This is a genomic window from Anaerofustis sp. (genome assembly GCF_019420015.1).
Taxonomy (GTDB): Bacteria; Bacillota; Clostridia; order Eubacteriales; family Anaerofustaceae; genus Anaerofustis.
The window spans coordinates 1-57671 of the sequence record NZ_JAHZIA010000017.1; the positions used below are offsets into that span (position 1 = coordinate 1).

Annotated in this window: 63 protein-coding genes and 1 riboswitch (1 of these 64 running past the window's edge); of the genes, 50 read left to right on the forward strand and 13 right to left on the reverse strand. The window is 32.9% G+C overall.

Going from position 1 to position 57671, the window contains the following annotated elements:
- Positions 1-270: 270 nt before the first annotated feature.
- Positions 271-645 (reverse strand): TIGR04086 family membrane protein, encoded by a 375-nt coding sequence (locus QZ357_RS04150; protein WP_290772170.1) that lies wholly within the window; start codon positions 643-645, stop codon positions 271-273.
- A 121-nt stretch (positions 646-766) separates the two neighbouring features.
- Here QZ357_RS04150 and recJ point away from each other — a divergent pair, with 121 nt between their 5' ends.
- From recJ to QZ357_RS04165, 3 genes are read left to right on the forward strand one after another with little or no spacing between them, the layout of a single operon-like run.
- On the forward strand, positions 767-3148 hold the full coding sequence (gene recJ / locus QZ357_RS04155) for a single-stranded-DNA-specific exonuclease RecJ (RefSeq protein ID WP_290772171.1): 2382 nt from the start codon (positions 767-769) through the stop codon (positions 3146-3148).
- A gap of 11 nt (positions 3149-3159) precedes the next feature.
- Positions 3160-3675 carry an adenine phosphoribosyltransferase gene (locus QZ357_RS04160; protein ID WP_290772172.1) on the forward strand — a complete coding sequence of 172 codons (516 nt, stop codon included), beginning with the start codon at positions 3160-3162 and terminating at the stop codon, positions 3673-3675.
- A 17-nt stretch (positions 3676-3692) separates the two neighbouring features.
- Positions 3693-4289, forward strand: coding sequence for a hypothetical protein (locus QZ357_RS04165; RefSeq protein WP_290772173.1), 597 nt, complete (start codon positions 3693-3695; stop codon positions 4287-4289).
- 72 nt (positions 4290-4361) lie between these two features.
- Here QZ357_RS04165 and ileS read toward each other — a convergent pair whose 3' ends face one another.
- Together ileS and QZ357_RS04175 are read right to left on the reverse strand one after the other, a co-directional pair.
- Positions 4362-7460 carry an isoleucine--tRNA ligase gene (gene ileS / locus QZ357_RS04170; protein ID WP_290772175.1) on the reverse strand — a complete coding sequence of 1033 codons (3099 nt, stop codon included), beginning with the start codon at positions 7458-7460 and terminating at the stop codon, positions 4362-4364.
- Positions 7461-7558: 98 nt separating this feature from the next.
- Positions 7559-8203, reverse strand: coding sequence for an HAD hydrolase-like protein (locus tag QZ357_RS04175; RefSeq protein WP_290772178.1), 645 nt, complete (start codon positions 8201-8203; stop codon positions 7559-7561).
- Between the two features lie 210 nt (positions 8204-8413).
- Here QZ357_RS04175 and sigK point away from each other — a divergent pair, with 210 nt between their 5' ends.
- The 13 genes from sigK (at position 8414) to QZ357_RS04240 (ending at position 23329) form a co-directional block, all read left to right on the forward strand.
- Positions 8414-9115 carry an RNA polymerase sporulation sigma factor SigK gene (sigK, locus tag QZ357_RS04180; RefSeq protein ID WP_290772180.1) on the forward strand — a complete coding sequence of 234 codons (702 nt, stop codon included), beginning with the start codon at positions 8414-8416 and terminating at the stop codon, positions 9113-9115.
- A gap of 235 nt (positions 9116-9350) precedes the next feature.
- On the forward strand, positions 9351-10370 hold the full coding sequence (locus QZ357_RS04185) for an ATP-binding cassette domain-containing protein (protein WP_290772181.1): 1020 nt from the start codon (positions 9351-9353) through the stop codon (positions 10368-10370).
- A gap of 1 nt (position 10371) precedes the next feature.
- Positions 10372-11031: a methionine ABC transporter permease gene (locus QZ357_RS04190; protein ID WP_290772183.1), complete on the forward strand. Its 660-nt coding sequence runs from the start codon at positions 10372-10374 to the stop codon at positions 11029-11031.
- A 21-nt stretch (positions 11032-11052) separates the two neighbouring features.
- Positions 11053-11871 carry a MetQ/NlpA family ABC transporter substrate-binding protein gene (locus QZ357_RS04195; RefSeq protein ID WP_290772185.1) on the forward strand — a complete coding sequence of 273 codons (819 nt, stop codon included), beginning with the start codon at positions 11053-11055 and terminating at the stop codon, positions 11869-11871.
- 141 nt (positions 11872-12012) lie between these two features.
- A riboswitch (cobalamin riboswitch) is annotated at positions 12013-12204 on the forward strand.
- Positions 12205-12370: 166 nt separating this feature from the next.
- Positions 12371-16141 (forward strand): PQQ-binding-like beta-propeller repeat protein, encoded by a 3771-nt coding sequence (locus QZ357_RS04200; RefSeq protein WP_290772188.1) that lies wholly within the window; start codon positions 12371-12373, stop codon positions 16139-16141.
- The gene (locus QZ357_RS04205) at positions 16129-16788 is read left to right on the forward strand and encodes a DUF4430 domain-containing protein (RefSeq protein WP_290772191.1); all 660 of its coding nucleotides are present in this window, start codon (positions 16129-16131) and stop codon (positions 16786-16788) included. Before QZ357_RS04200 ends, QZ357_RS04205 begins: the two co-directional genes overlap by 13 nt.
- Positions 16764-17393 (forward strand): ECF transporter S component, encoded by a 630-nt coding sequence (locus QZ357_RS04210; RefSeq protein WP_290772195.1) that lies wholly within the window; start codon positions 16764-16766, stop codon positions 17391-17393. The genes QZ357_RS04205 and QZ357_RS04210 overlap by 25 nt, the downstream gene beginning before the upstream one ends.
- Before the next feature lie 2 nt (positions 17394-17395).
- Complete coding sequence (locus QZ357_RS04215) at positions 17396-18286, forward strand: energy-coupling factor transporter transmembrane component T (protein ID WP_290772198.1); 891 nt, start codon at positions 17396-17398, stop codon at positions 18284-18286.
- Positions 18277-19176: an ABC transporter ATP-binding protein gene (locus QZ357_RS04220; protein WP_290772201.1), complete on the forward strand. Its 900-nt coding sequence runs from the start codon at positions 18277-18279 to the stop codon at positions 19174-19176. The genes QZ357_RS04215 and QZ357_RS04220 overlap by 10 nt, the downstream gene beginning before the upstream one ends.
- 53 nt (positions 19177-19229) lie before the next feature.
- Complete coding sequence (locus QZ357_RS04225; RefSeq protein WP_290772202.1) at positions 19230-19826, forward strand: ABC transporter ATP-binding protein; 597 nt, start codon at positions 19230-19232, stop codon at positions 19824-19826.
- 94 nt (positions 19827-19920) lie between these two features.
- Positions 19921-21357 carry a proline--tRNA ligase gene (gene proS, locus QZ357_RS04230; protein ID WP_290772203.1) on the forward strand — a complete coding sequence of 479 codons (1437 nt, stop codon included), beginning with the start codon at positions 19921-19923 and terminating at the stop codon, positions 21355-21357.
- 15 nt (positions 21358-21372) lie between these two features.
- Positions 21373-22596: a tyrosine--tRNA ligase gene (gene tyrS / locus QZ357_RS04235; RefSeq protein WP_290772204.1), complete on the forward strand. Its 1224-nt coding sequence runs from the start codon at positions 21373-21375 to the stop codon at positions 22594-22596.
- A gap of 358 nt (positions 22597-22954) precedes the next feature.
- Positions 22955-23329 (forward strand): hypothetical protein, encoded by a 375-nt coding sequence (locus tag QZ357_RS04240; RefSeq protein ID WP_290772205.1) that lies wholly within the window; start codon positions 22955-22957, stop codon positions 23327-23329.
- 35 nt (positions 23330-23364) lie between these two features.
- Here QZ357_RS04240 and QZ357_RS04245 read toward each other — a convergent pair whose 3' ends face one another.
- Both QZ357_RS04245 and QZ357_RS04250 read right to left on the reverse strand, forming a co-directional pair.
- Complete coding sequence (locus tag QZ357_RS04245) at positions 23365-23655, reverse strand: hypothetical protein (protein ID WP_290772206.1); 291 nt, start codon at positions 23653-23655, stop codon at positions 23365-23367.
- Positions 23656-23665: 10 nt separating this feature from the next.
- Entirely contained in the window at positions 23666-23974 is a 309-nt protein-coding gene (locus tag QZ357_RS04250) for a hypothetical protein (protein ID WP_290772207.1), read from the reverse strand.
- A 145-nt stretch (positions 23975-24119) separates the two neighbouring features.
- On the opposite strand from QZ357_RS04250, the gene QZ357_RS04255 reads away from it, so the two are divergent.
- The 3 genes from QZ357_RS04255 to QZ357_RS04265 all read left to right on the forward strand — a co-directional run bounded on the left by QZ357_RS04255 (position 24120) and on the right by QZ357_RS04265 (position 25153).
- Positions 24120-24272, forward strand: coding sequence for a hypothetical protein (locus QZ357_RS04255; RefSeq protein ID WP_290772208.1), 153 nt, complete (start codon positions 24120-24122; stop codon positions 24270-24272).
- Between the two features lie 80 nt (positions 24273-24352).
- Positions 24353-24526: a hypothetical protein gene (locus QZ357_RS04260; RefSeq protein WP_290772210.1), complete on the forward strand. Its 174-nt coding sequence runs from the start codon at positions 24353-24355 to the stop codon at positions 24524-24526.
- Between the two features lie 42 nt (positions 24527-24568).
- On the forward strand, positions 24569-25153 hold the full coding sequence (locus tag QZ357_RS04265; protein WP_290772212.1) for a hypothetical protein: 585 nt from the start codon (positions 24569-24571) through the stop codon (positions 25151-25153).
- Positions 25154-25180: 27 nt separating this feature from the next.
- Here QZ357_RS04265 and larC read toward each other — a convergent pair whose 3' ends face one another.
- From larC to QZ357_RS04280, 3 genes are all read right to left on the reverse strand, one after another.
- On the reverse strand, positions 25181-26200 hold the full coding sequence (larC, locus tag QZ357_RS04270) for a nickel insertion protein (RefSeq protein WP_290772214.1): 1020 nt from the start codon (positions 26198-26200) through the stop codon (positions 25181-25183).
- Between the two features lie 379 nt (positions 26201-26579).
- The gene (locus QZ357_RS04275; protein ID WP_290772216.1) at positions 26580-26954 is read right to left on the reverse strand and encodes a hypothetical protein; all 375 of its coding nucleotides are present in this window, start codon (positions 26952-26954) and stop codon (positions 26580-26582) included.
- A gap of 19 nt (positions 26955-26973) precedes the next feature.
- Positions 26974-28644, reverse strand: a complete 1671-nt coding sequence (locus QZ357_RS04280; RefSeq protein ID WP_290772218.1) for a peptidoglycan DD-metalloendopeptidase family protein — start codon at positions 28642-28644, stop codon at positions 26974-26976.
- 192 nt (positions 28645-28836) lie between these two features.
- Between QZ357_RS04280 and QZ357_RS04285 the strand changes: the two genes are divergently transcribed.
- From QZ357_RS04285 to QZ357_RS04295, 3 genes are all read left to right on the forward strand, one after another.
- Positions 28837-29076: a Veg family protein gene (locus tag QZ357_RS04285; RefSeq protein ID WP_290772221.1), complete on the forward strand. Its 240-nt coding sequence runs from the start codon at positions 28837-28839 to the stop codon at positions 29074-29076.
- 86 nt (positions 29077-29162) lie between these two features.
- The gene (locus QZ357_RS04290) at positions 29163-29789 is read left to right on the forward strand and encodes an HAD-IA family hydrolase (RefSeq protein WP_290772223.1); all 627 of its coding nucleotides are present in this window, start codon (positions 29163-29165) and stop codon (positions 29787-29789) included.
- Between the two features lie 125 nt (positions 29790-29914).
- Positions 29915-30568: a trimeric intracellular cation channel family protein gene (locus QZ357_RS04295; protein ID WP_290772225.1), complete on the forward strand. Its 654-nt coding sequence runs from the start codon at positions 29915-29917 to the stop codon at positions 30566-30568.
- 25 nt (positions 30569-30593) lie between these two features.
- Here QZ357_RS04295 and QZ357_RS04300 read toward each other — a convergent pair whose 3' ends face one another.
- Positions 30594-31049 (reverse strand): DUF1307 domain-containing protein, encoded by a 456-nt coding sequence (locus QZ357_RS04300; protein WP_290772227.1) that lies wholly within the window; start codon positions 31047-31049, stop codon positions 30594-30596.
- A gap of 175 nt (positions 31050-31224) precedes the next feature.
- Between QZ357_RS04300 and QZ357_RS04305 the strand changes: the two genes are divergently transcribed.
- From QZ357_RS04305 to QZ357_RS04320, 4 genes are all read left to right on the forward strand, one after another.
- Positions 31225-31602: a GntR family transcriptional regulator gene (locus QZ357_RS04305; protein ID WP_290772230.1), complete on the forward strand. Its 378-nt coding sequence runs from the start codon at positions 31225-31227 to the stop codon at positions 31600-31602.
- Positions 31599-32441: an ABC transporter ATP-binding protein gene (locus tag QZ357_RS04310; RefSeq protein ID WP_290772233.1), complete on the forward strand. Its 843-nt coding sequence runs from the start codon at positions 31599-31601 to the stop codon at positions 32439-32441. The genes QZ357_RS04305 and QZ357_RS04310 overlap by 4 nt, the downstream gene beginning before the upstream one ends.
- Complete coding sequence (locus tag QZ357_RS04315) at positions 32441-33073, forward strand: ABC-2 transporter permease (RefSeq protein ID WP_290772236.1); 633 nt, start codon at positions 32441-32443, stop codon at positions 33071-33073. Before QZ357_RS04310 ends, QZ357_RS04315 begins: the two co-directional genes overlap by 1 nt.
- Positions 33074-33363: 290 nt before the next feature.
- On the forward strand, positions 33364-33732 hold the full coding sequence (locus QZ357_RS04320; RefSeq protein WP_290772238.1) for a DUF4180 domain-containing protein: 369 nt from the start codon (positions 33364-33366) through the stop codon (positions 33730-33732).
- A gap of 30 nt (positions 33733-33762) precedes the next feature.
- Here the strand turns inward: QZ357_RS04320 and QZ357_RS04325 are convergent, their stop codons facing one another.
- Entirely contained in the window at positions 33763-35055 is a 1293-nt protein-coding gene (locus tag QZ357_RS04325; RefSeq protein ID WP_290772241.1) for an SAF domain-containing protein, read from the reverse strand.
- A gap of 254 nt (positions 35056-35309) precedes the next feature.
- Here QZ357_RS04325 and QZ357_RS04330 point away from each other — a divergent pair, with 254 nt between their 5' ends.
- The 9 genes from QZ357_RS04330 (at position 35310) to QZ357_RS04370 (ending at position 43450) form a co-directional block, all read left to right on the forward strand.
- The gene (locus QZ357_RS04330) at positions 35310-36308 is read left to right on the forward strand and encodes a stage II sporulation protein P (protein WP_290772244.1); all 999 of its coding nucleotides are present in this window, start codon (positions 35310-35312) and stop codon (positions 36306-36308) included.
- Positions 36308-36466: a hypothetical protein gene (locus QZ357_RS04335; protein ID WP_290772247.1), complete on the forward strand. Its 159-nt coding sequence runs from the start codon at positions 36308-36310 to the stop codon at positions 36464-36466. Before QZ357_RS04330 ends, QZ357_RS04335 begins: the two co-directional genes overlap by 1 nt.
- Positions 36467-36697: 231 nt before the next feature.
- Entirely contained in the window at positions 36698-37342 is a 645-nt protein-coding gene (locus QZ357_RS04340) for a redox-sensing transcriptional repressor Rex (RefSeq protein ID WP_290772250.1), read from the forward strand.
- Positions 37343-37531: 189 nt separating this feature from the next.
- Positions 37532-38713: an acetyl-CoA C-acetyltransferase gene (locus QZ357_RS04345; protein ID WP_290772253.1), complete on the forward strand. Its 1182-nt coding sequence runs from the start codon at positions 37532-37534 to the stop codon at positions 38711-38713.
- Positions 38714-38749: 36 nt separating this feature from the next.
- The gene (locus QZ357_RS04350; protein ID WP_290772256.1) at positions 38750-39520 is read left to right on the forward strand and encodes an enoyl-CoA hydratase-related protein; all 771 of its coding nucleotides are present in this window, start codon (positions 38750-38752) and stop codon (positions 39518-39520) included.
- Between the two features lie 70 nt (positions 39521-39590).
- Positions 39591-40427 (forward strand): 3-hydroxyacyl-CoA dehydrogenase NAD-binding domain-containing protein, encoded by an 837-nt coding sequence (locus QZ357_RS04355; RefSeq protein ID WP_290772259.1) that lies wholly within the window; start codon positions 39591-39593, stop codon positions 40425-40427.
- A gap of 15 nt (positions 40428-40442) precedes the next feature.
- Positions 40443-41579: an acyl-CoA dehydrogenase gene (locus QZ357_RS04360; protein ID WP_290772262.1), complete on the forward strand. Its 1137-nt coding sequence runs from the start codon at positions 40443-40445 to the stop codon at positions 41577-41579.
- Between the two features lie 25 nt (positions 41580-41604).
- Complete coding sequence (locus QZ357_RS04365) at positions 41605-42387, forward strand: electron transfer flavoprotein subunit beta/FixA family protein (protein WP_290772265.1); 783 nt, start codon at positions 41605-41607, stop codon at positions 42385-42387.
- 25 nt (positions 42388-42412) lie between these two features.
- Positions 42413-43450 (forward strand): electron transfer flavoprotein subunit alpha/FixB family protein, encoded by a 1038-nt coding sequence (locus QZ357_RS04370; RefSeq protein ID WP_290772268.1) that lies wholly within the window; start codon positions 42413-42415, stop codon positions 43448-43450.
- Between the two features lie 360 nt (positions 43451-43810).
- Here QZ357_RS04370 and QZ357_RS04375 read toward each other — a convergent pair whose 3' ends face one another.
- The 3 genes from QZ357_RS04375 to QZ357_RS04385 form a co-directional block, all read right to left on the reverse strand.
- On the reverse strand, positions 43811-44164 hold the full coding sequence (locus QZ357_RS04375) for a heavy metal-associated domain-containing protein (RefSeq protein ID WP_290772271.1): 354 nt from the start codon (positions 44162-44164) through the stop codon (positions 43811-43813).
- A gap of 251 nt (positions 44165-44415) precedes the next feature.
- Positions 44416-45714: an acetyl-CoA hydrolase/transferase C-terminal domain-containing protein gene (locus tag QZ357_RS04380; RefSeq protein WP_290772274.1), complete on the reverse strand. Its 1299-nt coding sequence runs from the start codon at positions 45712-45714 to the stop codon at positions 44416-44418.
- Between the two features lie 80 nt (positions 45715-45794).
- Positions 45795-47243, reverse strand: a complete 1449-nt coding sequence (locus tag QZ357_RS04385; protein ID WP_290772277.1) for a 4-hydroxyphenylacetate 3-hydroxylase family protein — start codon at positions 47241-47243, stop codon at positions 45795-45797.
- A 403-nt stretch (positions 47244-47646) separates the two neighbouring features.
- On the opposite strand from QZ357_RS04385, the gene QZ357_RS04390 reads away from it, so the two are divergent.
- From QZ357_RS04390 to atpD, 15 genes are all read left to right on the forward strand, one after another.
- Positions 47647-48318 carry an HAD family hydrolase gene (locus QZ357_RS04390; protein ID WP_290772280.1) on the forward strand — a complete coding sequence of 224 codons (672 nt, stop codon included), beginning with the start codon at positions 47647-47649 and terminating at the stop codon, positions 48316-48318.
- Positions 48319-48328: 10 nt separating this feature from the next.
- Positions 48329-49045, forward strand: a complete 717-nt coding sequence (locus QZ357_RS04395; RefSeq protein WP_290772283.1) for an HAD family hydrolase — start codon at positions 48329-48331, stop codon at positions 49043-49045.
- A 272-nt stretch (positions 49046-49317) separates the two neighbouring features.
- Positions 49318-50340 carry an L-threonylcarbamoyladenylate synthase gene (locus QZ357_RS04400; RefSeq protein ID WP_290772286.1) on the forward strand — a complete coding sequence of 341 codons (1023 nt, stop codon included), beginning with the start codon at positions 49318-49320 and terminating at the stop codon, positions 50338-50340.
- A gap of 62 nt (positions 50341-50402) precedes the next feature.
- The gene (rpiB, locus tag QZ357_RS04405; RefSeq protein WP_290772289.1) at positions 50403-50855 is read left to right on the forward strand and encodes a ribose 5-phosphate isomerase B; all 453 of its coding nucleotides are present in this window, start codon (positions 50403-50405) and stop codon (positions 50853-50855) included.
- Positions 50856-50870: 15 nt separating this feature from the next.
- Positions 50871-51332, forward strand: coding sequence for a cytidine/deoxycytidylate deaminase family protein (locus QZ357_RS04410; RefSeq protein ID WP_290772292.1), 462 nt, complete (start codon positions 50871-50873; stop codon positions 51330-51332).
- Complete coding sequence (locus QZ357_RS04415; RefSeq protein ID WP_290772348.1) at positions 51319-51552, forward strand: AtpZ/AtpI family protein; 234 nt, start codon at positions 51319-51321, stop codon at positions 51550-51552. Before QZ357_RS04410 ends, QZ357_RS04415 begins: the two co-directional genes overlap by 14 nt.
- Before the next feature lie 62 nt (positions 51553-51614).
- A complete protein-coding gene (locus QZ357_RS04420; protein ID WP_290772294.1) occupies positions 51615-52022 on the forward strand; it encodes an ATP synthase subunit I in 408 nt (135 codons plus the stop codon).
- Positions 52023-52042: 20 nt separating this feature from the next.
- Positions 52043-52849 carry a FoF1 ATP synthase subunit a gene (locus tag QZ357_RS04425; protein WP_290772296.1) on the forward strand — a complete coding sequence of 269 codons (807 nt, stop codon included), beginning with the start codon at positions 52043-52045 and terminating at the stop codon, positions 52847-52849.
- Positions 52850-52925: 76 nt separating this feature from the next.
- A complete protein-coding gene (gene atpE / locus QZ357_RS04430) occupies positions 52926-53180 on the forward strand; it encodes an ATP synthase F0 subunit C (RefSeq protein ID WP_290772299.1) in 255 nt (84 codons plus the stop codon).
- A gap of 36 nt (positions 53181-53216) precedes the next feature.
- Positions 53217-53735: a F0F1 ATP synthase subunit B gene (gene atpF, locus QZ357_RS04435; RefSeq protein WP_290772302.1), complete on the forward strand. Its 519-nt coding sequence runs from the start codon at positions 53217-53219 to the stop codon at positions 53733-53735.
- A complete protein-coding gene (gene atpH / locus QZ357_RS04440) occupies positions 53728-54270 on the forward strand; it encodes an ATP synthase F1 subunit delta (protein WP_290772305.1) in 543 nt (180 codons plus the stop codon). Before atpF ends, atpH begins: the two co-directional genes overlap by 8 nt.
- Before the next feature lie 14 nt (positions 54271-54284).
- A complete protein-coding gene (atpA, locus tag QZ357_RS04445; protein ID WP_290772308.1) occupies positions 54285-55793 on the forward strand; it encodes a F0F1 ATP synthase subunit alpha in 1509 nt (502 codons plus the stop codon).
- Positions 55794-55806: 13 nt separating this feature from the next.
- Positions 55807-56676, forward strand: a complete 870-nt coding sequence (gene atpG / locus QZ357_RS04450; RefSeq protein WP_290772311.1) for an ATP synthase F1 subunit gamma — start codon at positions 55807-55809, stop codon at positions 56674-56676.
- 12 nt (positions 56677-56688) lie between these two features.
- Positions 56689-57129, forward strand: coding sequence for an ATP synthase F1 subunit epsilon (atpC, locus tag QZ357_RS04455; RefSeq protein ID WP_290772331.1), 441 nt, complete (start codon positions 56689-56691; stop codon positions 57127-57129).
- A 31-nt stretch (positions 57130-57160) separates the two neighbouring features.
- Positions 57161-57671, forward strand: the 5' portion of a protein-coding gene (gene atpD / locus QZ357_RS04460) for a F0F1 ATP synthase subunit beta (protein ID WP_290772334.1). The gene runs 896 nt beyond the window's last position; only the first 511 of its 1407 coding nucleotides appear in the window; its start codon is at positions 57161-57163; the stop codon falls past the right edge of the window.

The following is a 57671-nucleotide window of genomic DNA, read 5'->3' on the forward strand; positions in this document are numbered from 1 at the left end:
TTCAAAATATTTTATGTCTCTTAGTCCTGTTATTGCGCATTTAGTCATTATATGCTTCTCCTTTTTATATTGAAATTTAAAAAGCATTTATTGTGATCTTCGAAGTGGTAATTATGTGTAAAGCTTTCTTGTAAAATTTCAAAAATTTGAATAACATTCTCTTTAAAAAGATAACTTTATGTCGATACGAAATTTGTAAAATTATGTATAAAAAAACAAATTAATAAAATTTTTATATCAAAATAAAAAAAACCGGTTGTTAACCGGTTTTTATTTTTTTAAGTTCGCTCCGAAGATTCCCCCTATGACAGATATTAAAAGAAGCAAAGGAATACGTATGAGAAATTTGGAAATTATAAAGTTTTGAGAATTTATGAGTATGTTTATCAGAAGCAGTATTCCTATAAAGATGAGCCCGCTGAAAACTCCGTAAAGATATCCTTTTCCTGAAACCTTTTTCCCTGCATGCACACTTGAAATGAACAGACTCAAATTCAGAAGTATGTATAACCCTCCGGATTGTACATTAATCGGGAAATCAAAGAAATACATAAAAAGAGAAAATACAAACACACTGATAATCGCGAAAATACTTCCGATAATAACGGCGTGAGTTAAACTTGTGATATTGTTATTTTTTGCCATTGTAAAATAAAATCCTTTCATCAGTTTTATATTAAATATTTATTACTTTCTTTGTTAATTCATTACAATTTTTAAAATTATGTGTTAAAATCAATAATATTATTTTTTTAGGAATATGTATATGGAATATAAAATTTTTAAACAAAAAAGCTCGGAAAGTATAAATTATGATTTTATAAACAATTTAACAGAACAATTCGACATATCTTATTTAAGTGCTTTATTGCTTAATATTAAAGGGTTTACTACTCTTGGGGAAGTGGAAAAATATTTGTATCCAAAGTTGGATGATTTATATGATCCTTTCTTATTTAAAGATATGAAAAGGCTTATTGATAGACTAAAGAAAGTAATTTGCAATAGAGAAAAGGTCGTGATATTTTCTGATTATGACTGTGACGGAGTTACATCCGGTGTTATTTTATATAAAGTTTTAAATTTTATGAACATCGATGTCTCAATAGTGATTCCAAACCGATTTACAAACGGGTATGGCTTAAATGATGAGAGTATAGATATAATTATCGAAAAGAATCCTTCTTTGGTTATAACGACGGATAACGGCATTACTTCGGTGGAAGAGGTTGAAAAATTAAAGGAAAAGGGTATTGATGTTATTATAACGGATCATCATACACCTCCCGCTAAGCTCCCGGATGCATATTGTATAATAAATCCAAAAGCGGAAAAAGGAGGGTATCCCTTTACTGAACTTTGCGGTGCCGGGGTTGCTTTTAAAATAGCATACGGAATCATAAAATATTTTGAGTTGGATTTTAATATTAATGAAATTCTCATTTTTGCCATGATAGGTACCATTGTAGACATTGTGCCGTTAAAAAGTGAAAACAGAATAATCGCAGCCTTAGGTTTAGAGCTGTTAAAATATACTGATAATAAAGGCTTGTTATCCTTGATAAAAAAATCTGAGCTTGATATAAATAATATAAACTGCGGTAATATTGCTTTTCAGATAGGTCCCAGAATAAATGCAGCGGGGAGACTGGATGATGCAATGAAAGCTGTAAGATTGTTTTTAAGCGATAATGATGTTGAAATTGAAGAATTATCTTCATTGCTTTGTGCTTTTAATGACGAAAGAAAAGATATAGAAGAAAGCATATTCAACGAAAGTGAGCGGTTAATCGAAGAAAATGCGTTATTAGAAAACTCTTCTATTTTGTATATTTTAGGAGAGGATTTTAATGAAGGTGTAATGGGGGTTGCCGCGAGTAAAATATCAGAAAAATACAACAGACCGGTCGTAATCATGGCTAAGGGAGAAAATAATATTATAAAAGCTTCATGCAGAAGTATAGTAGGGTTTGACATTTTCGAATGTCTTAATGACAGTAAAGATTTGTTTGAAAAATTTGGAGGACACAGTGCTGCGGCAGGTTTCAGTATAAAGATAGATAATCTGCAAAAGCTTATCAGTAAAACAAACGAGTATGCACGTAGCAGGAAAATCGAAAATTTATTTTATAAGCGTGTATATTATGATACTGTTGCAATACCGTCTAATTTAAATATAAAAACTGCTTTGGAGCTTGAAAAATTTGCTCCTTTCGGAGTCGGTAATTCAAGAAGTGTACTTATATTAAAAAATGTTAAAATTAACAATGCGAGAGCAATAGGTAAAAATAATGCACATCTTAAAATGAGTGTTCTGTATAATGGCAATTATTATGATGCAATAGGTTTTTCTCTCGGACATTATATTGAAACATATGATTTTTCGAAGACATTTGATATTGTTTTTAATATGTCAATAAATTCGTATAAAGGGATGGAAAAGCTTCAGCTTGAAATAAAGGATATAGATTATCATAATTTGAATTTAAAAGAATTTGACAAGGCATACTATAATTATTTTATTGAAAATTTAAATTCTAAAGAATATTTTTATCCTGATGGGGAGTCTTTAAAATATTCATTTGAAACCATAATAGACGAATATAAAGATAATGTTTTAGTAGTATATAATAAAGATACTTTTTTAAGGGCAATAAAGTTTTTAAGATATAAAAACTGTGATTATAGTATTTCCTATAATATACTAAGAAAAGAAAAAGGAAAAGTTAATTTGTTGGTTTTGCCAAATGAAAAAATATCGGAAGATGAAGTAATAATACTTGATAGACCTGAGTTTAACGATTTTGAAAGAGATGTGTATGACAATGTAAAAATTAAGTATATGAAAACTTCGAGGATAGTAAGCAATGTTAAGATAACAAGAAAGTTTTTTTTGTATCTTTATAAGAAATTTAAATTGTTGCTGGTAACTGACAATGATATATATTCTTTTATAGAAAACATAAAAAACGAAAGCGACATAGAGCTTAATTATTTTACGGTTAGGTTAGCTCTTGACATAATGAAAGAGATGAATATATTGAATTATTCTTTAGAAAATGATAAACTTAGTTTGTCGTTTAAAAAAATAAATTCAAAAAGCGATATAGAGAAAACAAAAATTATGAAAAAATTAAATTTAAGATAGGGGATATAACATTGGATTTAAAAAGTAAAATTAGAGTTATAGAAGATTTTCCGAAAAAGGGTATAAGTTTTAAAGATATTACCACTCTTATTAAGGATAAGGATGCGTTAAAAGAAGCTATAGACAGATTATGTGATTTTATAGATGATGATATTGATATAATCGTAGGACCGGAATCAAGAGGATTTATCTTTGGTACAGCAGTTGCGTATAAACTCGGAGCGGGTTTTGTTCCTGTTAGAAAACCCGGAAAATTGCCGGGAGAGACAGTGAGCTATACTTATGATTTGGAATATGGAACGGACACTATAGAGATACATAAGGATGCCATCAAAAAGGGTGATAAAGTTGTTATTGTTGACGATCTTATTGCTACGGGAGGAACATTGGAAGCAAGTGCAAAAGCAATAGAAATGCTCGGAGGAGAAATTGTTTCAATAATTGCTTTGATGGAGCTTACCGGTCTTAAAGGCAGAGAGAGACTGTATAATTATGACGTACATACATTAATAGAATATGAATTTTAATATAGGAAGTGAGAGTTATGATGACACCTAAATTATTGCATACTATATATACTGTATGTGTATATATTGCTCTTTTCGGGATTGCAATATTTGCAATTTTAAAAATAACAAGAATCAGGAGTAATAAAGGTAAACCGAATTTGGATGAAAACATAGTTCAAAACAACAATCCCAAGATACTTACATTGAGTCAAAACCAGCTTAGTAAATCGTTAACGGTAAGATATTTTTCTATTTTTACAATTTCCGGATTTCTGTTGGTATTTGGATTTATGGGTATACAAACACTGGCGAATCATATAACAATGCGTCCAAGTATTGTTATAAGCGTATTACTGGGGCTTACAGGGCTCGTTATTTTTGCTCTTGTGGAATATGCAATTGATTTGATGGTAAAGCATGATGCAATATTTTCTGCGAATACAGTCGGTTTGGAGGCTTTGGTCTCAAAAGATATTAAAGCAAAAAGAGGCGGAAGCGGTAAAGTAAGATTATCGATTAATGATAAAGTCGTTGAATTTGATGCGACGACAAATGCAGAAGTTACCTTAAGAAAAGGATCTAAAGTTACTATAACAAACTCGATAAGCGATACGAGTGTTGTAGTTGAATAATTTTATTTTATTTCTGATATAACATTTTTACATTGTTTATAAAAAAATAGACTCTTTAAAGAGTCTATTTTTTTAGTTACGTTTTAATGTAATAACGGCTTCTTGGTCATTTAATTTAACTTTGTTTCCGTCATTTTGTGAATAAAGTATGTTGTCGCATAAAGTTTCCTTTTTCAAGTATTCTTCAAACTTCTCTATTGAACTTTTAATCGTATCACTACAATCTATGGTTATATCAATCCTGTCCGTAACTTCATAATCATTATTTTTTCTCATCTGTTGTACTTTTGAAATTACTTCTCTCACATAACCTTCCTTGATTAAATCTTCATCAAGGTTTGTATCCAAGATTACGAATAAGTTGTCTTGTTTTTGAACATTGAAACCTTCTTTCGCTTCTGTTCTTATTTCAACCCATTCTTTCTTAATCATTAATGGACCTTCAGGTGTATCAAGTGTTACCTCATCGTTTTTATCAAGTTCATCAATTACCGCTTTTGCATCACAGCTATTTAATGCTGCAACGGCTCTTTTAACGTCTTTGCCTAAAATTTTACCTGCAACCTTAAAGTCTAATTTTAGAATAAAGTTCATGTATTCCTCAAGGTTTTCAGGGAATGTAACTTCTTTTACGTTAAGTTCTTCTTTGATTAAATCCGTTAAATCTCCGATAACTTCTTTATCAGCTCCGTAAACCAAGATATCTCTTACTGGCTGTCTTACTTTTATGTTTGCTTCTTCTCTGGCACTTCGTCCGAGAGATACAAGCGTTCTTACCAAATCCATTTTAAATTCTGTTTTTTCATCAATCAATGATTCGTTGGCAATAGGATATCTTTCGATATGAACCGATTCTTTTTCTGTAAGTTTTCTGTATATTTCTTCTGAAATAAACGGAGCAAAAGGTGCGATTAATTTGCATAATCCAACCAAAACTTCATAGGTAGTGTTGTATACGGCTTTTTTGTCGTTGTCTAGTTCGCTTGCCCAAAATCTTCTTCTGCACCTTCTTATATACCAGTTTGATAGATCTTCATTGACAAAATCCTGTATTCTTTTAACTGCTTTTGTATGTTCATTAATTTCCATATCATCAGTTACTGCTTTAACAAGGTTATTGTATTTTGATAAAATCCATAAATCTATTTCATCTCTGTCTTTATATTCAACAAAGAATTCTCTTGGGTCTACATTGTCTGTATTTGCATACATAACAAAGAATGTATAAACGTTCTTTAAGGTATTGAAGAATTTAGAAATAACTTCCTTTAATCCTTCTTCGTCAAATTTAGTTGGAGTCCATGCAGGAGATACATATAATAAATACCATCTAAGTGCATCGGCACCGTATCTGTCAAACAAATCAAATGGGTCAACTGTGTTTCCTTTTGATTTGCTCATCTTTTGTCCGTTTGCATCAAGGATTAAGTCATTTACAAGAACGCTTTTATAAGGAGCTTTTTTCATTATAAATGTTGATATTGCAAGAAGAGAATAGAACCATCCTCTTGTTTGGTCGATTCCTTCGCAAATAAAGTTTGCAGGGAATTGTTCTTCAAATTCCTCTTTGTTTTCAAAAGGATAGTGCTGTTGTGCAAAAGGCATTGAGCCTGAGTCAAACCAACAGTCTATGACATCTTTTACTCTGGTCATGGTTTTTCCGCACTTATCGCATTTTATATGAATGTCATCAACATAAGGTCTGTGAAGTTCTATTGTTTCGTCTATATTTTCTATAGCATCTTCGACAAGTTGTTTTCTTGAGCCTACGCTGTGTAGATTTCCGCATTCGCATCTCCAAATGTTAAGAGGTGTACCCCAGTATCTGCTTCTTGATATCGCCCAGTCTTTTACATTTTCAATCCAGTTACCGAATCTTTTTTCTCCTACGAAATCAGGATACCATTTTACCGTATTGTTTGCGGCAACGAGGTCATCTCTTAGTTTAGTCATTTCGATATACCAGCTTGGCTTGCCGTAATAAAGAAGTGGTGTTTTACATCTCCAACAATGTGGATAATTATGTTCTATTTTTTGTTTTTTAAATAATAAATCATGTTCTTTAAGATATTTGATTATATCTAAGTCAGCATCTATTACGAATGTACCTTTCCATGGTGTTTCTAAAAATTTGCCGTCTTCTCCGACAGGATTTAAAACAGGAAGGTTATACTTTCTCGATACATTGTAGTCATCTTCACCGAATGCAGGCGCTATATGAACAATACCTGTACCGTCTTCGGTAGAAACAAAATCTCCAAGAATAACATAATGAGCTTTTTTGCCGTTTGGTACTTTTACGAAGTCCAATAGCTGTTCATATTCTGTATATTCAAGGTCTTTACCTTTCATTTCTTCTATTAGCTCATAATCTTCGCCTATAACTGTATTTAGCAGTGATTTTGCAAGTATAAAGGTTTCACCTTTTGCTTTTACTTTTACATAATCTATATCTGCTCCCACACAAAGAGCAACATTTGAAGGTAAAGTCCAAGGTGTTGTTGTCCATACTAAAAAGTATTCGTCTTTATCCTTTATTTTGAATGCCACGTATACAGAGTTGGATTTTATATTTTGATATCCCTGTGCAACTTCGTGAGATGCAAGTCCCGTTCCGCATCTAGGGCAGTAAGGTAAAATTTTATGGCCTTCGTAAATTAAACCTGCGTCAAAAAATTCTTTTAAAATCCACCACACTGATTCTATATAATTATTATCAAGAGTAATGTAAGGATTATCCAAATCTACGAAATAACCCATTCTTTTTGTCATTTCTCTCCAAAGGGCTTCATAAGTAAATACACTTTCTTTACATTTTTTGTTAAATTCGGCAATACCGTATTTTTCTATGTCGCCCTTACCGTTCATATTCAGTGTTTTTTCAACTTCTATTTCAACAGGAAGCCCGTGTGTGTCCCAGCCAGCTTTTCTTTTTACTCTATATCCTTGCATGTTTTTAAATTTGCATACACTGTCTTTCAATGTTCTTGCTATTACATGATGGATTCCCGGTTTCCCGTTTGCTGTAGGCGGTCCTTCGTAAAATACAAAGTTTTCACATCCTTCTCTTGTTTCAAGGGATCTTTTTAGTATATCGATATCTTCCCAATGATTCGATATTTCTTTTTCCATATCTTTGACGCTATTTTTATTTAAATCTTCAAAAACCATATTGTACTCCATTTCTTTATTAATGCTGTTTTTCGCTTTTCCTTAAATTATAATTTTATATATTTACATAACCAGTGTCAAGGAAAAAACATTAAAAACTAACCTAAAATTATATTTGCGATTTCATCCGGAGAGCTTGCAATATAAGTAGGTTTGCTTTCTTTGATTTCTTCCAGATCACCGTATCCGTAAAGTACACCTATTGTATCTAAGTTGTTCTCTTTTCCTCCCATAATGTCTGGATGTTTATCGCCTATCATGATACATTCTGATTTGTTATCTATATTCATTTCGTTTAGGCATATTTTTATAAAGTCACTTTTAGTTCCTCTTGTTTGATACAAATCGTTTGCTTGTATCGTTTCAAAATAATTAAGTATGCCTACGTGTTCCATTTCAATCAAAGCGGATTTTTCGGGTTGGCTGGTTGCCACTGACATTTTAATGCCTTTATCTTTTAGTAATTCCAGTGTGCTTATCATATTATCAAATACACGGCATTCATAAACTCCTTTTTCAAAGAAGTATTTGTTGCCTATATCCACTGCATCTCTTGCTTGTGTTTCGCTTAATCCGTAGTCGTTTACCAATCTTCTTGTTAGTGGTGGACCTATTAGTGCTTTTATATTTTCGTCACTTTCAAATATTCCTGCATGATTTAAAGAGGCTTTGAACATTTTTACTGTACCTTCTGATGTGTCTATCAATGTTCCGTCCAAATCAAAAATAACATATTTGTACATATTGCTTCTCCTAAAAATAATTACTGTTAAATTATATAATAAAAAGTTCTAAAAATAAAGTTTTATCACTGCTAAGCAATGTGTTTTGAGAAGATTATATGGGTTTTAACAAAAGCAAATTCAAAATTTTATTTTATGTGTAGGATTTGATATGGGTACAAGCAAGATTTATATTTTTTCTTCATATAGTTAGTTTATGGGGGTGATTTTATGTTAGGTTTTTTAGGGATTTTGGATTTGCTTCAACAAGTGCTTATATTTTTAGGGTATTTTTCATCCAGTGAATCTTTCCCCAAACCACTAAAAAAAGAGGAAGAGATTAAATATTTTAAGTTGTTTAAAGAAGATAATGATAATGCTGCGAAAGAAAAGCTTATTAATCATAATTTAAGGCTTGTTGCCCATGTGAGTAAAAAGTATTCATCTTCAAATATTTCCAAAGACGATCTTATTTCTATCGGAATTATAGGGCTGATTAAGGGAATTAATTCATTTGATTACAATAAAGGAACCAAATTTGCCACGTATGCTGCCAGATGTATTGATAATGAAATACTTATGGCACTAAGAAGCGAAACCAAAACGGCATCGAATGTATTTTTGGAAGATTATATAAGTTTTGATGAAGAGGGGAATAATATATCTTTGCTTGATATTCTTGCCACCGATGAAGATGATGTTAACAGTAAAGTCAATCTAAAAGTCGAAAGTGAGTTTTTATACAAAATAATGGAAGAAGTCCTTACTGACAGGGAGAAAGAAATTATATATTTAAGATACGGACTTAAGGGCAAAAAGAGTTATACTCAAAGAGAAGTAGCCGAGATATATGGTATATCCAGGTCATATGTTTCCAGAATAGAAAAAAAAGCGGTCGAGAAAATTGCTTTTGCATTTAAAAAAAAATATTAAAACGCTTTAGGGCGTTTTTTTATTTTATTTTGATATAGCTTATTTCTATATCAAGATATAAAAAAATAGAATTAACATATAATGGGGATATGTGCTATACTATAAAAAATCATCTTTGAATATTATTATAGTTAAAATTAAAATATTGTTATTCAGATTAAAATATATATAAAGTTATGTTATAATCAAATTTAAATGTTTATAAAAAAATCAAAGAATAAGGAATGAAGAAATAATGGATTTGAGAAGTGAAGAATATCCGATTATAAAAATTGAAAATTTGTATAAAACCTTTTATTCCAAAGACGGGGAAGTTAATGCATTAAAAGATATAAATTTGGAAATAAACAAAGGTGAGATTTACGGAATTATAGGTATGAGTGGGGCAGGGAAAAGTACCCTTGTAAGGTGTATAAATTACCTTGAGAAGCCGACAAAAGGAAGAGTTTTGATAAGTGGTAAAGATTTATCGGTGCTTAGTGACAAAGAGCTTAGAGAAGTAAGACATTCGATCGGTATGATTTTCCAGCAGTTTAATCTTCTTATGCAGGATACGGTAATTAAAAACGTGATGTTTCCTTTGGAAATAACAGGAATGAAAAAAGAAGATGCACAAAGAAGGGCTTTGGAATTGCTTGATATGGTGGGACTTAGCGAAAAAGCAAATGCTTATCCTGCAAAGTTAAGCGGAGGACAAAAGCAGAGAGTTGCTATAGCTCGTGCCCTTGCTTCAAATCCGAGCGTACTGCTCTGTGATGAAGCAACATCTGCACTTGACCCTAACACCACATCTTCAATACTGGAACTTTTAAAAGGTATTAACCAAAAATTAGGTATAACAATAGTAATTATCACTCATGAAATGAGTGTTGTTGAAGAAATATGTACTCATGTGGCTGTTATTGAGAATTCGATGATTACGGAAACAGTCAGTGTTGAAGAAATATTTACTCATCCTAAGAGTAACTGGGCAAGAAATACTATAAATCCCGACAGTAATAAAATGAGTAATGATTTGAAAAGCAATTCACTCAGAATTGTTTTTGACGGAAGCACTACTCACGAACCTGTTATATCTGATATGATTTTGGAACTCGGCATAAAAGTTTCTATCCTTTATGCAAATGTTAAAGATATAGAAGGAAAAGCTTTGGGGCAGATAGTCATAGAAATTCCAAAAGACGAAGAAGAAAAAAGAAAAGTTATGGAATATTTAAACAGAAAAAATTTGGTTGTAGAAAGGATGGATAAATAGTATGTTAGGCAGTGCTGAATGGCAGATGATAGGAATGGGAGTGCTTCAAACATTGTATATGACCATAGTTTCTACGGTTATAGCATATATTATAGGGCTTCCCATGGGAGTTTTGCTGGTCACATCGGCAAAAGGCGGAATAAAAGAAAACAGATTTATATATAAATTCCTGGATATTCTTACGAATATCTTGAGAAGTATTCCTTTTTTGATATTGCTTGTTTTGTTGATTCCCGTAACGAGACTGATTGTCGGCACAACTATAGGTTCTACGGCAACTATCGTACCTCTTGTTATAGGAGCCGCGCCTTTTATTGCAAGGATGGTTGAATCTTCTCTTAAAGAGGTTGACAGAGGAGTTATAGAAGCCTCTCTTTCTATGGGAGCTTCTCCTTTTCAAATTGTAAAGAAAGTTTTGATAAAGGAATCAATGCCGTCTTTGTTGGTGGGGTTTGCAATATCAATAACGACAATACTTGGATACTCCGCTCTTGCCGGATTTGTAGGCGGTGGCGGGCTCGGTGATATAGCCATACGTTACGGTTATTACAGATACGAATCGAGTATTATGATTATAACGGTTATATTGCTGGTTTTAATAGTTCAAATTCTTCAGGCAATGGGTACAAAGTTTGCGGTGAAGATTGATAAAAGAATATAAGATATATAAAGGAGAAAAAACATGAAAAAATTACTTGCTGTTTTATTAACCGGTGTTTTGGCTTTCGGATTTTTGACAGGATGCGGAAGCAAAGGCGGGTCTGATGACAAAGTTATAAAGGTGGGAGCAACAGCTGTTCCTCATGCTGAAATTTTAAATGCAATTAAAGACGATTTGCAAAAAGAAGGATATACGTTGGAAGTTACTGAGTTTACTGACTATGTTCAACCAAATAAAGTCGTTGACGACGGAACTTTGGATGCAAACTTTTTCCAACACAAGCCTTATATGGATTCATTTAATGAAGAACAAGGTACAAAGCTTGTTTCAGTAGGTACAGTTCATTATGAACCTCTTGGTATTTATGCCGGCAAATCTAAAGATTTGAAAAATATACCGGAAGGGGCAACAATTGCGGTTCCAAATGATACAACAAATGAAGCCAGAGCTTTACTTCTTCTTGAAAAAAACGGAGTTATAACTCTTAAAAAAGATGCGGGACTGAATGCGACTGCAAAAGATATTGAGCAAAATCCTAAAAATGTAAAAATTCAAGAATTGGAAGCCGCTCAAATCCCTAAGAGTTTACAAGATGTTGATTTTGCTGTAATTAACGGTAATTATGCTATGGAAGCTGGATTAAGCGTTAAGAAAGATGCTCTTGCTATTGAAACTGCAGACAGTGAAGCCGCAAAGACATATGCAAATATTCTTTGTGTAAAAGAAGGAAATGAAAATACCGATAAAACAAAAGCTTTGTTAAAGGCACTTCAATCTGAAACCGTTAAGAACTTTATTGATGAAAAATATGACGGAAGTGTTGTAGCTATTTTTGAATAGTATATGAAAATAAAAAGACAGCGATGTGCTGTCTTTTATTTTTTATGAATTTAATATATTTTTTCTTGAATTTTGAATAGAAATATATAATGATAATATATCTGCATATTTTATCATTATTTGACATTGTAAAAGATAGATGTTATTATGAATCATATTAGTTTTGGCATTTGCCAAATTAAAAGGGAATGCAGTGCAAATCTGCAGCAGCTCACTCTACTGTAATGAAGGGCGAAAACCAAGAGCCACTGCCGAAGATATAACTTTGGTGGGAAGGCGGTGAGTAGATATGCTTTCTAAGCCAGGAGACCTGCTAATTAATATATTGTAGAATCTTTCGGTGAGGGAAAAGTATACAAAAATAAATGATTCAACTTAAGTATGAAAATTGATTTTATGTATGTAAAAGGATAGCCGAATGGTTATCCTTTTTTTCGGCGATAAGCAGTTAAATACGATAGATTCTGTTTTTTATTCAAAGATAAAAGGAGATAGGCAGATGAGGAGAGAGAATTTTAAAATACGTTTATTAAGTCTGATTTTGGTTTTTGTGTTTCTTGTAGGAAATATATTCGGCGTTTTTAATCAGAATATATCGATTGTAAGAGCACAAACGGATAATCAGGCTGCAGCAACAGACAACATAGATGAAGATGTGACAGGGAGTAAGGGGGATACAAAAGAGGAGGAATCTTCAACTGAAGAAACGAAGCCCGATGAATCCCTTACAGAAGACGAAAAAACAGATCAAACGGATGTTAAAAATGATGAAGTAGAAAAAAAGGAAGCTGATAAATCGAAAGATTCAGTTTCTTCCGGTTCTGAAGTTAAGGGGAAAAATACTGATAAAAAGAACTTTTTAGAAAACAAAAAAACAAAAGAGAAAAAGACTACTGAGAAAAAAGATGCAAAATCTGGTATGGAGCTTACTGCGGTTTTGCGTGTTGACGGTTACGGAAAGAGGGGAACCTATCCTGTCAGTGTTACTCTTCCGGATAAATATAAATCATTAAAAGAATACGGTTTGGATGGGGAAAAAGATCCTGGATATTATACGCCTCTTCATTTAATGGCACAGTATTGTATAGACCATGGAATTGACCCTGCGGACAGTGTAAACGGGATTAATATAAACGCCGGGTATCTTCAAAATTTTCTGGGAATAAAATCAAATAAAAATACCTTTTTTATGTTTGAAATAAATAATATGTACCCGTCAAATAATTCCGGCACTGGATATACTTTAGGTGATTATCCTTTGAAAAATGGAGACTTAGTTGTTTTGTACGATTGGTTTTGGTCTGATACTTCCGCATATGCTTATTTTACGGAAGAGAATATGACGGCTACGAAAGGCGAGCCTTTTACCGTTACTCTTAAACAAAATGACGGTATGAGTACACAAGTAGCTGGATGTGAAGGTACTGATATTATAATTGAGGATGTAAACGGCAATGAACTACAGAAAGGTACTGATTATACTCTCAGCGGAAAAACAGATTCTGACGGTAATGTGTCGGTTACGATTGCCAAAGAGGGAACTTATATATTAACCGGAGAAAGAAAGAATGGGCAGGGAAATCATGAATTAAATCGTCCTTATGCAAAAGTAATCGTAGGAAAATCTTCAATCATATCCGATGAAGAGGCAGTCAGAAAAGCCAAAGAAGAATTGTCGGTAAAAGGTGCGGATGCAGTAGGGGACAGTATTATTCTTCCGGATGTCGGCAATTATGCGACAAGTCTTAAGTGGGAATTAAAATCTCCTGATAAAGACGGGAAATATGTAGCTGTTTCTTCCGGTACAAAATGGCAATTTTACCGTCCTGTAAAAGATGATGTTAAGATTACTTTAACTGCAACGATTCAAAAGGGTTCAGCCTTTGATACAAAGGATATCGTCCTTACATTGAAAGGGAAAATACCAAGGTTAGCAAATATACAGGTAAATCACGGAACGTTAGAGTTTGATTCCAATAAACGGGATTATGAAATTTATGTTCCTAAAAAAGACGATCAAGGTAACGATATAAAAGAACTTGAGATTACTGTTGATTCCGGAGAATGTTCTCTTGTTTGGATTAATTCCTCAATGGTCTTCGGATCGAAGAAGATATCGTTGAATGATGATAAACCTACAGTGATTACCATAGAAGGACAGGTCAACAGTACAGTCGACGGAGGTCAGTCTTATAAAGATACAGCGGCGATAATTACCGTAAAAAGAGGAAATCCGGGTAAGCCTCTTCCTGAGCTTCCGAATATTTCGTGGGGGCAACATCTGGGTAATAAAGATAACAATGCCCTGGTGGATTATAAAACTCCGACAGGAAAAGGAGAGCTTTTGTGGGAGAGTTTTTCAAATGCTCCTGACAGCTGGGGTAGTGTTTATGCGGGGACCCCTATTTTGATAAACGGTAATATATATGCAGTACGTAACAACAAAATTGAAATGTTGGATTCAAAGACCGGTAAGGTAAACGGATCTGCGGATTTGTATTCTCAAATTGGTTATTACAGTAATATCATTTATGGGGGAGGTATGATTTTTGTTCCCCTTGGAAATGGGATGATACAGTGTTTTAATGCCTCAACTCTTCAGTCTCTCTATTTATTGAACAGTCCTGCGAATACAGGAGCAACTTATAATGTATACGGGGCGATGCATTACGAAAACGGCAGGTTGTATGTAGGGTATTCTGACGGTGCATGGTCGAACCCTGTAGGATGTTATGCCGCTTATGATACAACGGATTTAGATGTGGATGACGAAAAGGAATACATCGATCCTTTGTGGGTAAGCGAAAATGCAAACGGGCAGAGTTATTACGGTTCCGGTGCCGTTACTGTTGATGATAAAGTGGTTATTGCCGGGGATAGCGGTATTGTTTATGTTTTAAACAGCATAACAGGTAAAGAGATTTCGTCATGTCAATTAGACGGGCAAGTCAGAGGTCCTTTGGTATATGCCAAAGATTATATATGGACTGCAACAAATGCAGGAAATATATATAAGTTGTCTCTTGACAGCTCAGGTAATATTAAAGTTGTATCAAAAGGAGAGTTACCATTAAGTACAACTTCTTCTCCTGTGGTTTATTCCGATAAAATTTATATTACGGGAGGAACATTTACAGACGGTGGATTTTTTGCGGTATATGATTTAGACTTGAATTTGTTGGCGAAGAAGAAGACTCCAAGTGCTTTAAATACTCCTACGGTAACAAGTGCATATGATGATGTATATGCTTACTTTACTGAAAACGGTGAAAAAGGCAGTCTTTATATGGCTAAGGTTACAAGCACTAATAAAATTACTGTTACGGAGATTTATACTCCTGAGCATAAACAGTATTCTATGAGTAAAGTCGTTGTCGGTGCTGACGGAACTTTATATTATAGTAATGATTCGGGGTATCTTTTTGCTATTTGTGCAAGTTCTACAGGAAATACGGATGACGGAAAAGATGATGATAAAAATGAAGGTAAAGATGAAGGAAAAGACATTGATAAAAAGGGAGAACATAATAAGAGCAAAGATGTAAAGGGAGAAAAAAACAAGGCTAAGAACATTTCACAGGGTGTAAAAACCGTAAGGGTAAATGCTGCAACGGGAGAAAAAACATCCTTTGAAGACAGCCTTATAAAAGCGGTTATAAACAGTGGGAAAAAACATGAAAATATTCTTACAGTTAATAATCCTCCGGATACGGTAGGAAGAGAAGTGTTTGCAGAGCTTGTAAAATACCCAAATCTTCGTTTGGTTTTTAACTGCGGAACTTATACTTTAAGTATCAAAGGTTCGGATATAACTGATACAAAAGCATCTCTTACAACGAAACTTATAGAAATGGAAAAGTCTCCTATAAAAGATAGAACTGAGTACGGTAATTATAAACAGTTTGCCTTTGTTCAGGAAGGACCTCTTCCGGGAAAGGTTACTGTGGTTTATAAGCTTGGTAAAGAATTTAAGAGTTCGAAAGGGTTATATCTTTACGATACTCTTGGAGGGGGAGAAGTAAAAGAAGTAGTGTTTGAAAGTCCGTATGCGATGTTTACTTTGGATCATGCAGGAACTTATATACTTTCGGATTCAAAGAGTGGAGCTTTGGAAAGAAGTATTACTGGTACATCCGGTAATGTGAAAGTTGAAAAAAATGTTATATGGTTATATTTGGTACTTGGGGTAGGTATAGGTGCATTAATTGGCGGAATAATTACTGCCAGTGTGATTCATAGAAGAAAGAGAGAAGATACATGGGAAAAATAAGATATAATATTATTGTTTTTGCATTACTTTCAATATTCCTTTTGACCGGTTGCAGTGGGCAGAATATGTCTGGGCAGAATCAAGATAAGACTGTCTCAAAGCAGATATCAGAAAATGTAAAAGATAAAAGTGAAGGAATTCCTGATGATCTTATTCCTAAAGATGCAAAGAAAGAAAAGAATGATGATTCAGGTGTTATGGAGATTGTAGAATCTGACGGCACTGTGCATAAAGCGGTTAATAGTGATTTATCTGGTAAGAAAAATAAGAATGTCAAAGGGAGCGGAAACAATGGTTCTTCTCAAAATATTAATTCGGGAAGTTCTTCAGGTTCCTTTGATAGCTCAAAGAAAGTGATAGAGATTAGCTTTTCTATTGATTCTTCAAATGCCGACAATTCGGTTTCGTATTCAGCGGTTATGACATTGGATGCCGGATCTACGGTTTATGATGCCCTTGCCGCATCGGGGATAAGTCACAGCGGTAAAAGTTATGTAAGCTCAATCGGCGGTTTGAGTGAAAAGATGTTTGGCTCTCAAAGCGGATGGAAGTATTATGTAAATGGTTCTTCACCGAATAAGAGTTGTGTAAATTATACATTAAAAAACGGAGATAGGGTACAATGGCGTTACGTACTGAAGTCTTAAAAATTATTGTGCCTGTTTTTCTTATATTATTGCAAATAATTTTCTTTATAATATTTGAAATAAAAAAACCAAAGCCGAGAGACCTGATTCCGATTGCGGTTTTAAGTGTGATAGGAGCTCTTGGTCGTACTATTTTTTCCGTTATTCCGAGTTTTAATCCCAATAGTGCGATTGTGATAATTTCAGGTATGTATTTGGGACCTGTTGCCGGATTTCTTACCGGCTCTTTGTCTGCCCTTGCAAGCAATATGCTTCTTGGGCAAGGTCCTTGGACTCTTTGGCAGATGACAGCATGGGGATTTATAGGATATTTTGGAGGAGTCTTTGAAAAGCGGGGTGTATTTTCATCTCGTTTTATGTTATACAGCTTTGGTTTTATTGTGAGCGTTTTTTTTGGGTGGTTTATGAACCTTCAATATTTGATTGGTTATGTGAACCCTTTGACGTGGACGGCGATAACTGCGGCGTGTGTTTCCAGTTTCCCTTTTGATTTGACTCATGGTATATCTACTGTTTTATTTTTGTTGTTTTTGGAAAAATCATGGGGGAGAAAGCTTACAAGGTTGAAAGTCAAATACGGAATTTTAGAAACAAGGGGGAACTAGATATGCATATTCGTTCGTATACAATTTTTTCTACATTGCATCCATCGGTTATTCTTTTTTATGTATTGGGTGCCCCTGTTCTTTCCATGCTTGGTATGCATCCTGTATTCTTGCTTGTGGAATTTGTGTGCGCAATATGCGTACACTTGTTTTATTTGGGAACACGTTCTACGTTAGATGGTTTAAAAGGTGTAATGATTTTATTACTTGTGGTGACATTACTGAATATGCTTACAAATCCTATGGGTGTGACGGAGCTTTTTAAAATAGGCAGCAGATTATTTACATTGGAGAGTTTGGGATATGGTTTGACTTCGGGATTGATGTTGGGAGTTGTAATATTGTGGTTTCGGTGTTTTACGGCTCTGGTTTCAAATGATAAGTTTTTATATCTGTTTGGAAGAAAGTTTCAAACAACAGCACTTCTTTTGTCAATAATTTTAAAATTATTTCCTGAAACACATTATAAGATAAGATGTATAAAACTTTCGGAAGATATGGATATAAATAATAAAAAGGAATCTTTGAAAAAACGTATTCAACGCAGTATGAGGCAGGTATCATCTCTTTTGGAGTGGAGTATGGAGGATGGTATTGAAACAGCGGATTCTATGAGAGCAAGAGGGTACGGAGAAAGAAGAAGAGGTTGTTATCAAAAATTTTGTTTTGGTGCATTTGATTTGAAAATACTAATATGTCTTATTTTATCATATTCTTTGTCTATATTTGTATTGTTTATGCAAATTCGCAAGTTTAGTTATTATCCGAAGATTATTTGGCATATTGAGCATCCTGTATTGATTATATTCGGTTTTTTTATGATGATATTTTTCTTGTTGATGCCTATATGGCTTGAGATATTAAAGAGAGGAGGCTCAAAACGATGGGTATAATGGAAGTTAAAGATTTGAGCTTTTCGTATCCTAAAGGGAGAGAAGTCTTGAAGGATATAAATTTTACTGTTGAATTCGGTGAGTTTGTTGTTATAAGCGGTCCTTCAGGTTGCGGTAAAACAACACTTCTCAGGTGTATGAAGTCCCAGATATCTCCGAAAGGAAATAAAAAGGGGAGTGTTACTTCTTTTCCTGCGTCGGATGTAGGTTATGTGTTTCAAAATCCGGAAAATCAGATTGTGACGGATACCGTTCGTCATGAACTTGCTTTTGGGCTTGAAAACTTGGGACTTTCGACAGATATCATTCGTAAGAGAGTAGCTGAAACAGCTTTATTCTTTGGAATTGACGAATGGATTGATGCATCTGTATATGAGATTAGCGGAGGTCAGAAACAATTATTAAATTTGGCATCAATAATTGCCATGAGACCTAAGGTTTTGCTCTTGGATGAACCTGTTTCTCAGCTTGATCCGCTAGCTAGGAAGAACTTTTTGGATGTTTTGGTTAGGGTTAACCGTGAGCTTGGAATTGCTGTTATTTTAAGCGAACACAATATGGGGGAAATCCTTCCTCTTGCGGATAGAGTGATTCATATGAAAGACGGAGTGTTTCAATATATAGGAGATGTTCAAGGGTATATAAGTTATATTTTAAAGGAAGAAAAGGAATATGCAGGAATACTTCCTGCTTCTGTAAGAATTGCGTCCAGTCTAAATGCTAAGGAAAAACAATATCCTCTTACAGTTCGGGAATGCAGAAAATATTTGTCGTCGTACTGTATGGAAAAAGGTGAAAAAGAAAAGGAATGTTTGAAGGATATATATGAGCTTCAATATTGCAATGAGAAAAGAAACATAAATAAAGCCGCAAGAATGTCTGCCTGCTGATTGACCATATTTGGTTTCAGTATCAAAAACAGACCCCATTTGTATTAAAGGGGTTGACTCTTCGTATTGAAAGAGGGGAATTTCATGTTATTCTTGGAGGGAACGGGAGCGGTAAAAGTACTTTACTATCTATTCTCGGAAAACGTATGTATGCAAGCAGAGGAAAGATAAGACTTGGTAAAGATAAAAAAATGCCTAGGATTGCACTTTTGACACAAAACCCCAAGGCTATGTTCTCGATGGACAGTGTGAAAGAAGAACTTAACGCTGCGGGATGTAAAGATGAATTGATACACTCTTTTGGACTTTCCTCTCTTTTTGATCAACATCCTTATGATTTAAGCGGTGGGGAACAGCAACGTTTAGGGCTTGCTATGGTTCTTTCAAAGGAGCCGGATCTTTTGCTTCTTGATGAGCCTACAAAAGGGCTTGATATGGAAGCGAGAAATGAAATCGGAAATTATTTGAAGAGGTATGCAGAGTTGGGGCATACAGTGATTTGCGTTACTCACGATTTAGAATTTGCTTATGCATATGCTGATGTATGCAGTCTTTTGTTTGAAGGGGAGATTCTTTCTACAGAATCTGCGAGGAGTTTCTTTAGCGACAATGCATTTTATACCACGGATATACACAGGATTTTGAGATAACGTGTGATATTAATAGCAATTTATAGTGCATTTTAAACTTAGTTATGCTATAATATTTAATTGATTAAAATTATAAAATGTAGGAGAGAAGAAAATGGGTAAGAAAAAAAAGGTAGAAGCTATAACCCCAATGGGCGAAGACTTTGCTCGTTGGTATACAGATGTAATAACTAAAACGGAAATGGTTGATTATGCCCCCGTAAAGGGCTTTATGGTTATTCGTCCTTACGGTTATGCACTTTGGGAAAACATTCAGCAAGCCTTTGATAAAAGATTCAAAGAAACAGGACATCAAAATATGTATTTCCCGTTACTTATCCCGGAAAGCTTTTTAAATAAAGAAAAAGAACACGTTGAAGGATTTGCACCGGAAGTTGCATGGGTAACACACGGAGGAGAAAACGAATTAGCGGAAAGATTATGCGTGAGACCTACCAGTGAAACGATAATATGCAGTATGTATGCAAAATGGTTAAAATCATACAGACAGCTGCCATTTTTATATAATCAGTGGGCAAACGTAGTAAGATGGGAAAAGACAACAAGACCTTTTCTTAGAACAAGCGAATTTTTGTGGCAGGAAGGTCATACAGTTCACGCCACATTTGAAGAGGCTCAGGAAGAAACTCTTCAAATGATAGACATATACAGAGAAATTTGTGAAGAGTATCTTGCAATGCCTGTTGTTGTAGGTCAAAAGTCAGAAAAAGAAAAATTTGCGGGTGCTCACGCAACATACACAATTGAAGCATTAATGCACGACGGACAGGCTCTACAAAGCGGAACAAGCCATAACCTTGGAGATCACTTTGCAAAGGCTTTCGAAATTAAGTTTTTAAACAAAGAAGAAAAAGAACAATATGCATATTCTACATCTTGGGGTGTATCGACAAGATTAATCGGTGGAATAATAATGGTTCATGGGGATGATTACGGATTAGTACTTCCTCCAAAAATCGCACCGACACAAGTAGTTATTATTCCTATCGCACAACACAAGGAAGGAGTGCTCGACAAAGCAAAGGAATTAAAAGAAGCACTAAAAGACTTTAGGGTAACCCTTGACGATAATGATGCTTATTCTCCTGGTTGGAAATTTAACCAATGGGAAATGAAAGGTGTTCCTGTAAGAATTGAAATAGGACCAAAAGATATTGAAAAGGGACAATGTGTAATTGCAAGAAGAGATACATCAGAAAAAATCTTTGTTCCGCTAAATGAAGTGGAAACAAAGGTAAGAGAACTTCTTGATGAAATTCAAGCAAACTTATATAACAAGGCTTTAAAACACAGGGAAGAACACACAAAACAAGCAAAGGATATGGAAGAATTTAAGAAGGTTCAAAGCGAATCTCTTGGGTTTGTAAAAGCTATGTGGTGCGGTTGCAGAGAATGTGAAGATAAAATCAAAGAAGAAACAGGTGCTACACTTAGATGTGTTCCTTTTAATCAAGAAGATATTGGCAGTGACACATGTGTATGCTGTGGTAAAAAAGCAGATAAACTTGCATACTTTGCAAGAGCATATTAATTGGGAGAAATAAAAATGACTTTATACGAAGAATTAGTAGAAAGAGGTCTAATCGCTCAAGTAACGGACGAAGAAGAAATAAAAGAACTTATAAATAATGGAAAAGCAACTTTTTATATAGGGTTTGACCCAACGGCAGACAGCCTTCATGTAGGACACTTCATGGCTCTTTGCTTGATGAAAAGACTTCAAATGGCAGGAAACAAACCTATTGCACTTGTAGGCGGCGGTACCGGTATGATAGGAGATCCTTCGGGAAGAACAGATTTAAGACAGATGATGACTGTCGAAACGATAAATCATAACTGCGAAAGATTTAAAGAACAAATGAGCAGATTTATTGATTTTTCTGATGGTAAAGCATTAATGGTAAACAATGCTGACTGGCTTAGAGATTTAAACTATATTGATTTTATAAGAGATATAGGTTCTCACTTTAGTGTAAATAGAATGCTTACATTTGAATGTTACAAACAAAGAATGGAAAAAGGCTTAAGCTTTCTTGAGTTTAACTATATGATAATGCAAAGTTATGATTTTTACAGACTATATAAAGATTATGGCTGTAATATGCAATTCGGTGGTGATGACCAGTGGAGCAACATGCTTGGCGGTACAGAACTTATCAGAAGAAAGCTTGGCAAAGACGCTTATGCAATGACAATAACTCTTCTTTTAAACTCAGAAGGAAAGAAAATGGGTAAAACAGCGTCAGGGGCTGTATGGTTAGACAAAGAAAAAACATCTCCATTTGATTTTTATCAGTACTGGAGAAACGTATCAGACGAGGATGTTATTAAATGCTTAAAGATGTTAACATTCCTTCCGTTAGAAGAAATTAAGAAAATGGAACAATGGCAAGGAAGTGAACTTAATAAAGCAAAAGAGATTTTAGCTTATGAACTTACTGAGCTTGTTCACGGTAAAGAAGAAGCCGACAAAGCAAAAGAAGCTGCAACAGCTCTTTTTAAAGGCGGCGTAAGCAGTAACAACATGCCTTCGACAGATTTGGCAAAAGCCGAATTAGAAGAGGAACCTTCTTTACTCGATGTTATGATTAAAGCAGGTTTAATACCTTCAAAAAGCGAAGGAAGAAGACTTATAAAACAAGGTGGCGTAAGTGTAAATGATGAAAAAGTAACAGACGTAAACAAAACCTTAACACCTGATGATTTCAGTGATGGCGAAATGATAATAAAGAAGGGCAAAAAGGTATATCATAAAATAAATTTAATTTAAAAGAGCATCTTATGATGTTCTTTTTTATTTGAAGTTAAAGACTAAAATTTCTGGGTGAAAATAGGTAGATGATTTTAATATTTATTCATGATATAATGATAAAATGAGTGATACTTGTATCTATGCAAGTAGAAGGATTACTTTTGTTAAGGATGGTTAAATATAGTTTTATCGTTTATATATTAATGAAATATATTATAAATCGATTAAAAGCAGTTATTTATTATAATTTATGATATTTATCCTTTATATTTATGTATTCTCTGTAAAGTTGTGTCCGGTATAAAAGATTAAAATCTAGGGATTTTTAATATCTTAGTCATAAGTGTTGTTTAATGGGTTTTAAGGAGATGTTAATATGTCATTTTATAAATTGATGTTCAAATCATTATCTGATTTGATGAAAAGAGATGAAATTTTAAATTGTCCTATTTATGGAAGTCTGATTCAAGGAAAGTCTCATTATTTTGGATACTTTGGACTTACAAATGTTTGTTTATTGGTTGTTTTGCTGCGAGGAGATTCAAAAGATGTTATAAATGGCACTCGTATTCCCTTTAATAATATAAGCAAGGTTAAAGTAAAAAAGAGTTTGGTACCAATGCAATATATAATTAATATTGATTTTTGTGAAAGGAATTCCATAAAAATACGGGTATCAAAAAAAGTTTTGGGATTCGATATGCAGGAAGAGAATTTGGAAGCTTTTCTGAATAGGATAAAAATAATATAAATTTCTGTAATTTAATCGTTATATAAAAAAGAGGACTAAAAGTCCTCTCCGTTTAGGAAGCTTTCTTCCGTAATGATTCTTTTGTTTTCTTTTTGAATATTTTCATTGTTTGTGTTATTTTCAAGGATAACTTCTTTGACTGTATCGTCATTATAAATAACAACCTTTTTATCTTCCATTTTTCTTCTCCTTTTTCTTTCGTTATGTTTATGTTCGGATTTTTCTTTTTTTATTGTTTTATGATTTACAGATGTCAAATTATTGTTGGATATGATATCATTTCTATTTTTATTCTTTTTTCTGTTTAATCTTTTTCTGATTGTCATAATATTTGTCCTATTTGATTTTTTTTACATAAGATTTCAGCATATTTAATATGTTATCAAATTGCTTTTGTTCTTTTGGTGATAATCTCTCTTTGTATTCAAGTATTACTCTGGCTTTCTCTTCATTGCTTAAATGTGTTAAATCTCCGTTTTCCCTTATGAACTGCTGGAATTTGGGTGCATATTCTTCTTCCAATTCCTTGGCTTTATCCATCACTCCCTTTTTTTGCGCTTCATTTTTTAATTTGTCAATGGAATTATCATCAAAATTAATTCCGTTCACCATATTAATCATTTTTGAAATATCTTTTTCTTTCAATTTTTTCCTCCTGTATATTTTGTTTTGATTCTTTAAATTATTTCATCACATAAATACCCCCATATGCGTACTATGAATTAGGGGCTTGAAAAATAAAAAGAATAAAAAAGCACCTATTAAAATCTATTACTCGGAGGTAATTTATATGTGTAATTTTTTAGATGATTGTTCTTGTGAAAGTTTGTTAATGTTTTTCTTACTTTTAGTAGTATTGTTTGATGATTGCGAAATTTTCGGAGACGATTCTTGCAGTTTATTATTCTTCTTCTTATTACTAATTGTATTATTCACAGACTAGTCAACTTAAATAAACGTAAAATATTTTACTAATAGGTAAACAGGGAGGTACTTCTTTTGAGAGGAAATTTTTTAGATTGCTTGTGTGAAGATGATGGACTGATTGTGTTGGTGATTTTAGCATTATTGCTATTTTGCGGCGATAATAATGACTGCGGCTGCGACGGGGGATTCTTAAAAGGGCTATTTAACGGTAACAACATAATTTTAATCATCTTAGTGTTATTTTTGCTTTTTTGTGATGATGAATGTTAAATGTAAGGGGCAATATGCCCCTTTTAAAAAGGAGATAAATATATGAATATATTAAAGAAAATATCCCTAAGTGACCTCTTTATTTTGTATGTTGTTTATAATATGTTCGGTTATGGTATAAACAGTAATTATATTAAATCAGATTATACGCTTAAAGAAAGTGAAGAAGAAAAAGGAGATGTTCAAAGTTTGAATCATCACAGGACTTTGTTAAATAATCAGCTATTTAACAATAATTTTAATATACATAATGTGAGAAATAAATTGAAATATGTAGACAGTTATTTTTCTCATGCGGAAAAGATAAAAGATAAAACCATGGGTATAAGGAGAAGGGGTAAGCAGGGCGCAAGTGAATTTTTGTTGGATAATTTAAAACATGGCTTTGGAGATAGCTTCAAAAATATAGAAAGTATAATAAATCTTCTTCCTTTGTTGAGAGGAATGAATGACATGAAAAACATTTTGGATGTAAATGAAGGAAGTAGCAGCGAATCCGAGATAAAAAGCGTAAATAAAAAAGATGACGATATAATGGATATTGTACCGTCATCAAGAAGTGTAAAGATGAGAGAGGAAAATAAGAGTTACAACGATATTTTAGAGTTGGTTAACTTATTATCGTAATAGACATTGTTTATCAATGTCTTATTTTTAATTGTTAATATGCCCGAGAAAAATTCTTAGATAATTTGTCGGAGTGTTTGTATTCTTAGAGTATCCGTAGCCTATTTTTTTGTATATCATATTGCATTTGTCAGAATAATCCTCGCAAAAATATTTTAAAATTGCTGCTTCGGTTATGCCTGTCAGTTCCTTGTTTGCCTCAAAGAAGCAAACCGGTAACCCCTTCAATAAACTGGCTACTTGTGGGGTTGGTATTGGGTAATTATTAAATTCGTCACGAATGATTCCTCCGCCTACATTGACGGATGTTGTCATTATTTTATCAACATCAAGCATATCAATAAGATAGCAGACGCTTATTATTTTAACAATATCATTTATATTAGTATCTTTATAATTGCGGTCCTGTTGTATTTCTTTTTTTGTATTATTTATAATTTGATATATTGTTCTTGCGTCGATTTTTATCTTTTCATTAACATTGAGGCTCATTATTATATTGTCTGTTTCGTCAATAGGTGTATAATGTTCCTCATTTGATGTTTGTTGAGAATTTATAGAATTGTTTATATCAACTCCCTCATATTGTCTGTTTGAAGTATTCATATCGTTGAGGTATATATCCAGTCCCTCTTCGAATGCATATAAACTATCAGGAGGGAACAAAGATGTTTCTTGCTCATTGTTTATATTTTCGTCGGTGTCTTCTTTTGCTTTAGAGAAGCCATGTGAATTATTTAATGTGTTATTTAAATACATATTTTGTTCTTTGATGTATTCATTGTAGTTGTCTTCAAATTCATATAATCCGTCACTTGGAAATAATATTTCTTCTTTCTCTTCTTTTATATCAGGCTGGTTATTGTTTACTTCGATTAATACTTCTTTCCCTAAGTTTCTGTCTTCCCATGATACTTTAATGTTTTCTATTCCGATATTTTTTATGTCATCAATAAATTTTGATTTGTTTTTGCATAAATCAAATAATGCTGAAATAAGCTTGTCTATATCTACTCCGTTAAAGCTTTCTATATATAAATCATTCATTAAAATTATTGTCTCCTTTAAATAATTTTTTTAATATAATTTAAATCCGAACTTATAAAGTTACGAATATAAGAAACGGTTATTGTTATTTTTTACTAAACTATAAAGGGATAAATTATATTTATCTTTGTTTTTACAAAGTATACCTTGATGTTAGTTTATATCTTTTTTATTATATAAAGCATATGCGTTGTTTATATGTGAATAAAAACTTACGCAATATGGTTAAAAAAATTTTCTGTGGTTATAATAATACATCCAAGTATTGATAGATATTAAATATATATTGTAATTATAATACAATATAGGTCTTTTTTAAATGGATATAATTAAAATTAATTTTAATAAGTAAAATATGCAGTAATATAAAAAATACCCGTTAATTACGGGTATTTTTTATTTCTTGTTCGTCTATAACTTCTGCTTCTATTTCTATGATGTTATTTTTATCTATACTGTCTTTTGTTGTTTTTTGATTTCTGTAGGCTTCACTTTCTTGTTTTCTGATATTGTATTTTTTCTTTTTTATATATGCATATATTGCTATTGCAACAATTCCGGGTGAAAACCACTGCATGAATATATTAATCTTTTCAATTGCTCCGCTTTTTACTGAAAGAGCCATAATGATGGATACCATCAAGAAAACCGCAGGTATGAGAAGTCCCATCAATATATTATCTTGTTTTGACAGAAAAGCTTGTATCAATACTAAGATTATCAGGCATATTATAATTATTATAGGAATACTCAATTAATCATCCCCCTTTATTTTATTGAAGTGCATTGACGTAAATACCGTTTTTCAAATAATCAAAATAATTAAGTATTACTTGTCGTTGTCCTTTATACATTATTTCAAAATGGCAATGAGGTCCGGTTGAGTTACCTGTGCTGCCCATAACGGCAATTTGTTCGCCTTGTTGGACTTTTTGTCCGACTTGTACGATATTTCTTACATTGTGTCCGTATCTTGTTATATATCCGTTTCCGTGATCTATGTCTACACAGTTACCGTATCCTGCATACCAGCTTGATCTTATAACTATACCGGTATCTGATGCGTATACCGGGGTTCCTTGTGGATTGGCTATATCTACCGCTTTATATCCAGCATGTGAACCGGCTTTGTTTAATGCCGATATTGTTCCGCTTGCAGGCATTATAAATCTTCCTGTGCTTGTAACAGGAGGAAGAGGTTTTACTCCTCTTGATACAACTTTCGGTGTGGAATTTTTTGTCGTTTTTTCATTTGTTATATCGCTTTTTACGACATCACCGTTTTCGTAAGTATTTATTGCTGTTACTTCTTTTGTACCTTCTTTGCCTTCTTGGGTTACTTTGTCAGTACCGATATATACATTTGAGTCGTCTTTGTATATTGTTTTGTATGCAACGTCCTCTTCGTATTTGACTTCTTTAACCGTTGTGATTGTAATGGAAGGTTTTGTGTTTATTTTATCGGTTGAAAACTCATCTTCTCTGAAATTAAGTGCACTTACGAGATTTGTACCCTCTTTTGCCTCGTCAATTTCTGAGAGTATATCACTGTTTCCCTTATCGATTACATGCTTGTCAGATGTGTCGCTTAAATAATTTATAGCAGTTTTTACATCCATAGCGGAATCCATTGATATCATTTTTTCTTCATATTTTATGTCTTCTTTTACTTCGCTGCCTTTGATTACTTTTTCGTTTTTATTTTCTTTTTCGTAGTTACTTCCTATATTTGCGATTACGGTTTCGGCGTCTTGTGTAGAGGCTACTCTGGCTGCTTCCACTCCGTTGACGCTTATAACGGCACCTTTGCAGAATAAAGGTAAATTCATGTTATAGATTGCATTTTCACAGTCATCTGTACTTAGTACATCATTTGGATTTTTTATTGCCATTTTTTGATAACTGATGGATTTTTCGTAAAATACACTTGAGTTGTCATACCATTTTGATAGATTTGCATCTACGTTTGTAAGTGCATTTTCAAAGTCTTCAATATTTTCTACTATGCCTATTTTTGTTCCGTTAAACACAACTTCGTATCCGAATAATTGATTGTAAGTAAGTATACCTACAATAAAAATCATGATACAAAAAACACCCACCATAAGGTTAAATAAGTTTCTTTTTGCATATACTCTGAAATCTCTAAAAGCAAATTTAAATTTCTTTAAATAGTATTTTATACTTAAAAATACGTCGTTTAAATCTTCTTTTATTTCTTCTATTTGGTCATAAAGCCAACTGTTTTTGTATTTTTTTCTTAATTTTGACGGTTCTTTTTGGGTCTTTTTTCCGCCTGCAATTTTTTTGAATAGATTTTCTTTTTCCCTTATGTATGTAGATTCTTCCGCTATATGATATTTATTGTTTCTTTTTACTATTTTTTTATATACCTTATCGAGCTCCTGCTCTTCGTTACGTCTGTTTACCCAGTTTATTTTCATAAATAAACATTACCTCCCTATATAAACAGTTAAGTTTGGTTTATATTCATACGTATTAAAAGTTTAGCATAATAAATAAAAAAAATAAAGAAAAAAGCTTTTTTTTTGATGATAGTTTGTGGAAACAAAAGAAAATTTTGGTTAAAAATCGAGTTGATGGGAATAATAATATTAAACATCGGAGGTGACAAAATGAAATTGCCAAGATATTCTTATAACAGTGCAAAGCAAATCATTGAAAGCAATATAGGAAAGGATGTGGACTTTGTAAGTAAAGTTGCAAGAGGGAAAACCGTTAAAAATAACGGAAGAATTCAAAACGCTTATAAAAACATATTTACTATATCCACCAAGTCGGATGATAAGGAAAATGTTATTTCATTTTCTTATTGTGATATTATAAATCATTCATTGCTTCTTAATATAAAATAATATAAACTTAATACATTTATAATATGAGTTTAAGCTTATATATGATATAATGTAAATAATTATAAACATATGAAAAGGGAAAAAGAATGAAGTATAAATGTGTAATATTTGATTTTGATGGAACATTGGCAAATACAGAGAATGTAATATTCCATGTTTACAATGAAATTGCAAAAAAATACGGGTATAAAGAAATTACACATGACTATATCGATGAATTAAAGCATCAACCTTATCACAATATAGCAAAAGATCTCGGGGTACCTTATCTTAAGATATTTTCTCTGATAAAAAAAGGACAGAAACTGATGAAAGAATATACTAAGTCAATGGATCCTTATGAAGAAGATATAAGAGAAATACTCGAAAAACTGAAAGATAACCTTAAATATATGGGGGTTATTTCATCTAACTCAAAAAAGAACATAAACAACTTTCTTAAGAACGAGAATATAAAAGTAATGGATTTTATAATATCATCCCCTTTGTTTTCCAAAGAAAATAAAATAAACAAAATAAAAAAGAAACTTAATCTTGAAGATAAGGATGTTCTTTATGTAGGGGATGAAGTGAGGGATATAATTTCCGCAAAAAAATCAAATATAGACATAGCAAGCGTAACATATGGATATAATACAAAAGCATACCTGTCAACCCAAGAACCAACTTATTTTATAGACAGTTTAAAAGAGCTTTTTGAAATTATAAAATAACCCTTAATTTTTAGGGTTATTTTTTATTTTTCTTTACACGAATAAAAGGATATATATTTTTTATGAAAGAATAGGGCATATATTTTTATAATATATGATATAATGCTAGGCAAAAGGAGGTATAGATGGGGTTTGATTTTACTGACCAATTAATCGGAATATGTGAAATAATAGGCATTATAGCTTTTGCAATTTCGGGAGCAATGGCTGCTATTGAAAAAGAGCTTGATATATTCGGGGTTATTGTACTTGGCGTAACTACTGCTCTTGGAGGTGGGATTATACGAGATCTTATTCTTGCGATAAATCCTCCCGCTATGTTTATAAACGGTAATTATACCGCATTGGCAGCGGCTTTTTCATTGCTTGTATTTATATGTTTTTATTATAATTATGATTATATGCAAAAGCATATGGATTTTTTTGATCATGCTTTAAATATATTTGATGCCGTGGGACTTGGTGTTTTTGTTATTCTCGGTATTAATACGGCAATGTTTGCAGGATATGTAGACAACAACTTTCTTTTGCTGTTCATAGGTTCCATAACCGGTGTTGGGGGTGGGATGTTGAGAGATATAATGATAAGAAACGTTCCTTTTGTTCTCAGAAAGAGGATATATGCGCTGGCTGCGATTATAGGCGGAAGTTTGTATTTAATACTTTTGAAAAACGGAGTTAACAGTGATATATCTGTTGTTGTCGGCATTGTTTCCGTTATAGTAATAAGGTTACTATCAAGAAAATATAAGTGGGCACTTCCGAAAGTCAATAAATAAAAAAACAAGGTTTAAACCTTGTTTTTTATTTTACTTCACTCCATCCTTGAGATACTAGGTTTTCACCTGTTTTTTCAAGAGAAAGTTTTTTTACGTTACTGCCTCCTGTAACCGGAAGTATTTGTTTATCAATAACCTCTTGTAAGGTCTTTTCGTTTTCGGTTTGTATAGAAATAACTTCTGTTAGTATATTGTTTTCTTCTTCTGTGTTGTATTCTACACCCTCAATATTGTCAACTTTTTCCTCCATTTGCTCAATTGTTTTGTCTATTTGTTCTTCCTGGCTTTTATCCATATTTGTTAAATCTATTTTGGATGTTTGAGTAAATTTTGTTATTGTATCACCTTTTGCGTCCAGTTTTATAACTATTTCAACCCCGCTTTGTTCTATTTTGTATGATACCGTTTGTTCTTTATTTCCGCATCCTGCAAGAGATAGTATTACACAAAAAAACAATAATACTTTTAATAATTTTTTCATTTCGTTTCCCCTTCCTGTTTTATAATTTAATATTAACATTTTTGTAAACGATTATCAACGTTTATTTCATAAATATGATTCATTGTTTAACGCTAGATAAAAAATAAAAATTAATATTGACAAACATGTTAATACTGTATATACTGTATATATACAGAAAGGGGATATATGGGATTTGGATATAATAATAAGCAATATAGAAGATAAACCTATTTATGAACAAATTTATACACAAGTCAAAGATCTTATTATTTCCGGTAAATTAAAAGAAGGTGAGGCTCTTCCTTCAATAAGAAATTTGGCGAAGGATTTGAGAATAAGCGTTATAACTACGAAAAGGGCCTATGAAGAACTTGAAAAAGACGGGTATATTTATACCGTGAAAGCTAAGGGGTCTTTTGTTAACAAAAAGGACATTAATCTTATAAGAGAAGAAAATTTGAAAAAAATAGAATCGTATATGAGATATATTTTTGAATTGTCAAAATCTTGTGAGCTTAATACAAATGAAATAATAGATATGTTTAAATTGATTTCGGAGGAAAAACAATGAATGCAATAGAATTGAAAAGTCTTACAAAAGAATATAAAGATTTTAAGCTTGATAATATAAATTTGGTTCTTCCCGAAGGATGTATTATGGGATTAATAGGTGAAAATGGGGCAGGAAAGAGTACAACCATAAAATTGATTTTCGATGCTATTAAACCGAGTGCAGGAGAAGTATTCGTTCTAGGAAAAAGCAACAAGGATAACTTCAGAGAAACAAAAGAGGATATAGGGGTTGTACTTGATGAAGCTCACTTTCCTGAAGGAATAAATATAAAACAAGTAAATAATATAATGAAAAATACGTATAAAAATTGGCAGGAAGATGTATTCTTTGAATATATGAAAAGATTTAATTTGCCTTTAAATAAGCAGTTTAAAGAGTTTTCCAGAGGTATGAAGATGAAGCTTATGATTGGGGTCGCGTTAAGTCATAAAGCTAAACTTCTTATTTTGGATGAAGCGACAAGCGGACTTGATCCGATAGTAAGAGATGAGATTGTAGAGTTGTTTTATGAGTTTACAAGGGATGAAAATCATTCAATATTGATATCTTCTCATATAGTTTCTGATTTGGAAAAGTTGTGTGATTACATTGCTTTTTTGCATAAAGGTAAGTTGTTGTTTGTGGAAGAAAAGGATATTCTTTTGGAAGAATACAGAATGCTCAGATGTTCAAAAGAAAGCTTTGAGGATATCGATAAGGATGCGGTTGTAGGGTTAAGGGAATCGGATTATGGGGTTGAAGCGCTTGTTGTGAAAAATAAAGTAAACTCTGCATTTAATTTAGAAAAGCCGAGCATTGAGGATATAATTGTTTTTATGGCTAAGGAGGATATATAATGAAAGGGTTATTATTAAAAGATTTATATGAGTTGTTAAAACAATGCAGATTTATATTTTTTCTCTGTATTCTATATGTATTTCTTTCTTTTGTAGAAAACGGATACTTCTTTGTCGGTTTTGCGATTATCTTTTTTGCCATGTTGCCTACTACCATAATGGCTCTTGATGAAAGAAGTAAATGGGAGATTTATGCGGTAACCATGCCTTATACCAGAAAGGAAATGGTTTTGGTTAAATATTTATTGTCTTTTTTGGGAACATTTATTGTTGCTTTTTTATATATAGTGATACAGATTGTTGTTTCTGCTTTTATGAAAGACGGTTTTGTTGAGGTTATCAATAAGATGTATGTAATCCTTCCCTTAATGAGTGTTGGTATACTGTTCAGTAGTATTAACCTTCCTATTGTATTTAAATTTGGGGCTGAAAAAGGTAGGTTTGGAACTATATTTATATGTGCTTTTTTGGGAGCAATAGGAGGAGGTTTGCTCTCGGAAAGTTCTTTGTCCGCCGGTTTTATAAATTTTGTGTTGACTTTGCCTGTTTGGGTGTATGTTCTTTTTGTCGGGATTTTTATTGTCGGCTCGTACATGATTTCCGTAAAGATTTATGAGAGTAAAGAAATGTAGGAGAGTTAAGATAATTTGTGTAAAATAATTTTCAAGAAGTGGAAATTATACGGACCAAAATTTTATAACAAAGTAAACGTCTCATTTTATTTTTGTTTTGATTGGTTAGGGATAACTTGATAAAATGAGATGCAGAGAATTTAAGTAGTGGTTATTATAAGGATATCATTTGGGGTATCCTTATTTTTATTGTATTTTGTGATGATATTTTTATAAATAGAGTTGATTGTTTGAATTGTTGATATCTGTTCCTCGAAATGTTAAAATTTTTTTATAAAAGGAGGTTATATATGAAAATTACAAATATAACAGCATCTGATAATATAAGTGTTTCTGTTATAAACAGCGATGAAGTTTTAATAAATGATGTTGATTCGGAAATGGATTTTATTATGGAAATAAAAGGACTAACAGGAACGAACCGTATTGTTTTGAATAAGAGTGCCGTAAATCCGGTTATTTTTGACTTGAAAAATAAAATCCTCGGGGAACTTTTGCAGAAGTTTGTTAATTATAATATAAAAATTGCCATTGTCGGAGATTTTTCTTCTTGTGGCAGCAAAGCATTTAAAGATTTTATTTATGAAACGAACAAAGGGAATAATTTTTTTATTGTTAGTGATAATGAAGAGGCAATTAAATTATTAAGCAAAAGTTAATATAAAAAAGAGCAGATTAACTGCTCTTTTTTATTCCCATATTTTATCTTGTTCTCTTCTTAGTTTTACAAGTAATGAATCTTCCTCAAGAAGAACATCATCATAAGTGATAATTTCTCCCTTCTTTACGTCATTTTTCATTATGGTATTGCCTGTGATAAGTCCTATAGGAAGTGCATTTAATTCTTTTGCGGTTTGTCTTTTGTCTATTGTTCCGTATGTACAAAAACCGCCTATACCGTCAATTTTTTCTCCTTTTTTAAGGTCTTTTTTTGCTATTGTCATTGCTTCGCAAACAAGACCGTCCATTGGAACGATTGTTGCAGCTTTGTCAAGTACTGCTCTGGCTATTGTAAGTGGTGTTTCCATTCCGCAAAGATGGTATGGTCTGTAAAGTACATAATTTGGACCTTCTCCTATTCTCAAGTACTGCATTTCATGGTGTATGAATTCAAGGTCAGAAGATACTATTACAAATACTCCCGGTGCAATTCCGTTTACCCATTCTACTACTCCGTAACTGTTTAAAATACCGCCTTCTTCTTTTAATGAAAGTATTTGAGACAGTTGCTTGATATCGCTTTTCGGTCCGTGTCCGCCTCTTACATCCGGTACAAGACCGGTAGAGTTTGCCATACAGCAAAGTTCAACCATGTTCTTTGTTCCGTCTGAAAAAGAACATTGCATCTTTGGACTTACTCCTCTGCTTATTGCATAGTCACGTATACTGTCAGGAGTACAAGAGTAGTCTACGTCATTATTTTTACCTTTTCCGATTACTTTTATATCGAAGGCCAGAGCTTCACAGAAATCAAACATTTCTTTTACTGCTCCTGGTTCGTCTCCTGCGCTTCCCGTATATATAACTCCTGCTTGATCTGCTTTTTTCTTTAGTATAGGTCCCATGACAACATCGGCTTCTACATCGAGCATGACGATGTTTTTACCGTTGTTTATAGTGTCTATGGCAATTTCTGCGCCTATATCGGTAAATCCTGTTGCATCAACGACGCAATCTGTTGCTTCAACTTGTGATGCTATTTTTTTGTCTTCGCTTACAACAATTTTTCCTTTTTTTATTGCATCGTTTGCTTGTGATAACTTATTTGTTATAATGTAGTCATTTTCATTTATATTTGATTTTGAAAAAGCATATAAAACTTTGTTTATATCTATATCGCATACAACGCTTGGAGTCATGCCTTTCATTTTATATAATTGGCTTATGAGTCCTCTTCCCATTTGGCCTGCACCGATTATCCCTACATTTATAGGTGTGTTTTTTTCTTGAAGGTCTTTTAATCTGTAATTCATTCCTAGCATAAATATTTTCTCCTTTTGTTTTATCAAATATAGTAAATCCCCTCAAATTTACAAATTTTAAACATTGTAATTATATCACGCCTTGCAAAAATTGACAGTTTTTTAATTTAATTCTAATTTATCAATTTAAGCTTAAATAATATTTATATGATTAAGGTGTGTTTTGTAGCTTAATATAATTTTTCATTTGACATGTATAAACAAAGTTTTTTTTATAAAAGATTTATTATCTTTTAAAAGGAAAAGGTGAACAAGTGTTAAGTGGAGTTTTAAAAAATAAATCATTAATTTTAATATGTTTATTGATATTTAATTTTTCTGTTCCTATAAGTATAAAAAAACAAATAGATGAAAAAACTAAAGATGCGGCTGTATATAAAGGTATAATAAAAGAAAGTGTCGTTTCAATGAATGAAGATACTGTTTCTAAAGATGATAAAAAAGGCAGTTCTTACGGTTTTACAAAAAATATTTTGGTTGCTTCCATGCCTTTTTTACATTTGAAAGAGACAGGCTATGAAGAGGTTAAGATAAAAAACAACGACAAGATGGAAGATAAAGAAAGTAAAGAATTGACTTTGGCAAAGAAAAAGATGAATGCAGTTTCCACCGTTGGAGGAAAAATCAGCGATAAACCTTTGGTGTTGATTTATCATACGCATGCTACGGAGTCTTTTAAGGATAAAACAACGAAAGGTACATATCGTTCAAGAAACAATGATGAAAATATGGTTAGTGTGGGAAGGGAAGTAGTGAAAGTTCTTAAGAATGAATATGGAATCGAAGCTGTACACGATACATCTCAACATGATTATCCGAGTTACAATGCTGCTTACGATAATTCATTAAAAAGTGCAGAAAAAATACTTAAAAAGAACCCCGGAATAAAATATGTTTTTGATATTCACAGAGACGGACTTCCTTCTTCGAGTGATAATTTGAAATATAAAGGTAAGGTAGGGAATACGAAGGTTTCGAATGTTATGATTGTTTTGGGTATGAATCATAAAAATTCATCTAAAAATCTGAAATTTGCAAATAAAATAGATGCACAGTTTGATAAAATGTATCCGTCAATTTCTCTTGGTGTAACAAAAAGAGAACCTTATCGCTACAATCAGTGGTTAAGCAGCAACAGTATATTGTTTGAAGTCGGCAGTAATTTAAATACTTTGGAAGAATCTAAAAATTCAGGGAAGCTTATAGGAAGAGTTATAGGAGAAGTAATAAAAAAAGATATGAAAGGGAAATAATGCGTAGAAATATTTCATTTGGAGTTATGATAATCATATTATTTATTATTTTAGGTGTTGGTGGCTATTTGGTTTATGATTTGACAAAAATGTATTATGATACTTACGAATATAAGAATAACAGTATTTTGGTAGAAAAAAACGGAGTGTATTTTTGATTAAATATAAAGTTAATATTATTGATTTTAATTCGTATTAAAATATTGTATTTATTTTCTTATAAACAGATTTTTTTATTAAAGGTTTCGTTTTAGAAACCTTTTTTATTTGGATTTGTCATATTTTATTTTAAGACAATTTTCGATTAAATTTTGTTGACATAATCTCTATATATCAGTATAATTATATTGATAAAAAAATACTGATATAGGAAGGAGAATTTGATACATATGAAAAAGATTTCTGTTTCAAAGCAGGCACTTCAAAGACTACCTTCTTATTTGAATTATTTGAATTGGGCAAGAAGAGAAAATATAGAATATATATCTTCGCCTACAATTGCAAGTGACTTGAGGCTCAATGAGGTTCAAGTCAGAAAGGATTTGGCAGCTATAAGTTCCACAGGAGGGAAGCCCAGACTCGGATATGACGTGGAGACGTTGATAGGGGATATAAAAAACTTTCTTGGATATGATGAAACGGACAAAGCTGTGTTAATCGGTGCAGGGCAACTTGGAAGAGCTCTTTTATCTTATAACGGGTATGCAGATTACGGACTCGAAATCGTTGCGGCTTTTGATGTTAACAAAGATATTATAGGCAGAAAGTTTAAAGGCAAACCCATTTATCATATGGATTCTCTTTATGATATTTGCAAGAAAAACAATATACATATAGGTATAATAACGGTATCTGCGGATAAGGCTCAAGAAGCGTGTGATAAACTTGTTGAATGCGGAATTCTTGCAATATGGAATTTTGCTCCGTCGCATTTGGTGGTTCCGGACAATATCCTTGTTCAGCATGAGAATACTGCGGCATCTCTGGCTTTTTTGTCCATGCATTTGAGAGAAAAAATGGATAAAGATAAATAAATGATATTGTAATGTTTTTAATATTATTATATAATGATTTTATATATGATTAATTGATAAATCCTTTGTTTTAAAAGGGTTTAGGTTGATTTTGTTTATAGAAGTTTGGTAAAAATACCGGCTTATATATATAAGTTCATAGCCTTGCCTTTGCTATGATTAAAGTTTTTAATTTTAGGAGGAAAAAAAATGGCAAATAAAGTAGTTTTAGCAGGCGCTTGTCGTACTGCGATTGGTACAATGGGAGGAAGCTTAAGTACAGTTCCTGCCGAAAAATTAGGTTCTATCGTAATTAAAGAAGCCTTAAAAAGAGCAAATGTACCGGCTGATCAAGTAGATCAAGTATATATGGGTTGTGTAATCCAAGCTGGATTAGGTCAAAATGTTGCTAGACAAGCGTCTATTCATGCAGGTTTACCTATCGAAGTTCCTGCGGTTACAGTTAACGTTGTTTGTGGTTCAGGTCTTAACTGTGTAAACATGGCAGCTCAAATGATTAAAGCAGGGGATGCTGATATCGTTGTTGCAGGTGGTATGGAAAACATGTCAATGGCTCCATATGCAGTAATGAATGGTCGTTATGGATACAGAATGAACAACGGTACTTTAGTTGATACAATGGTAAATGATGCTTTATGGGATGCTTTTAATCAATATCATATGGGTATTACAGCTGAAAATATCGCAGAACAATGGAATTTAACAAGAGAAGAGCTAGATGAATTTGCTGCTAATTCTCAACAAAAAGCAGTAGCTGCTCAAGAAGCAGGTGCTTTTGACGATGAAATCGTACCTGTAGAAGTTAAAAAGAAAAAAGAAACAGTTGTATTTAACAAAGACGAAGGTCCTCGTCCTGGAACAACTGCTGAAGGTATTGCAAGACTTCGTCCTGCATTTAAAGCTGACGGTGTTGTAACAGCAGGTAATGCTTCTGGTATTAATGACGGTGCTGCAGCTGTTGTTGTTATGAGCGAAGAAAAAGCAAAAGAACTTGGTGTTACACCAATGGCTACATGGAAAGCAGGTGCACTTGGCGGTGTTGATCCAAGTATCATGGGTATCGGTCCTGTGGCTGCAACTAAAAAAGTTTTAGATAAAACAGGTATGAGCGTTGATGAATTTGATATTATCGAAGCAAACGAAGCTTTCGCTTCTCAATCAATCGCTGTAGGTAAAGAATTAGGATTTGACTTAAACAAATTAAATCCTAACGGAGGCGCAATCGCTCTTGGTCATCCTGTAGGTGCTTCTGGATGTCGTATTCTTGTAACACTATTACATGAAATGCAAAAAGCAGACGCTAAAAAAGGTTTGGCTACACTTTGTATCGGCGGCGGTATGGGCTGTGCTACAATTGTTGAAAGAGACTAGTCAGATTTATTAATTAAGATTAAGGAGATATTAAAAATGGGTTTTGTTAAGTATGAACAAGAAGGTTTTGTAGGTGTAGTTACAATTGACCGTCCGAAAGCTTTAAATGCTTTGAACGAAGAAGTTTTAAAAGATTTAGAAGCTGCTTTTGATGCTATAGATCTTGATAAAACAAGAGCTGTTGTTGTAACCGGAGCAGGTAAATCATTTGTTGCCGGAGCAGATATAGGGGCAATGAGCACTATGACTGCTGAAGAAGGCGAAGCATTTGGTAAATTCGGTAACGATATTTTCAGAAAAATCGAAACTTTCCCACTTCCTGTAATTGCAGCAATTAACGGTTTTGCTCTTGGCGGTGGTAATGAACTTGCTATGAGCTGTGATATCAGAATTTGTTCTGATAAAGCGGTATTCGGACAACCTGAAGTAGGTCTTGGTATTACTCCTGGATTTGGCGGTACACAAAGACTTGCAAGAATTATCGGTGTTGGAATGGCTAAAGAATTGGTATATGCAGGATATAACATCAAAGCTGAAAAAGCATTGGAAGTAGGTCTTGTAAATGCTGTTTATGCTCCTGAAGAATTAATGCCTGCAGCTATGAAATTAGCTGGCAAAATCGCAAAACAAGCTCCAATAGCTGTAAGAAACTGTAAAAAAGCCATGAATGACGGATTACAGGTTGATATGGATAAAGCTATTGTTGTTGAAGAAAAATTATTCGGAGACTGTTTTAACAGTGAAGATCAAAAAGCCGGTATGAAAGCATTCCTTGAAAAAGGTAAAGCAGAATTCCAAAACAAATAGTGTATTTAATTTTAGTAAATAAAGTCTGGGGAGATACCCCGGACTTAAAAAAATAATTTGGAGGATAATAATGAAAGTAGGTATTATTGGTGCTGGTGCAATGGGTTCAGGTATTGCTCAAGCATTTGCACAAACAGAAGGTTATGAAGTTTGCTTATGTGATATTAACGAAGAATTCGCTGCAAACGGTAAAAAAAGAATTGAAGCGGGATTTGCTAAAAGAGTAGCAAAAGGTAAGATGGAACAAGCAAAAGCTGATGAAATCTTAGCCAAAATCACAACAGGTGTTAAAGATATTTGCGGTGATTGCGATTTAATCGTAGAAGCTGTACTTGAAGTTATGTCTATCAAACAAGAAACATTCCAAGAATTAGATAAAATTTGTAAAGAAGATTGTATATTTGCTACAAATACTTCTTCTTTATCAGTTACTGAAATCGGTGCAAAAGTAAACAGACCGATTATCGGTATGCATTTCTTTAATCCAGCTCCTGTAATGAAGTTGGTAGAAGTTATTGCAGGTTTAAATACTCCAGCTGAAGTTGTTGATAAAATTAAAGCGATTTCTGAAGAAATAGGTAAAACTCCTGTAGAAGTTGCAGAAGCTCCTGGATTTGTTGTAAACAGAATTTTAATTCCAATGATCAACGAAGCTGTTGCTATTTATGCAGAAGGTGTTGCCAGCGTTGAAGGTATAGACGCTGCTATGAAACTTGGTGCTAACCACCCAATGGGACCTTTAGCATTAGGGGACTTAATCGGTCTTGACGTTTGTTTAGCTATTATGAACGTTCTTTATGATGAAACTGGCGACCCTAAATATCGTCCACATACATTACTTAAGAAAATGGTTCGTGGCGGCAAGTTAGGTCAAAAATCTGGACACGGATTTTATGATTATAAATAGGAGGATTCAAAACAAATGGATTTTACATTAAGTAAAGAGCATGAAATGGCAAGAACTCTTTTTAGAGAATTTGCTGAAACAGAAGTAAAACCTCTAGCTCAAGAGGTAGATGAAACAGAAGTATTCCCAAGAGAAACTGTTGACAAAATGCAAAAATTAGGATTTTTAGGAATTCCTATGCCTAAAGAATACGGCGGACAAGGCTGTGATACTTTAACATATGCATTATGTGTTGAAGAATTATCAAGAGTATGCGGTACAACTGGTGTTATCGTTTCTGCTCACACATCATTGGGTGCTGCTCCGATTGAAAAATTCGGTACACCTGAACAAAAAGAAAAATTCCTAAGACCACTTGTAAGTGGTGAAAAACTTGGTGCTTTCGGTTTAACTGAACCAAACGCAGGTACAGATGCATCAGGACAACAAACAAAAGCTGTTTTAGACGGAGATGAATATATTCTTAACGGTTCTAAAATCTTTATTACAAACGGTAAAGAAGCTGATACATATGTAATTTTTGCTATGACAGATAAATCAAAAGGTACTAAAGGTATATCTGCATTTATAGTAGAAAAGGGAACACCTGGTTTCACTTTCGGTACAAAAGAAAAGAAAATGGGTATTAGAGGTTCTTCTACATATGAATTAATCTTTACAGACTGCAGAATTCCTAAAGAAAATCTTCTAGGACAAGAAGGTAAAGGATTTGGTATTGCTATGCAAACTCTTGACGGCGGTAGAATCGGTATTGCATGTCAAGCTCTTGGTTTAGCTCAAGGTGCTTTAGATGCTACAATCGACTTCGTTAAAGAAAGAAAACAATTCGGTAGATCTATTGCTAAATTCCAAAATACACAATTCCAAATTGCTGACATGGCAACAAAAGTTGAAGCAGCTAGAATGTTAGTATATAAAGCTGCAAAAGCTAAAGATACTAAGAAGAGATTCTCTGTTGAAGCTGCTCAAGCTAAGTTATATGCTGCAGAAGTTGCTATGGAAGTTACAACAAAAGCTGTTCAACTTCATGGTGGATACGGTTATACAAGAGAATATGACGTTGAACGTATGATGAGAGATGCTAAGATTACTGAAATTTACGAAGGAACTTCAGAAGTTCAAAGAATGGTAATCTCAGGAAGCTTATTATAATTAAGAGGAAAAGGAGAGAAGTATAGTGAAAATTGTAGTTTGCGCTAAGCAAGTTCCAGATACAAACGAAGTTAGAATAGATCAAAAAACAGGTACTCTTATTAGAGAAGGCGTTCCTGCTATTATGAATCCTGATGATAAAGCCGGTCTAGAAGCTGCACTTCAAATCAAAGATAAAACAGGTGCAGAAGTAACTGTAATTACTATGGGTTTACCGGCTGCTGAAGAAATTTTAAGAGAAGCTATGGCTATGGGTGCTGATAAAGGTGTACTTGTAACAGACAGACCTTTCGGTGGTGCTGATACTCTTGCAACATCTAACACAATAGCTGCTGCATTAAAAACAATGGAATATGACCTAATCATCGCAGGTAGACAAGCTATCGACGGTGATACAGCACAAGTAGGTCCTCAAATTGCTGAACATTTAGGAATCCCTAATATTTCTTATGTTCAAAACGTTGTTGAAGTAACAGATGACAGCATTACTGTTGAAAGACAATATGATGACGGTTATCATGTAGAAAAAGCTCAAATGCCTTGCCTAATCACAGCTCTTGGCGATTTAGACAAACCAAGATATATGACACCGGGCGGAATTTTTGATGCATTTAAACAAGACATTCAAATTATTACAAGAAAAGATGTTGATATTGCAGACGAAAAAATCGGTAAAGCTGGTTCTCCTACAAATGTTGCTAAATCATTCCCTAAAGCTGTTAAAGCTGCAGGAGAAAAAGTTGAATTAGATGCTGATGCTTCAGCTGAATACATTTTAGGAAAATTAAAAGAAAAACATATTATCTAATTAATTGGGAAAGGAAATAGAAATAATGAGTTTTGAAGAATATAAAGGCGTATTTGTCTTTGCACAACAAGTTGATGGTGTAATCAATAATGTTGCGTTTGAATTAACAAGTGAAGCTACAAAGCTTGCTGCTGCTTTAAATACAGAAGTTACTGCTGTTCTTTTAGGTAGTGATGTAAAAGGATTGGCTGATGAATTAGCTGTTTACGGTGCTGACAGAGTAGTTGTAGTAGACGATCCTGCTTTAAAAACATATACAACAGAACCATATGCACACGCTATGGATGAAGTAATTAAAAACTATAAACCTGACATCGTTCTTTATGGTGCGACAGCTATCGGTAGAGATTTAGCTCCTAGAGTATCTGCAAGAGTTTCTACAGGTCTAACAGCTGACTGTACTATTCTTGAAATTGCAGAATATAAAAATGCTTTAGGAAATGTAAATAAAGGTTATGAAGGTCAGTTATTCTTGAATGCTACAAGACCTGCATTCGGTGGTAACTTAATGGCTACAATCGTATGTCCTAACAATAAACCTCAAATGGCTACAGTAAGACCTGGCGTTATGCAAAAAATTGAACCTAAAACAGGTGCAAAAGCAAACGTAGAAGAATTGAAAGTTGAATTCGCTAAAAACAATAAATACGTAGAAGTATTGGAAGTTGTTAAAGCCGTTAAAGATAAAGTAGATATTTCTGAAGCTAATATCTTAGTATCTGGTGGACGTGGTGTAGGAAGCGCTGAAAACTTTAAATTATTAGAAGATTTAGCTGACGCTATCGGCGGTCAAGTTTCTGCTTCAAGAGCTTGCGTTGACGCAGGTTGGGTTCCAAAAGATATCCAAGTAGGCCAAACAGGTAAAACAGTTAGACCTAATGTTTACTTTGCAATCGGTATTTCAGGTGCTATCCAACATGCTGCTGGTATGGAAGAATCTGATATTATCATCGCTATAAACAAAGATGAATCTGCTCCAATTTTCAGCATCGCTGATTATGGTGTAGTAGGTGATTTAAATAAAATAGTTCCATTATTAACGGATGCTATAAAAAACGCTTAATATAATCATAAAATCTTATTAAGAGTTAATCTAAAAAGGAGTATATTTTATACTCCTTTTTTTATATTAAGATATATTTAATATATTCATACTTATATCTTGATTTATGATTATTTGTTTAATATAGTGTAATATTTATTTTTTATTTATTGTATATCGTAAGTTTTCTGTTGTTAATTATAAATATAAATATTTATTTTATATATTAAAATAGTATTTTAATATATCTACTTGTATTTTTTATATTTTTATCGTATTTCCCGGGAAAAATCGTAATTTTGTCGACAGTTTTTTTATATCCCTATGCAATAAATAATCATGTAAGTTATTTTATTAATTTAGAAATTTCTTTTATGAGTATTATAATATATCAATCTCATAACCTAATTCTTTAATTTTATCGGTTATTATTTCATTACTTATATTTTCTTTGAGTAAAATATTTATTTTATCATTATTTAAGTCTACTTTTGCCCAAACTCCATTTATAGAATTTATCGCTTCTTCAATTTTTTCGGCATTATGATGACTCTCTATCCCTTTAACTGAAAGCTTTTTTTCATATAAATAGTCGGTAGTATCTTTGTTTTGTACTTCTATTTTTCTCATGTTTTCTGTGTTTGTATTATATTTTATTATTAGTCTTTTTGTTTGTGTTTTTATGGTTATAATACCTATTAACACTAAAATTATAAATATAATGGTTGCTATCATTTATATCTCCTTGTGCTATTTTATATTATTATATTATTCGAGTTTTTGATTTTTGTTAGATGTTTTTTTGTTTAGGAGTAGTAAGGCATATATTTGAAAGGGCTAGTATCAGTATGTGTATAATATCTGAAAATATTTATGTATAGAGAATATAAAAACAAGTCAGTATATACTGACTTGTTAATGCGACTGTAAAAATTTATTATATGTTATGGTATTAATATAATATTATTTTTATTGATTTATTTTCTTTAAAATTTCTCCTTAAATCTTTTTTCGTATTCGATTATTAAATCGTCTCTAAACTGTGGTGCTGCAATATTGATAAGTCTTCTTGCTCTTTCTCTTAATGTTTGCCCTTTTAAATGAGCGATGCCATGTTCGGTTACTATATAGTCAACGTCGGTTCTTGAAGTAGTTACAGCACTTCCTTCTTTTAAAAACGGAACGATTTTAGATATAGTACCGTTTTTTGCTGTAGAAGGGAAGGCTAAGATAGATTTTCCTCCCTTTGAAAAAGCTGCGCCTCTTATAAAATCTACCTGTCCGCCTATTCCGCTAAATTGCTTCAATCCTATTGCTTCAGAACATACCTGTCCCATTAGGTCAACTTCCAGTGCGGAATTTATGGATATCATATTATCATTTTTTCCTATTATTATAGGATTGTTGACATATTCTATATCCATCATATTAATTATTGGATTGTCATGAACAAAATCGTATAGTTTTTGTGTACCCATTAAGAATGCGACAACCATCTTGTTTGTATTTAAATTTTTCTTTTTGCAAGTTATTACACCTTTTTCATATAAATCCACAACACCGTCAGATATCATTTCGGAATGTATTCCAAGATCCTTTTTACCGTCAAGAAACTTAAGAACTGCATCGGGTATTGCTCCTATTCCAAGCTGGAGGGTATCTCCGTCATTAATAAGTTTTGCACAGTTTTCACCTATTTTCATTTCAACATCCGTTATCTTCGGATTTGGTAAAATAGGAACGGGCTGATTGTGTTCAACTAATATATCTATATCATTTATATGAAGAAAACTATCCCCTAAGGTTCTGGGCATATGTTTATTAACTTGAGCAATCGTTAATTTTGCTGCTTGTGCAGCGGGTTTTGTATAGTCACATGATGTTCCAATACTGCAAAATCCGTTTTCATCCGGAGGAGATACGGATATTAAAGCTACATCTATAGGTAATGATGAACGGAAAAGTGTTGGTATTTGATAAAAGAAACATGGTGTATAATCTCCTCTTCCTTCATGCACGGTATCCCTGGTATTTCCACCGAGAAAGAATGCGTTAAGTTTAAAATACCCTTCCATTTCTTTTTTTGCATAAAGAGAATTACCCATTGGAACGAGTTGAACTATTTCAACGTTTTTATATGCTTTATAATTTTCGACCATTTTATCCACTACGTACATAGGTTCTCCGACAGCATGTGCTATAATTACGCGATCATTTGATTTAATATAATTGACTGCTTCTTCCACAGGTTTTACTTTGCTTCGATATAACTTGTCTATGTTCATATTATTTTCTCCTTTGGAAAATAATTTTGTACTGATTTACAGAGGTTAAGAAAAGAAATCAGTACAAAATGTTTGTAAATTTATTCTTCTATTCCTGCAAGTTTTTTCGCAAGTTCCTTTTTCATATTCAAGTTTCCTTGTCTTGCTATCATTATTCTTTGTGCTTGAGGAGAACCTGCACCGTGAAGAGATTCCGTTCTGTAACCTACTGCTGCTGTACCAAGGGTTAGATTTTCGATAAGCCTTAAAATTCTGAGTCTGTCTTCAGTCGATACAGATGCTACACCCTTGAGATATTTTTCAACATATTTACCTACAACAGGATCTTTCAAGTCTTTTTCTGACGGTGCTGTTACCATAATTCCTCCGGCGATGTCTTCAGCTAGCCTTGCTATTTCGTAAGGGAATCTTGTTACATTTTGTTTGCAAACATTGGCAAGAAGCAAGTCAATTAAATAGTTGCCCGATTCTGTTTCATGCCCTTCTGCCGAGCATGCTATACCGCAGCTGTAAAGTGTTTCGTTTAGGTGGGTCATTTCGATTAACTTGTCTTTTATATGAGAAGCTCTGGCTGCGCCGTTGTAATCTGCCGCTACTGCAGCAGCACCTATTAATACATCGCCCACACCTACTTTGCATCCTCCGTAAGATTGTCTGTGATATCCCGCAAATCTTTCAACGAGCATTCCTGAAAAATCATATTCTCCGTTTAAAAAGATTCTGTCATTTGGTACAAATACATCGTCAAATATTACAAGCGCTTCCATTCCTCCGAATTCTGCATTTCCTACATCCATATTTGAATCTTCCAATTTTCTTGTATCGCATGATTGTCTTCCTACTATCATTAATATACCTTCCGTATCGGTAGGTACTGCGAATGAGACTGCATATTCTTTATCTTCTTTGGTCATGTTTACCGTAGGCATTACCAGTACTTCATGTGAGTTTACCATACCTGTTTGGTGTGCTTTTGCGCCTCTTACTACTATCCCGTCTTCTCTTTGTTCTACAACTCTTAAATATAAATCGGGATCTTCTTGTTGTGAAGGTGAAAGACCTCTGTCCCCTTTAGGGTCGGTCATTGCTCCGTCAATTACTAAATCTTTGTCTTGGCAGTATCTTAGAAACTTTTTAAAGTTTTCATGATAATGTGTTCCGTATGCTTTATCTGTTTCGTATGTTGTGCTATATACTGCGTTAAAAGCATCCATTCCTACACATCTTTGAAAACAAGCTGCTGTCTTTTGTCCGCATAGCCTTTGCATTTTTACTTTTTTTACTAAATCATCTGCGTTTCTGTGTATATTGGTGAATCTGTTAATTTTTCTTCCGTCTTTGAGAGTTACTGTCATTAAATCTTCATATTCCGGCATTTGAGCCAAATCATATGTGGCTCGTACCGAGTTGAGTGAAGGTCGAAGAATTGGATTATCTACCGGATTTTCGATTTTTTCACCGAACATATATACTTGCAGATTTAATTTTCGTATGCTTTCTATATATTCTTTACCTGTCATTAGTGCCATAATAAAATACCTTCCTTTTTTGATTATTTTGGGTAGTTTGGTTTTATTAAATATAATGCAAAAATCGTGCCAACTTTTTTAAATAAAAATTAACATTAAAATAAGGGTTTTCGCAAAATTAAAAATTAAATATTGCTATTTTGTTGTGAAATTGCAATGCAAAATATCATCAACATTGGGTTTGGGTTTAATTTTTTGCTTTCACATATCGTAATGATAGTATTTTTATTTTGTAAAAATACTTATATTTTGCTATAATGAAATCATAAAATCGTTTGAAATTTTTATTATATATTTAAGTGATATGATGTGGGATTTTTGATTTTATGTTTTAGATTAAATTATTAATCTGATAAATAGTAAAAATTTAAATATTTTGTATTAAAGATTAGGAGATTTAACATTGATAAAAGCAGCAATTTTTGACTTGGATGGTACGATAATAGATACTTTGACTGACTTGGCAAATGCAGGTAATTACGTTCTCAAAAAGAACGGTTATCCAGAACATGAAAAAGACAAATATCGTTTTTTCGTCGGTAGCGGTATTAAGAATTTGTGTATAAGAATGCTTCCGGAGGATAAAAAAGAGGACGAAGAAGTTATATTAAAAATATTTGATGAATTTAATGATTATTACGGAAAACATTATATGGATAATACAAAAGCTTTTGACGGTATTGAGAAGATGTTGAATTATTTTTTGGAACAAGACATAAAAGTCGGAGTTCTTACAAATAAAGGACACGAATTTACGGTTCCTATGTTAAAGAAAGTTTACGGGGAATTTCCTTTCAGTGTTGTTTTAGGTAAAACGGATAGGTTTCCTGTAAAGCCGAGCAAAGAGTGTATAGATTATGTGATAAATGAACTGGGCGTTAAATGTGATGAATGTATATATGTGGGAGACAGTAATGTCGATATGCAAACGGCAATTAACGGAAACATAAAGGAGATTATCGGAGTAAGCTGGGGGTTTAGACCTGTAAGTGAGCTTAAAGAAACCGGAGCAAAATATATAGTAGATACACCAAAAGAGATAATTGATTTGGTTAATAATTTAAATAATATATAGAGGTGAGATTATGATAAAAGCTGCAGTATTTGATTTTGATGGAACGTTAATGGATACTTTGGTGGATACGGCAAATAGTATTAACCATGTTCTTAAAACTCACGGTTTTGAAGAAGTGCCCATAGAAGAGTATAAGAATGTATTCGGAGGAAGCTGTTATGATATGATAAATACTGTTACTCCAAAGAGTATGAATGATCCGCAGCTGCTCCATGAAATGGACGTGGAAGTGCAATATCATTATTCCAAACATTATAATGAGAACTGTACTCCTTACAAGAATATAAGGCATGCACTAAGAGCTTTGAGAAAAAAAGGAATTGATTTATGTGTTATTACGAATAAACCTTCTAGATTGCTTATTCCGCTATTAAATGAATTTTTTGGCGATATTGAATTTAAACATATTATTGCCGCAGATTCGGGATTTCCATTGAAACCGAATCCTGCTTCATGTAATCAACTTATGCAGACTTTGGATATTCATCATGACGAAGTTGTGTTTATAGGAGACAGTGAAGTGGATATTCAGATTGCAAAAAATGCCAGAGCTTTTTCAATAGGTTGTGGTTGGGGTTTCAGAGGGGGCGAATCTCTGATTAAAGCCGGAGCAGATTATGTTATTCATGAACCGATGCATGTTGTTGAAGTTGTAAATATACTAAACAAAAGGAGCCTTAAGAACATTATGGATGAGGCTAAGTTAATTCTTAAAATATTGAAATAAAAAATATTAAAATGTGTTTTCTAAGGTTATTTTAAGAATTATATATATAATTTAAGTATCGGGAGATTTTGTAAATATTTTTTAACTTGAGTGTTAAAAAATTATGTTTATTATTTGAAATCAATAAATATTATCTTACGGGGGTGTAGACTTTTATGGAAAGTTGACGCCCTTTTAAATTGAGGTTTTTGTATTTTATTTATACAAAAAAATATGTATTTTGATAAATAAGTGATATAATATACATATATTTTGTTTTGAGGAAAAGAGAAATGCAAACCAAGATTTATGATTTGGAAAATAACGAAAATTTAATAGGTATTTTTTCTGAGGCGTCTAAGGTTATACATGACGGAGGAACGGTTGTGTTTCCTACAGAAACCGTTTATGGGCTTGGTGCAAATGCTTATGACGATGATGCTGTAAAAAAAATTTTCAAAGCAAAAAACAGACCTTCCGATAATCCTTTGATTGTTCATATAAGCGATACCGAGATGATTAAAAATCTTGTTGTTTCGGTGAGCGAAGATGCGAAAAAGCTCATTGATAAGTTTTTTCCGGGGCCTTTGACCCTTATAATGAAGAAGTCTCAAAGGATTCCAAATAGTGTGTCAAATAACTTGGATACAGTCGGAATAAGGATGCCGAGTGACAAAGAAGCCAATGCTTTTATAAAAGCGTGTGGGGTTCCTATAGCAGCGCCCAGCGCAAATATTTCAAAAAGACCTAGTATTACCAGTAAAAAATATTTAATTGAGGAGTTAAACGGTAAAGTAGATATGATACTTTGCTCAAAAAATTCTGCCATAGGACTTGAGTCTACTGTTCTTGATGTTTCGGGAGAGGAAATAAAACTTTTAAGACCCGGGAAAATAACAGTTGAAGAAATAGAATCGGTTATTGGTAAAAAGGTTTACGGTTATAATAAAGAGGATGCTTTACTTCCAAAGTCTCCGGGGATGAAATACGAACATTATAAGCCAAATACAAAAGTTATAGTTTTGAATGGTACAAAAGGTGCTATAGAAAAATATTTGAATGATATTGATAAAGATAAAATCGGTTTTATCGGTTTGGATGATTTTTTAACCAATATAAACAACAAAAATATAATTTGTAGGTCTCTTGGGAATAATATAGAGCAAGCAAGCAAAAATCTATATTATCTTTTAAGGGAGATGGATAAGGAAAATTTAAATGTCATATATGTTCAGGCCTTTGAATCAAAAGGAATCGGGCTTGCTTATATGAACAGGCTTTTGAAGGCTGCATCAGGCAGTATGATAAATATTTAAAACAGCTTATAAAAAACTGTATACAGTTTTTATAAATATAAATTTTATAAGGAGTAAATAATATGAAAATAGTTATTGCAAGTGACCATGGCGGTTACGAACTAAAACAATTTTTAATTGAAACATTTAAAAAAGAAGGATATGATTTTATCGATTACGGTACGGATTCATCTGACAGTGTTGATTATCCTGATTATGCGATTAAAGTTGGAGAAGCTGTTGCGGCTGGTGAATTTGACAGAGGTATATTAATATGCGGAACAGGCATAGGAATCAGTATTGCTGCAAACAAAGTTAAAGGTGTAAGAGCAGCTCATTGTACTGATTGTTTTTCTGCAAAGATGTGCAAACAACATAACAATGCAAACATCATAGTTCTTGGCGGAAGAATTACAGGTCCTGAACTTGCTGCGGAAATTTTAAGAACATATTTAAATGAAAAAGAATTTTTAGGTGGAAGACACGAAAATAGAATTAATAAAGTAAAAGCTTACGAAGAAAAAGTATATAAATAACAGGAAAAAGAAATAATGGATAATGTAGACAGAAGACCTTCTTGGGATGAATATTTCATGGAAATGTTGGAAGTTGTAAAAACCCGTTCGACCTGTATAAGAAGGCAGGTCGGTGCTATTATAGTAAAAAACAACAGAATTATTTCAACGGGTTACAACGGAGCTCCAAGAGGGCTTGCTCACTGCACAAAAGACACCTGTGTTAGGCTTAAAAACAATATTAAAAGCGGAGAAAGACACGAGCTTTGCAGGGCAACTCATGCAGAACAGAATGCTTTGATTTCGGCTGCAACCATGGGAGTTAGTGTTGACGGGGCGGATATATATATTACGGATTCGCCGTGTATTCTTTGTTCAAAGATGTTGATAAACGCAGGTATTAAAAGAATTGTATATAAAGGTAATTATCCTGATGAATTTAGTATGGAATTATTAAAAGAAGCAGGAGTTGAGGTTGTTAAATATGGCGGAAAATAATAAAAATAATGATGTTTCAAGTATTGCAAAGGCTTTGGCTATATTTTTTCAGCTTGGCATTACTATTGTTGTAACAATAGTTTTATGTCTGTTTTTTGGAAAATTCTTAGATGCAAAGTTTCAAACGGGCAATATCTGGACGTTGATATTTTTATTTCTTGGTATTTTGGCAGCCATTAGGAATATGTATTATATTCTTAAAAATGTAATGAAAAAATAAAATACATTGGTGGTTTGCAAAAGCAAACCACCATATAAGCAATACAAATAATGAGGTTTAAAATGAATAAGGGAAATAACGAGAATTTTACTATTGAAGATTTACAAAAAGAACAGATTCAAATCAGTGTATTTACTTTGATTTTAAATTTTATTTTTATAGTTTTTGTATTGCTTTTTAAATTAGATGGGAGTATAATTCTTGGAATAATATCAGGATCTCTCGTTGCTATTATATTTCATTGGATGTTGTTCAATGATTTGAAAGCGGCAATAAAGATGGATAAAGACAGTGCCGTAAATTATGCAAATTTACATGCTGCCATAAGAAAAGTACTCTTGATACTGGTATTAGTTTTTCTTGTTGCTAATAAGTGGATAGAAATAAATGTAATAGGACTAATAATAGGGTTGTTATCCTTTAGGGTTGTGTTATATGTTTATAACCTTATTAGTTTAAAAAACAAGTAATAAAAAATGGAGAAGAGAAAATGAATGTAAGTATTAGTACTGTTGATAATATTTTTAACATCGGCAAAATACCTATATCTAATACAATTATTTGGACTGTAATTATTTTAGCTTTAACCTTCGTTTTTTTAATGTATTTGGCAAAAGGTCTTGAACTTAGACCAAATTCTAAAAGACAAGTTATTGCTGAATATTTGGTAAGTGCTTGCAGAGATTTTGTAAGCAGTACTATGGGTAAGAGAAACATTGGTTTTGCACCATACTTTTTTGCCTTGGCTGCTTTCTTGCTTATTGCAAATTTAAGTAGTTTTGTATTCCTTGGAATAGTAAGACCTCCTACTGCAGATTTGGCTACAACACTTACACTTGGAATTATAACTTTTGTATTAACCCAGTATTATGGATTAAAAACAAAAGGTATAAAAAAATATTTAAAAGGTTTTACAGAACCGGTATTTTTATTTTTACCTATAAATATTATTGGTGAAATAGCGAATCCTGTTTCCCTCGGTTTCCGTCTATTCGGTAATATTACAGGTGGACTTATAATACTATCATTGGTATATTCTATATTTGTCGGTTCTGCAAAAGTTGCAATGTTTGTTTTCTTTACATCGTTGATTTTATGTCTTTATTTATGTTTTGGAAAATCAAACAAGTTTACGGAAAATAAGATTGTTAGAATTATTGCCATATTACTATTGATACCATCATTCTTTGTAGCATTCTGTCACGGTTACTTTGACTGGTTTGCCGGAATACTTCAAACATTTATATTCTGTATGTTATCGATGGTATTCATTTCATCCGCAATGGATGAAGAATAAATTGTCTTTACCCGATTTTTAATCGGATAAAATATAAAAATAGAAAAATGCTTTTTTATTCAAGGAGGAAGTAATAATGAATATTTCAGGAAGTGATTTAATTTTAGCATGTTCAGCAATAGGTGCCGGTCTTGCAATGATAGGTGCTTTAGGTACCGGGGTTGGACAAGGTAATGCAACAGGTAAAGCTTGTGAATCAGTTGCAAGACAACCGGAAGCAGAAGGAACAATATTAAAAACATTATTAACAGGTTGTGCTGTTGCGGAAACTTCAGCTATTTATTGTTTGGTTATCGCTTTAATTTTATTATTTGTTAAACCTTTTAGCTAAACAAAATAACGATAATAAAGGTAAGGTGGTGATTATATGCTAGCTGGATCATTAATAAACTTTTCAACTGAAATGCTTTATCAAATGTTAATTCAGGGTGCAGTATTTTTACTATTCTTTATTTTGGTAAAGAAATTCTTTTACGATAAAGTCGTTGGAATTATTGATAAAAGACAAAGTATTATAACCGAAGAATTTGACAAAGCGGAAAATGAAAATTTAAAAGCAAACGCTTTAAAGCAGGAATATGAAAAGAAAGTAAAAAGTATCAATGAAGAAGCTTTAGCTATTACTAATGAAGCTACCAAAGAAGCTAAAGAAATAAAAGAAAATATCATTTCTGAAGCAAATGAGGAAGCAAGGAAGATTAAAGCTAAATCTAAAAAAGATATTGAAAATGCAAAAGAAACTGCAATGAAAGAGATGAAAGATCAAATTATTGATATTTCTTTTGATATAACAAATAAGGTTATAGACGCAAAACTCGATAAAGATACAGATGAAGCTTTGATTAAAAAAGCTATCGAAAGTTTGGATGAGGTTGATTATGAGTAATGCTTCTTACAGATATGCATATTCTCTGTCTTTACTGTGTGCCGAAGAGGGTATGACTGACAGTGTTTATAATGATTTTACATTATTTTATGATTTGATTGGAAGTAATGAAAATCTTTATAAATTACTTATTAACGAAACAGTAAAAAAAGAAGACAAAAAGAATGTGCTTAAAAATATTTTTGACAGTAAAGATAATATTTTACTTAAGAATTTTATTAATTTGTTAATTGATAAAAACAGGATTGCAGAAATCAAGCTTATTTATTTAAATTTTAAAGATTTATATTTAAAAGATAAAGGTATTTTAAATGTAGAGGTTGTAAGTGCCGTTAAACTTAGTGACGAGATGAAACTTAGTTTAAAGAATAAACTTACCGATAAATTTAATAAAGATATCATTTTAACCGAAAAGGTAGATAAAGATATTATAGGCGGTATTGTTTTGTATATTGACGGTAATATGATAGATTTATCGGTAAAAAATGAGCTTGATACAATCAAAAGACAGTTGAAAGAAACAAAGATAGTTTAAGAAGGGAAATAAAAATGAATTTAAAACCCGAAGAAATCAGTAGAATAATAAAAGAGCAAATAAAAAACTATGACAAAAAAATAGAAACGACTTCTGTCGGTACTATTTTAAGCGTAGGAGATGGTATTGCCAGAGTTCATGGTTTGGACGGTGCGATGATGGGTGAACTTATTTTGTTCCCCCACGACGTTTATGGTATGGTTCTTAATCTAGAAGAAGATAATGTCGGTTGTGTTCTTTTGGGAGACGATACTGACATACTTGAAGGAGATACTGTAAAATGCACAGGTAAAATTATGAGTGTTCCCGTAGGTGAAAATGTTATCGGAAGAGTTGTAAATGCTCTGGGTGCACCTATTGACGGAAAGGGGAATATTGTTGCAGAAGATTACAGAAGAGCTGATGTAAAAGCAAGCGGTGTAATAGAAAGAAAAAGTGTAACTGTTCCTTTACAAACAGGATATAAAGCCATAGACTCTTTAATTCCTATAGGAAGAGGGCAAAGAGAGCTTATTATCGGTGACAGACAAACCGGTAAGACAGCTTTAGCGGTTGATACAATATTAAATCAAAAGGATGAAGACGTAATTTGTGTATATGTTGCTATAGGACAAAAAGCCAGTACGGTTGCACAAATTGTGGGTACACTGGAAGAGTACGGAGCAATGGACTATACTACGGTTGTATGCGCAACTGCAAGTGAAATGGCTCCGCTTCAATATCTTGCGCCTTATTCAGGATGTGCTATAGCCGAATATTTTATGGACAAGGGTAAAGACGTATTGATTGTTTACGATGATTTGAGTAAGCATGCGGTAGCATATCGTTCAATGACTTTACTTCTTCGTAGACCACCGGGAAGAGAAGCTTATCCGGGGGATGTATTCTATTTGCATTCAAGACTTCTTGAAAGAGCTGCAAGGCTTGAAAAGGGAGGTTCCATAACTGCACTTCCTATAATAGAAACTCAAGCTGGAGATATATCGGCATATATACCTACAAATGTAATTTCTATTACAGATGGACAGATATTCCTTGAAAGTGAACTTTTCCATGCCGGAGTAAGACCTGCGGTAAATCCCGGTATTTCTGTTTCAAGAGTAGGTGGTGCTGCTCAAATCAGCAGTATGAAAAAGGTAGGCGGACCTCTTAGAATCGAATATGCACAGTACAGAGAGCTTGCATCCTTTGCACAGTTTGGTTCGGACTTGGATAAATCTACAAAAGCCAGCCTTGAGAAGGGTAAAAGAATCGTAGAAATGCTAAAACAAGAACAGTATTCTCCTATGAAAGTTGAAGAACAGGTGCTTGTTATTTACGCCATAACGAATAATTTTGCCAAAGATGTCAAGGTTGATGATATAAAAGAATTTGAAAAGGGATTGGTTGAATATGCCCATGCAAATTCTCCGGCTACTCTAGATAAAATCAAGGTAGCCAAAGGTTTTGATGAAGACTTAAAAGAAGAAATTTCAAAACTAATTAACGACTACAAAAGTATCTTTTTGAATGGTCGAGAATAAGGAGCTGTAAGTTATGGCTGAAAATATGGCGGACATTAAAAGAAGGATGAAAAGTGTCTCAAGCACAAAGCAAATAACTAAGGCTATGGAATTGGTTGCAAGTTCTAAACTCAGAAAAGCAAAAGAAAGAGCAATAAGCCGAAGTCATTATACTGATGCGACATATCAACTTCTTCTTAGAATAGCAAAGTATACTTCTTATATTAACAATATTTATTTTAATTTAAGAAAAGATGCAAAGAAAAATATATATGTTATTTTAAGCGGTGATAAAGGTCTTGCGGGAGGGTTTAACTCTTCTGTTATTAAAGAGGCTGTAAATGAAATCGGGGAAGATAAAGATAATGCTTATATTTTTGCCATTGGAGCAAAAGGAGCAGATTATTTCAAGAAAAACGATTATGACGTTGTCGGGGAGTATATAGGTATAAGTGACGATCCGAATTATGGCGTTGCGAAGAAAATTATCGGTACCGTTATAAATCTTTATACAAGTAAAGAGGATGTTAAAGAGGTAAAATTGATTTATTCAAAATTTAACTCTGTTGTATCGCAAGGTGTATTAAGCGCTACCGTTCTTCCTATATCAAGAAGGGCAAATAACAGTGATGGTACTCCTGTAAAAAGTGAGCTTGTGATTGAGCCGGGCGGTGATGAACTTCTTGAAGAATTGGTTCCTCAGTATATTACAAGTTTGCTATACGGAGCAATGATTGAGAATCATGCCGGAGAAGAGGCATCAAGAAGAATGGCTATGAGTGCCGCAACCGACAATGCAAACGAACTTTTGGATGAATTGGAAATAAGATATAATTCTGCCAGACAAACCAGTATAACCAATGAACTTATTGAAATTGTATCCGGAGCAGAGGCTTTAAAATAGGAGGTATGTATTATGAATGATGAAAATTTACATTTGGAAATTGCTACTCCTACAAGGACTTTTTTTAAAGATTATGTTGAGAAGTTTACTTTTAGAGCAACCGGAGGAGAGATGACTGTACTTCGAAATCATGTACCGACGATGACTCTTGCGGATATAGGTATTATGCATATAACCGATTTAGAGGGAGTAAAGAAAGAGGCTACATTATTCGGTGGCAGTGTTTTGATAGAAAACAATAAAATTTTGGTTGTGACAGATGATGCTTTGTGGCCTGAAGAAGTCGACATTCAAAGAGCTGAAGAGGCTAAGAGAAGAGCCGAGGAAAAACTTCATTCGAGCAAATATAATCGTCAAGAATTTGTTCATGCAGAACATAAGTTGAAAAAAGCTTTAGTTAGAATAGATTTAGCAAATACGTATGAAGGTATTTCTAGACATAAGAAATATTAGTCAGATGAATTAAAAGGAGATATAAAATCCTATGGAAAATAAAAAAGGAAAAATAGTTCAAGTTGTAGGACCTGTTGTTGACGTTCAATTCAACGAAGGTGATTTACCTAAATTGAATGAGGCAATAAGAATAGATAACGGTGGGGAAGAACTTATAATAGAAGTAAGTGAACATATTGGTGACAATACCGTAAGATGTATTGCGATGGATACCACAGACGGTCTTATAAGAGGAATGGGAGCAGTAGCAACGGGAAATCCTATAATGGTTCCCGTAGGCGAAAAAACTCTCGGAAGAATGGTTAATGTTTTGGGGCATGCCATTGACGGGAAAGAAATGGATTTGGAAGATGTTAAACTTTCACCTATACACAGAGATCCTCCTTCTTTTGAACAACAACAAACGGTTCCTGAAGTATTTGAAACCGGTATTAAAGTTGTCGATTTGATTTGTCCTTACACAAAAGGTGGTAAAATCGGTCTTTTCGGTGGTGCCGGTGTTGGTAAAACGGTATTAATACAGGAACTTATAAGTAATATTG

Excerpts from the sequence above, each read along its gene's own strand:
- QZ357_RS04320 (WP_290772238.1), top strand. The coding sequence starts at position 33,364 with ATGAAAATTACAAATATAACAGCATCTGATAATATAAGTGTTTCTGTT.
- atpC (WP_290772331.1), top strand. The coding sequence starts at position 56,689 with ATGAATGATGAAAATTTACATTTGGAAATTGCTACTCCTACAAGGACT.
- QZ357_RS04190 (WP_290772183.1), top strand. The coding sequence starts at position 10,372 with ATGTTAGGCAGTGCTGAATGGCAGATGATAGGAATGGGAGTGCTTCAA.
- QZ357_RS04415 (WP_290772348.1), top strand. The coding sequence starts at position 51,319 with ATGGCGGAAAATAATAAAAATAATGATGTTTCAAGTATTGCAAAGGCT.
- larC (WP_290772214.1), bottom strand. The coding sequence starts at position 26,200 with ATGAATGATTTATATATAGAAAGCTTTAACGGAGTAGATATAGACAAG.
- QZ357_RS04325 (WP_290772241.1), bottom strand. The coding sequence starts at position 35,055 with ATGCTAGGAATGAATTACAGATTAAAAGACCTTCAAGAAAAAAACACA.
- QZ357_RS04370 (WP_290772268.1), top strand. The coding sequence starts at position 42,413 with ATGAGTTTTGAAGAATATAAAGGCGTATTTGTCTTTGCACAACAAGTT.
- QZ357_RS04420 (WP_290772294.1), top strand. The coding sequence starts at position 51,615 with ATGAATAAGGGAAATAACGAGAATTTTACTATTGAAGATTTACAAAAA.
- QZ357_RS04280 (WP_290772218.1), bottom strand. The coding sequence starts at position 28,644 with ATGAAAATAAACTGGGTAAACAGACGTAACGAAGAGCAGGAGCTCGAT.
- QZ357_RS04200 (WP_290772188.1), top strand. The coding sequence starts at position 12,371 with ATGAGGAGAGAGAATTTTAAAATACGTTTATTAAGTCTGATTTTGGTT.
- QZ357_RS04285 (WP_290772221.1), top strand. The coding sequence starts at position 28,837 with ATGAAATTGCCAAGATATTCTTATAACAGTGCAAAGCAAATCATTGAA.
- QZ357_RS04315 (WP_290772236.1), top strand. The coding sequence starts at position 32,441 with ATGAAAGGGTTATTATTAAAAGATTTATATGAGTTGTTAAAACAATGC.
- ileS (WP_290772175.1), bottom strand. The coding sequence starts at position 7,460 with ATGGTTTTTGAAGATTTAAATAAAAATAGCGTCAAAGATATGGAAAAA.
- QZ357_RS04245 (WP_290772206.1), bottom strand. The coding sequence starts at position 23,655 with ATGACAATCAGAAAAAGATTAAACAGAAAAAAGAATAAAAATAGAAAT.
- QZ357_RS04165 (WP_290772173.1), top strand. The coding sequence starts at position 3,693 with ATGATGACACCTAAATTATTGCATACTATATATACTGTATGTGTATAT.
- QZ357_RS04290 (WP_290772223.1), top strand. The coding sequence starts at position 29,163 with ATGAAGTATAAATGTGTAATATTTGATTTTGATGGAACATTGGCAAAT.
- QZ357_RS04385 (WP_290772277.1), bottom strand. The coding sequence starts at position 47,243 with ATGGCACTAATGACAGGTAAAGAATATATAGAAAGCATACGAAAATTA.
- QZ357_RS04380 (WP_290772274.1), bottom strand. The coding sequence starts at position 45,714 with ATGAACATAGACAAGTTATATCGAAGCAAAGTAAAACCTGTGGAAGAA.
- QZ357_RS04410 (WP_290772292.1), top strand. The coding sequence starts at position 50,871 with ATGGATAATGTAGACAGAAGACCTTCTTGGGATGAATATTTCATGGAA.
- QZ357_RS04205 (WP_290772191.1), top strand. The coding sequence starts at position 16,129 with ATGGGAAAAATAAGATATAATATTATTGTTTTTGCATTACTTTCAATA.
- QZ357_RS04355 (WP_290772259.1), top strand. The coding sequence starts at position 39,591 with ATGAAAGTAGGTATTATTGGTGCTGGTGCAATGGGTTCAGGTATTGCT.
- tyrS (WP_290772204.1), top strand. The coding sequence starts at position 21,373 with ATGACTTTATACGAAGAATTAGTAGAAAGAGGTCTAATCGCTCAAGTA.
- QZ357_RS04395 (WP_290772283.1), top strand. The coding sequence starts at position 48,329 with ATGATAAAAGCTGCAGTATTTGATTTTGATGGAACGTTAATGGATACT.
- QZ357_RS04300 (WP_290772227.1), bottom strand. The coding sequence starts at position 31,049 with ATGAAAAAATTATTAAAAGTATTATTGTTTTTTTGTGTAATACTATCT.
- QZ357_RS04340 (WP_290772250.1), top strand. The coding sequence starts at position 36,698 with ATGAAAAAGATTTCTGTTTCAAAGCAGGCACTTCAAAGACTACCTTCT.
- rpiB (WP_290772289.1), top strand. The coding sequence starts at position 50,403 with ATGAAAATAGTTATTGCAAGTGACCATGGCGGTTACGAACTAAAACAA.
- recJ (WP_290772171.1), top strand. The coding sequence starts at position 767 with ATGGAATATAAAATTTTTAAACAAAAAAGCTCGGAAAGTATAAATTAT.
- atpF (WP_290772302.1), top strand. The coding sequence starts at position 53,217 with ATGCTAGCTGGATCATTAATAAACTTTTCAACTGAAATGCTTTATCAA.
- QZ357_RS04265 (WP_290772212.1), top strand. The coding sequence starts at position 24,569 with ATGAATATATTAAAGAAAATATCCCTAAGTGACCTCTTTATTTTGTAT.
- atpG (WP_290772311.1), top strand. The coding sequence starts at position 55,807 with ATGGCTGAAAATATGGCGGACATTAAAAGAAGGATGAAAAGTGTCTCA.
- QZ357_RS04295 (WP_290772225.1), top strand. The coding sequence starts at position 29,915 with ATGGGGTTTGATTTTACTGACCAATTAATCGGAATATGTGAAATAATA.
- QZ357_RS04350 (WP_290772256.1), top strand. The coding sequence starts at position 38,750 with ATGGGTTTTGTTAAGTATGAACAAGAAGGTTTTGTAGGTGTAGTTACA.
- QZ357_RS04425 (WP_290772296.1), top strand. The coding sequence starts at position 52,043 with ATGAATGTAAGTATTAGTACTGTTGATAATATTTTTAACATCGGCAAA.
- QZ357_RS04335 (WP_290772247.1), top strand. The coding sequence starts at position 36,308 with ATGCGTAGAAATATTTCATTTGGAGTTATGATAATCATATTATTTATT.
- QZ357_RS04360 (WP_290772262.1), top strand. The coding sequence starts at position 40,443 with ATGGATTTTACATTAAGTAAAGAGCATGAAATGGCAAGAACTCTTTTT.
- atpA (WP_290772308.1), top strand. The coding sequence starts at position 54,285 with ATGAATTTAAAACCCGAAGAAATCAGTAGAATAATAAAAGAGCAAATA.
- QZ357_RS04375 (WP_290772271.1), bottom strand. The coding sequence starts at position 44,164 with ATGATAGCAACCATTATATTTATAATTTTAGTGTTAATAGGTATTATA.
- QZ357_RS04310 (WP_290772233.1), top strand. The coding sequence starts at position 31,599 with ATGAATGCAATAGAATTGAAAAGTCTTACAAAAGAATATAAAGATTTT.
- proS (WP_290772203.1), top strand. The coding sequence starts at position 19,921 with ATGGGTAAGAAAAAAAAGGTAGAAGCTATAACCCCAATGGGCGAAGAC.
- QZ357_RS04255 (WP_290772208.1), top strand. The coding sequence starts at position 24,120 with ATGTGTAATTTTTTAGATGATTGTTCTTGTGAAAGTTTGTTAATGTTT.
- QZ357_RS04220 (WP_290772201.1), top strand. The coding sequence starts at position 18,277 with ATGGGTATAATGGAAGTTAAAGATTTGAGCTTTTCGTATCCTAAAGGG.
- QZ357_RS04175 (WP_290772178.1), bottom strand. The coding sequence starts at position 8,203 with ATGTACAAATATGTTATTTTTGATTTGGACGGAACATTGATAGACACA.
- QZ357_RS04210 (WP_290772195.1), top strand. The coding sequence starts at position 16,764 with ATGGCGTTACGTACTGAAGTCTTAAAAATTATTGTGCCTGTTTTTCTT.
- QZ357_RS04345 (WP_290772253.1), top strand. The coding sequence starts at position 37,532 with ATGGCAAATAAAGTAGTTTTAGCAGGCGCTTGTCGTACTGCGATTGGT.
- QZ357_RS04150 (WP_290772170.1), bottom strand. The coding sequence starts at position 645 with ATGGCAAAAAATAACAATATCACAAGTTTAACTCACGCCGTTATTATC.
- sigK (WP_290772180.1), top strand. The coding sequence starts at position 8,414 with ATGTTAGGTTTTTTAGGGATTTTGGATTTGCTTCAACAAGTGCTTATA.
- atpE (WP_290772299.1), top strand. The coding sequence starts at position 52,926 with ATGAATATTTCAGGAAGTGATTTAATTTTAGCATGTTCAGCAATAGGT.
- QZ357_RS04195 (WP_290772185.1), top strand. The coding sequence starts at position 11,053 with ATGAAAAAATTACTTGCTGTTTTATTAACCGGTGTTTTGGCTTTCGGA.
- QZ357_RS04185 (WP_290772181.1), top strand. The coding sequence starts at position 9,351 with ATGGATTTGAGAAGTGAAGAATATCCGATTATAAAAATTGAAAATTTG.
- QZ357_RS04240 (WP_290772205.1), top strand. The coding sequence starts at position 22,955 with ATGTCATTTTATAAATTGATGTTCAAATCATTATCTGATTTGATGAAA.
- atpH (WP_290772305.1), top strand. The coding sequence starts at position 53,728 with ATGAGTAATGCTTCTTACAGATATGCATATTCTCTGTCTTTACTGTGT.
- QZ357_RS04215 (WP_290772198.1), top strand. The coding sequence starts at position 17,396 with ATGCATATTCGTTCGTATACAATTTTTTCTACATTGCATCCATCGGTT.
- QZ357_RS04400 (WP_290772286.1), top strand. The coding sequence starts at position 49,318 with ATGCAAACCAAGATTTATGATTTGGAAAATAACGAAAATTTAATAGGT.